44 protein-coding genes and 2 pseudogenes are annotated in these 56,100 nt (G+C 44.0%); 25 read left to right on the top strand and 21 right to left on the bottom strand.

Annotated elements, in window-relative coordinates:
- Positions 1 to 563, top strand: a 563-nt coding sequence (locus HADU_RS04165; RefSeq protein ID WP_008303872.1) for an IS30 family transposase, incomplete at its 5' end; no start/stop codon positions are given.
- Here HADU_RS04165 and HADU_RS15125 read toward each other — a convergent pair.
- The 6 genes from HADU_RS15125 to HADU_RS04200 all read right to left on the bottom strand — a co-directional run bounded on the left by HADU_RS15125 (position 498) and on the right by HADU_RS04200 (position 7,008).
- A complete protein-coding gene (locus HADU_RS15125; RefSeq protein ID WP_008303874.1) occupies positions 498 to 1,667 on the bottom strand; it encodes a hypothetical protein in 1,170 nt (389 codons plus the stop codon). The genes HADU_RS04165 and HADU_RS15125 overlap by 66 nt on opposite strands.
- Before the next feature lie 220 nt (positions 1,668 to 1,887).
- Positions 1,888 to 3,507 carry an ABC1 kinase family protein gene (locus HADU_RS04175; protein WP_008303875.1) on the bottom strand — a complete coding sequence of 540 codons (1,620 nt, stop codon included), beginning with the start codon at positions 3,505 to 3,507 and terminating at the stop codon, positions 1,888 to 1,890.
- 12 nt (positions 3,508 to 3,519) lie between these two features.
- Positions 3,520 to 4,197: an SCP2 domain-containing protein gene (locus tag HADU_RS04180; RefSeq protein ID WP_008303878.1), complete on the bottom strand. Its 678-nt coding sequence runs from the start codon at positions 4,195 to 4,197 to the stop codon at positions 3,520 to 3,522.
- 11 nt (positions 4,198 to 4,208) lie between these two features.
- Positions 4,209 to 5,153: a bifunctional demethylmenaquinone methyltransferase/2-methoxy-6-polyprenyl-1,4-benzoquinol methylase UbiE gene (gene ubiE, locus HADU_RS04185; RefSeq protein WP_008303880.1), complete on the bottom strand. Its 945-nt coding sequence runs from the start codon at positions 5,151 to 5,153 to the stop codon at positions 4,209 to 4,211.
- A 483-nt stretch (positions 5,154 to 5,636) separates the two neighbouring features.
- Entirely contained in the window at positions 5,637 to 5,960 is a 324-nt protein-coding gene (locus HADU_RS04195; RefSeq protein ID WP_004813497.1) for a hypothetical protein, read from the bottom strand.
- Between the two features lie 343 nt (positions 5,961 to 6,303).
- The gene (locus HADU_RS04200) at positions 6,304 to 7,008 is read right to left on the bottom strand and encodes an FFLEELY motif protein (protein ID WP_008303882.1); all 705 of its coding nucleotides are present in this window, start codon (positions 7,006 to 7,008) and stop codon (positions 6,304 to 6,306) included.
- Between the two features lie 207 nt (positions 7,009 to 7,215).
- Here HADU_RS04200 and HADU_RS04205 point away from each other — a divergent pair, with 207 nt between their 5' ends.
- Complete coding sequence (locus HADU_RS04205; RefSeq protein WP_008303884.1) at positions 7,216 to 8,634, top strand: polyphosphate--AMP phosphotransferase; 1,419 nt, start codon at positions 7,216 to 7,218, stop codon at positions 8,632 to 8,634.
- A gap of 42 nt (positions 8,635 to 8,676) precedes the next feature.
- On the opposite strand, the gene HADU_RS04210 is transcribed toward HADU_RS04205, so the two are convergent.
- Positions 8,677 to 9,180, bottom strand: a complete 504-nt coding sequence (locus tag HADU_RS04210; RefSeq protein WP_004890494.1) for a hypothetical protein — start codon at positions 9,178 to 9,180, stop codon at positions 8,677 to 8,679.
- Positions 9,181 to 9,357: 177 nt separating this feature from the next.
- On the opposite strand from HADU_RS04210, the gene HADU_RS04215 reads away from it, so the two are divergent.
- The 5 genes from HADU_RS04215 to pnp all read left to right on the top strand — a co-directional run bounded on the left by HADU_RS04215 (position 9,358) and on the right by pnp (position 22,561).
- Positions 9,358 to 13,065, top strand: coding sequence for an exodeoxyribonuclease V subunit gamma (locus tag HADU_RS04215; protein WP_008303888.1), 3,708 nt, complete (start codon positions 9,358 to 9,360; stop codon positions 13,063 to 13,065).
- A complete protein-coding gene (locus HADU_RS04220) occupies positions 13,066 to 17,184 on the top strand; it encodes a UvrD-helicase domain-containing protein (protein ID WP_004813488.1) in 4,119 nt (1,372 codons plus the stop codon).
- Between the two features lie 71 nt (positions 17,185 to 17,255).
- Positions 17,256 to 19,028 carry an exodeoxyribonuclease V subunit alpha gene (recD, locus tag HADU_RS04225; RefSeq protein ID WP_004813486.1) on the top strand — a complete coding sequence of 591 codons (1,773 nt, stop codon included), beginning with the start codon at positions 17,256 to 17,258 and terminating at the stop codon, positions 19,026 to 19,028.
- A 914-nt stretch (positions 19,029 to 19,942) separates the two neighbouring features.
- A complete protein-coding gene (rpsO, locus tag HADU_RS04235; protein WP_004637724.1) occupies positions 19,943 to 20,212 on the top strand; it encodes a 30S ribosomal protein S15 in 270 nt (89 codons plus the stop codon).
- A gap of 261 nt (positions 20,213 to 20,473) precedes the next feature.
- Positions 20,474 to 22,561: a polyribonucleotide nucleotidyltransferase gene (gene pnp / locus HADU_RS04240; RefSeq protein WP_171056640.1), complete on the top strand. Its 2,088-nt coding sequence runs from the start codon at positions 20,474 to 20,476 to the stop codon at positions 22,559 to 22,561.
- 446 nt (positions 22,562 to 23,007) lie between these two features.
- Here the strand turns inward: pnp and HADU_RS04245 are convergent, their stop codons facing one another.
- The 7 genes and pseudogenes from HADU_RS04245 to HADU_RS04275 all read right to left on the bottom strand — a co-directional run bounded on the left by HADU_RS04245 (position 23,008) and on the right by HADU_RS04275 (position 30,824).
- Positions 23,008 to 23,271 carry a YdcH family protein gene (locus tag HADU_RS04245; protein WP_008303905.1) on the bottom strand — a complete coding sequence of 88 codons (264 nt, stop codon included), beginning with the start codon at positions 23,269 to 23,271 and terminating at the stop codon, positions 23,008 to 23,010.
- An 82-nt stretch (positions 23,272 to 23,353) separates the two neighbouring features.
- Positions 23,354 to 23,683 carry a chaperone modulator CbpM gene (locus HADU_RS04250; RefSeq protein WP_008303908.1) on the bottom strand — a complete coding sequence of 110 codons (330 nt, stop codon included), beginning with the start codon at positions 23,681 to 23,683 and terminating at the stop codon, positions 23,354 to 23,356.
- Between the two features lie 506 nt (positions 23,684 to 24,189).
- Positions 24,190 to 24,651, bottom strand: a complete 462-nt coding sequence (locus HADU_RS04255) for a DUF2147 domain-containing protein (protein ID WP_008303910.1) — start codon at positions 24,649 to 24,651, stop codon at positions 24,190 to 24,192.
- Between the two features lie 196 nt (positions 24,652 to 24,847).
- Positions 24,848 to 25,312 carry a DUF2147 domain-containing protein gene (locus HADU_RS04260; RefSeq protein WP_008303913.1) on the bottom strand — a complete coding sequence of 155 codons (465 nt, stop codon included), beginning with the start codon at positions 25,310 to 25,312 and terminating at the stop codon, positions 24,848 to 24,850.
- A gap of 461 nt (positions 25,313 to 25,773) precedes the next feature.
- Positions 25,774 to 26,649, bottom strand: a complete 876-nt coding sequence (gene hslO / locus HADU_RS04265; RefSeq protein WP_004813475.1) for an Hsp33 family molecular chaperone HslO — start codon at positions 26,647 to 26,649, stop codon at positions 25,774 to 25,776.
- Positions 26,650 to 26,699: 50 nt separating this feature from the next.
- A pseudogene (locus HADU_RS16060) lies at positions 26,700 to 28,554 on the bottom strand (cation:proton antiporter).
- Between the two features lie 41 nt (positions 28,555 to 28,595).
- Entirely contained in the window at positions 28,596 to 30,824 is a 2,229-nt protein-coding gene (locus HADU_RS04275; protein WP_008303915.1) for a primosomal protein N', read from the bottom strand.
- Between the two features lie 144 nt (positions 30,825 to 30,968).
- Here HADU_RS04275 and gspF point away from each other — a divergent pair, with 144 nt between their 5' ends.
- The 3 genes from gspF (at position 30,969) to HADU_RS04290 (ending at position 33,350) form a co-directional block, all read left to right on the top strand.
- Positions 30,969 to 32,174 carry a type II secretion system inner membrane protein GspF gene (gene gspF, locus HADU_RS04280; RefSeq protein ID WP_004813469.1) on the top strand — a complete coding sequence of 402 codons (1,206 nt, stop codon included), beginning with the start codon at positions 30,969 to 30,971 and terminating at the stop codon, positions 32,172 to 32,174.
- Between the two features lie 88 nt (positions 32,175 to 32,262).
- Entirely contained in the window at positions 32,263 to 32,730 is a 468-nt protein-coding gene (gspG, locus tag HADU_RS04285; RefSeq protein ID WP_227499334.1) for a type II secretion system major pseudopilin GspG, read from the top strand.
- 284 nt (positions 32,731 to 33,014) lie between these two features.
- The gene (locus HADU_RS04290) at positions 33,015 to 33,350 is read left to right on the top strand and encodes a hypothetical protein (RefSeq protein WP_004890469.1); all 336 of its coding nucleotides are present in this window, start codon (positions 33,015 to 33,017) and stop codon (positions 33,348 to 33,350) included.
- 201 nt (positions 33,351 to 33,551) lie between these two features.
- Here HADU_RS04290 and lnt read toward each other — a convergent pair whose 3' ends face one another.
- Both lnt and HADU_RS04300 read right to left on the bottom strand, forming a co-directional pair.
- Positions 33,552 to 35,114, bottom strand: a complete 1,563-nt coding sequence (gene lnt, locus HADU_RS04295) for an apolipoprotein N-acyltransferase (protein WP_004890467.1) — start codon at positions 35,112 to 35,114, stop codon at positions 33,552 to 33,554.
- Positions 35,111 to 35,950, bottom strand: a complete 840-nt coding sequence (locus tag HADU_RS04300; protein WP_004813460.1) for an HlyC/CorC family transporter — start codon at positions 35,948 to 35,950, stop codon at positions 35,111 to 35,113. The genes lnt and HADU_RS04300 overlap by 4 nt, the downstream gene beginning before the upstream one ends.
- Positions 35,951 to 36,151: 201 nt before the next feature.
- Between HADU_RS04300 and tusA the strand changes: the two genes are divergently transcribed.
- The 4 genes from tusA (at position 36,152) to HADU_RS04320 (ending at position 41,992) form a co-directional block, all read left to right on the top strand.
- The gene (gene tusA, locus HADU_RS04305) at positions 36,152 to 36,409 is read left to right on the top strand and encodes a sulfurtransferase TusA (RefSeq protein WP_004813458.1); all 258 of its coding nucleotides are present in this window, start codon (positions 36,152 to 36,154) and stop codon (positions 36,407 to 36,409) included.
- Positions 36,410 to 36,658: 249 nt separating this feature from the next.
- Complete coding sequence (locus HADU_RS04310; RefSeq protein WP_008303920.1) at positions 36,659 to 39,475, top strand: type VI secretion system Vgr family protein; 2,817 nt, start codon at positions 36,659 to 36,661, stop codon at positions 39,473 to 39,475.
- A gap of 9 nt (positions 39,476 to 39,484) precedes the next feature.
- Positions 39,485 to 41,017 (top strand): hypothetical protein, encoded by a 1,533-nt coding sequence (locus HADU_RS04315; RefSeq protein WP_034592288.1) that lies wholly within the window; start codon positions 39,485 to 39,487, stop codon positions 41,015 to 41,017.
- A gap of 96 nt (positions 41,018 to 41,113) precedes the next feature.
- Positions 41,114 to 41,992, top strand: a complete 879-nt coding sequence (locus tag HADU_RS04320) for a hypothetical protein (RefSeq protein WP_008303925.1) — start codon at positions 41,114 to 41,116, stop codon at positions 41,990 to 41,992.
- Between the two features lie 160 nt (positions 41,993 to 42,152).
- Here the strand turns inward: HADU_RS04320 and HADU_RS04325 are convergent, their stop codons facing one another.
- Complete coding sequence (locus HADU_RS04325) at positions 42,153 to 43,865, bottom strand: electron transfer flavoprotein-ubiquinone oxidoreductase (protein ID WP_004890452.1); 1,713 nt, start codon at positions 43,863 to 43,865, stop codon at positions 42,153 to 42,155.
- Positions 43,866 to 44,050: 185 nt separating this feature from the next.
- Here HADU_RS04325 and HADU_RS04330 point away from each other — a divergent pair.
- The 5 genes and pseudogenes from HADU_RS04330 (at position 44,051) to HADU_RS04350 (ending at position 48,473) form a co-directional block, all read left to right on the top strand.
- Positions 44,051 to 44,663 (top strand): annotated as a pseudogene (locus tag HADU_RS04330) (DUF1285 domain-containing protein).
- 48 nt (positions 44,664 to 44,711) lie between these two features.
- Entirely contained in the window at positions 44,712 to 45,575 is an 864-nt protein-coding gene (gene murI / locus HADU_RS04335; RefSeq protein ID WP_008303930.1) for a glutamate racemase, read from the top strand.
- Between the two features lie 128 nt (positions 45,576 to 45,703).
- A complete protein-coding gene (locus HADU_RS04340; RefSeq protein WP_004813438.1) occupies positions 45,704 to 46,732 on the top strand; it encodes a DUF4062 domain-containing protein in 1,029 nt (342 codons plus the stop codon).
- 67 nt (positions 46,733 to 46,799) lie between these two features.
- Positions 46,800 to 47,807: a ferrochelatase gene (hemH, locus tag HADU_RS04345; RefSeq protein ID WP_008303933.1), complete on the top strand. Its 1,008-nt coding sequence runs from the start codon at positions 46,800 to 46,802 to the stop codon at positions 47,805 to 47,807.
- Positions 47,808 to 47,828: 21 nt separating this feature from the next.
- The gene (locus tag HADU_RS04350) at positions 47,829 to 48,473 is read left to right on the top strand and encodes an MBL fold metallo-hydrolase (RefSeq protein ID WP_005220779.1); all 645 of its coding nucleotides are present in this window, start codon (positions 47,829 to 47,831) and stop codon (positions 48,471 to 48,473) included.
- Between the two features lie 515 nt (positions 48,474 to 48,988).
- On the opposite strand, the gene HADU_RS04360 is transcribed toward HADU_RS04350, so the two are convergent.
- Both HADU_RS04360 and HADU_RS04365 read right to left on the bottom strand, forming a co-directional pair.
- Positions 48,989 to 49,168 carry a hypothetical protein gene (locus HADU_RS04360; protein WP_005220781.1) on the bottom strand — a complete coding sequence of 60 codons (180 nt, stop codon included), beginning with the start codon at positions 49,166 to 49,168 and terminating at the stop codon, positions 48,989 to 48,991.
- Positions 49,169 to 49,312: 144 nt separating this feature from the next.
- On the bottom strand, positions 49,313 to 49,498 hold the full coding sequence (locus tag HADU_RS04365; RefSeq protein ID WP_004813427.1) for a DNA gyrase inhibitor YacG: 186 nt from the start codon (positions 49,496 to 49,498) through the stop codon (positions 49,313 to 49,315).
- An 83-nt stretch (positions 49,499 to 49,581) separates the two neighbouring features.
- On the opposite strand from HADU_RS04365, the gene HADU_RS04370 reads away from it, so the two are divergent.
- From HADU_RS04370 to HADU_RS04380, 3 genes are all read left to right on the top strand, one after another.
- Entirely contained in the window at positions 49,582 to 50,226 is a 645-nt protein-coding gene (locus tag HADU_RS04370) for an SAM-dependent methyltransferase (RefSeq protein ID WP_171056641.1), read from the top strand.
- A 3-nt stretch (positions 50,227 to 50,229) separates the two neighbouring features.
- Positions 50,230 to 51,432, top strand: coding sequence for a TIGR03862 family flavoprotein (locus tag HADU_RS04375; RefSeq protein WP_005220785.1), 1,203 nt, complete (start codon positions 50,230 to 50,232; stop codon positions 51,430 to 51,432).
- 82 nt (positions 51,433 to 51,514) lie between these two features.
- Positions 51,515 to 51,925: a GFA family protein gene (locus HADU_RS04380; protein WP_004890423.1), complete on the top strand. Its 411-nt coding sequence runs from the start codon at positions 51,515 to 51,517 to the stop codon at positions 51,923 to 51,925.
- 17 nt (positions 51,926 to 51,942) lie between these two features.
- Here HADU_RS04380 and HADU_RS04385 read toward each other — a convergent pair whose 3' ends face one another.
- Positions 51,943 to 52,506, bottom strand: a complete 564-nt coding sequence (locus HADU_RS04385) for a hypothetical protein (RefSeq protein ID WP_005220787.1) — start codon at positions 52,504 to 52,506, stop codon at positions 51,943 to 51,945.
- Positions 52,507 to 52,529: 23 nt separating this feature from the next.
- On the bottom strand, positions 52,530 to 53,312 hold the full coding sequence (locus HADU_RS04390; protein WP_005220789.1) for a class I SAM-dependent methyltransferase: 783 nt from the start codon (positions 53,310 to 53,312) through the stop codon (positions 52,530 to 52,532).
- A gap of 113 nt (positions 53,313 to 53,425) precedes the next feature.
- Between HADU_RS04390 and HADU_RS04395 the strand changes: the two genes are divergently transcribed.
- From HADU_RS04395 to HADU_RS04405, 3 genes are all read left to right on the top strand, one after another.
- The gene (locus HADU_RS04395) at positions 53,426 to 54,697 is read left to right on the top strand and encodes a hypothetical protein (RefSeq protein WP_004813415.1); all 1,272 of its coding nucleotides are present in this window, start codon (positions 53,426 to 53,428) and stop codon (positions 54,695 to 54,697) included.
- Between the two features lie 121 nt (positions 54,698 to 54,818).
- Complete coding sequence (locus HADU_RS04400; RefSeq protein WP_004813413.1) at positions 54,819 to 55,016, top strand: hypothetical protein; 198 nt, start codon at positions 54,819 to 54,821, stop codon at positions 55,014 to 55,016.
- Between the two features lie 95 nt (positions 55,017 to 55,111).
- Positions 55,112 to 56,065, top strand: coding sequence for a 2-hydroxyacid dehydrogenase (locus HADU_RS04405; RefSeq protein WP_008303945.1), 954 nt, complete (start codon positions 55,112 to 55,114; stop codon positions 56,063 to 56,065).
- The last annotated feature ends 35 nt before the right edge of the window (positions 56,066 to 56,100 follow it).

The raw sequence follows: 56,100 nt of genomic DNA on the forward strand, positions 1-56,100 counted from the left end.
AAAAAGATTCTATATTACAGGATATTAAAACTATTCATGAGCGCCCAGCCGAAGTTCAAGAAAGAAAAATACCGGGTCATTGGGAAGCTGATTTAATTAAAGGTAAAGACAATAAAAGTTCGATAGCAACACTTATTGAACGAAATACACGGCTCTGTATCTTGGCAACATTACCTGATGCAAAGGCAGAATCAGTGCGCAAGGCTTTAACTGAAGCTCTGAAATATTTACCTGCAGAACTGCGTAAAACGTTGACCTATGACCGTGGACGCGAGATGGCAGAACATAAAATACTTGAAGAAGATTTAGGCATAGATGTATATTTCTGTGACCCACATTCACCCTGGCAAAAAGGCACATGCGAAAATATGAATGGTTTAATTAGGCAATATTTACCTAAAGGGATTGATTTAAATCAGGCAGATCAGCATTATTTAAATCAAGTTGCCATGTCACTGAATACTCGTCCTAGAAAAGCGTTAGATTGGCTTACACCATTAGAGAAATTTGCTCAGCTTGTTGATTATCATAAGACTTTTCAAACTGTCGCACCTCATGTTTGAATTCGCCGTACTATCATTAAAAGAAACTTTTACATCGCTAATGTAAGCCGTTAAAGTTTCAAGCTGACCATTTTGACCAATTGCAGCATTTGCCTTGAAACCTAATTTCATCGAGTCTGTAGCTATTACTGAATCATTTAAAGTAAATTTCACTTTAGCTAGAGAGTCGATAGAATTCTTATCAATTGAAAGAGGGAAACCAGACTGAGAATTAGTAATTTCTTGAATACTATAACCAGCAAAGCTCAAATCATTATAACTAGCTGATACAAGGCTATCTTGGATTTCAGCAATAATGGTAGAGTTGTCAGTTAAATAATCTTCCAAATTACTAGAGCTGCTGGTTGAAGTGAGGGCAGTATTGATAATTGTAGTAACAGCTACTACGTTGGTTTGACTTGCAGCTAAAGCTTGTTGAACATTGGTGTCGGTTGTAGATGCTATAGCAGCGTTGAACACAGCTGTGACCATATTAGAATCCACACCTGAGTTAGTAAGAAGCTGCGTATCCTCTGCAGCTGCTTGCACTACTTGAACTGCCTCACTAATGGTTAAACCAGAATTTTCAAGCTGATTTAAAATTTGTTGTAACACAAATACTGCTGCTAATTGTTCATTAGAACCATCAGTAACCGGATCAAATGTGGTTACGTCTTCATTCAGGCTAAAGCCTAAGTTGGTGAGAACTTGTTCAAAATTTGCTGGAAGTTCTGCTTGCAAAGTAGTCAGAGGACTTGCAACAATTTCAGTAGTTGATGCTGCTTGATAATTAATTTCTTTAACTTTTAACTGACCAGTAAATGGAAGTTTGGTAACAGTATCAATCCCACCTTTAATAGTGAAACCGGTTTCCTGGCAATTTGGTGTAGTTTTAAAAGTAAATTTACCGTTCTCATCTGTTTTTAAATCTGGGTAAGCCGCTTCACAGTTAGAATTAGTAAAATCTACATCTGCTCCCGCCAAATAAAAGTCTACAGCGACACCAGAAATTTCTTTGGAGTTAAAACCGGGCTTCGATGAGCCACCACCACCCCCGCCACCACAAGCTGCCAATAATGAAGTCGCTATTGCTAATGTTGTTAATTTAAATATACGATTATTCATAATTATTCCCTAATTCCCAAACCTTTGTTTATGAGTTGTATGTTATCTTATATCAAATAATAGCTTAAAAAATAAGTAAAATAATTAATTAAATCTACAGCTATTAAATATCTTTTACAAAATACCTATTAAATAATTTGTATATTAATTAAGCAAAAAGTGAGCCAATATAGCAAAAAAATAAGCCCATTTTAAAATGGACTTATTCAAACACATTTAATTATTTGATTATCCGCCATACAGCTAAAATACTTGCCAATATAATCAAAAGGATAGACACAAACCAAGGTGAAATAATCGCAATCGCAAGCAGAATCGCCATTAAACTGCCAAATATCCAGCTACGTTTTTGTTGATGTTCCATTTGCAAACGCATGCTTTGTAATTCATTGAGCTGTTTGGCATGCCAGGCCGACTGGTTTTTTAGACCGTTCAGGCTGTCGATCATCAAGGTTGGTAAATCCTGCGCCCCTAAAAGCAGATCCGGGATTTTCTGTCCCAGTTCTTTCAGATTTTTCTGCGGATTCATCTGTGCCTTGATCCAGTCGGTCAGGATCGGTTTGGCCAGACTCCAGATATCCAGCTCAGGATACAAGTCTGTTCCCAGACCTTCCACATGCACGAGTGTTTTCAATAGCAACATCAGTTGTGGCGGGATTTCCAGATGGAAACGACGGGCGATGTCCATGACCTGAATCAGAATCCCGGCAAAATCCAGCTCATGCATCGGTTTAGAGACCATTGGACCCACAGTACGGCGCATTTCGCGTGCCAGCGCATCCTGATCGGTACCTGGTGGAATCCAGCCGGCCTGATGCACAATCTGGATCAGCTGCATGAAGTCGCTGTTCATGACCGCCAGCAGCATGCGGGCCACAGTCATCTGATCATGTCTGGATAGCTCGCCCATAATCGCACAGTCCAGTGCGATAAAGCGCGGATTGGACGGATTAATGGTTTCTACAAAGACATTGCCTGGATGCATGTCGGCATGGAAGAAGTTATCCCGGAATACCTGGGTAAAGAAGATGGTGAGACCTTTACGTGCCAGGTCAGCACGATCCATACCCAGTTCATCAAAGGTGGCAATATCCGAAATCGGTACACCGGTAATCCGTTCTGCGACCAGTACATCTTTGCTGTCCATGTAGACTTCAGGCACATACATCATGCTGGAGCCGGTGAAATAATGACGCATCCGGCGGGTATTATCCGCTTCCAGCGTCAAGTCCAGCTCATTCAGAATGATCTGACGATAATCCTGAATAATTTCCGATAAATGTAGGGCACGCGCTGCTTCCAGACGCTTTTCCAGAAAATCACCCAGCCAGCTCAGGATCTCGAAATCCTGCAAAATCTGATTACGGATATTCGGGCGGGTCACTTTCACTACGACTTCACGGCCATCATGCAGAGCAGCGGTATGCACCTGTGCAATTGATGCAGCAGCAAGTGGCTGAGCATCAAAACGGGCGAACAGGGTGTTTACATCGGCTTTCAGCGATTCCTGAATACGCATTTTAGCCACGTCATTGTCGAATGGCTTGACGCGATCCTGTAGTAAGACCAGTTGTTGCAGTACTTCAGGTGGAATCAGGTCACGACGCGTAGATAGCAATTGGCCCAGTTTGATTGCCAGTGGCCCCATTTCCTCTAAAGCTTCTTTCAGCTTGAGAGAATTTTTACGCTCTCGGCTGGACCATGCAGCCGGATGCATACGAATCAGAGACAGGATATGACGGCTTTTTTCTGGGAGTTCTTCCGCAGGAAACAACGTATCGAGTCGATAATGCGCGGCAATGCGCCAGAGTTCGAGTAAACGTGAAACATGCGGAATCATAAAGTGGTGTACCTAGTTTTGAGTTGAATCTTGTTGGTTTTCAATCTGTGTCTGAAGCTGACCAATCTTAGCTTCTACACGATCAATATTTTGATTGAATATACGCGTATCTTGCTGTAAATCATCCATTTGCCAACGCGCAGCAAATAGACCGCTGTCTTCTTTAAGCGTATCTTCCATAAAGAACAGACCGCTTTGCAGACTGCGTTTGAGATATTTGGGTGCCAGTTGCAATTTGCCAATTTCATGCGCAAGGGTTGGTCCGATCCATGGGCTTAAATGAGCCGCCACATCAGGTTCAGCCTGTTGCATAATGCGCTGGATTTCCTGCAATAACTTATAGTCACCTTGCAGCGGAATATTGCCTATTTCATCTGAAAGCAGCAGTTTCAGCAGGTCAATGACATTATCGACTTGTAAAGTCGCAGTGGCTTCAGAACTCTGTGAGCTGTTGGCTTCATAAGGCCGCTGTTCAAAGATCGAAGCAGCTTCAGTATGCCCAGTGGCTGTTGGCTCCAGGCGAACCTTGCCATCATCAAAGAATACATCTACAGAAAGCTGTGGTGAGGCAATTACTACACGTAGCATTTTGCCAGCCAATGCATTTAACTGGATGCGGGTAATCGCATCCAGATCAATGAAATGGTGAATCACACGTTCAACGGCACCAAGTGCCAGAATTGACCACATGAATGGGAACCTTAAAGTTTAAAACCACGGTGAACGGCAACGATACCACCCGTCAGGTTATGGTAGTCACAGTTCTGGAAGCCGGCATTTTCCATCATGCCTTTTAGGGTGCGCTGATCTGGGTGCATACGAATCGATTCTGCCAGATATTTATAGCTTTCAGAATCATTGGCAATGATTTTACCCATGATTGGCAATGCTGTGAATGAATACAGATCATACAGTTTCGAGAATGGCTCAAAGACCGGTTTAGAAAATTCTAAAACAAGCAGACGGCCACCTGGCTTAAGTACACGGTACATCGAAGCAAGTGCAGCATCTTTATCAGTGACGTTACGTAGACCAAATGAAATGGTTAACAGGTCAAAACTGTTATCTCCAAATGGCTCTAAAGTTTCGGCATTAGCCAGTACGAAATCAACATTGGTACAGCCCGCATCAATCAAGCGATCACGACCCACATTTAGCATGGATTCGTTGATGTCAGATAATACTACATGACCGGTTGGACCAACTTCACGGCTGAATACTTTGGCCAAGTCACCCGTACCACCGGCGATATCCAGCACATGCTGACCACGGCGCACGCCTGACATGTTAATGGCAAAACGTTTCCATAGACGGTGAATACCAAAAGACATCAGATCATTCATGATGTCGTATTTGCTGGCGACAGAATGGAATACTTCCGCGACTTTTTGTGCTTTTTCTTCACTGCTGACAGTTTGATAGCCGAAGTGAGTGGTTGGACCGACATTACCGGTATTCGCCCCACGTGGCAGATTATATTTCGGTATGCTACCTGTGACAGGTGTATCAGTCAGACGTTGTTCTAGAGACTGTTGCTGACCTTGTGGCGCACCTTGTGGTAACGGTGCAGTTAAGAATGGGCTCACTTTGTCTGTTTGTTGTGCCGACTCAGCTGTAGGGGTAGGCGTAGTATTTTCATTGGACATTGGAGTCACTCCTAACAGATCAATGGGGTTAATCTTGCATGCGTGCATGGACTGCATAATGACAGATTCTAAGATGTTATACAGCAATCATCATGCAATTGTTATGAATAATATACAGAAAAATGCGTCTTTAGCTGAAATCTCAGCCGAAAAATCGATCTTAATTGATGATAAAAAGTCATGATATACGTTCTGAATTTTTATATCTTCCTGCTGATGCGGTGCACCATAGTTTAATTAAATGGCGAGTCAAAACCTACTCAATTCTTTGTAGGTTTTTGCTTACATTGATTCAGGGTTTTAGCGACTATTTTATAGTGGTAGAAATTTCATATGATAAGTTCATCAGGAACAGGATGTTCCCTCTAAGAATAAAAATAGATAAATACAAGGAAAGTAAGGTACGACAGGAGTTATACCAAGCGAACCAATACGAAAAACCCCGGCAGGATGCCGGGGTTTTTCATTTTGTATCCAGAATTTTTAAGATTCGTCCAGTTTATGGATGAACTGGTTTTTACCATAGCGAATGGACAGTTGATCCAGCTCATAATAAAGACCATCTCCTAGTGCATAATCCCCACGTTCAACAGAGATAATCCGTTGTTTATCTGTAGTAATCACAATATGGAAATAGCCTATCTTTAACTTGCATTTCAGATCATGAACAAGCATCGCCTGACCGTAAATATCCAAAGACTTATGGCTTTCAATCTGTATATCTTGAGCATCAATTTTATAACTGTTTATTGAAGGTCTCAGGTTTATTTGTACAGTGCCGCGAATAGATAACTGTTTGTACCCCATTACATTTTTCCTAAAATTCATTGACATGGGTACATCTATAAAGAATCAAGATATACGGAGGCTTAGATAACACGTAAGCCGATCAAGTACGTTGACCATAAACAGATTAATTTCTGTAAATTTTGCATAATTTTTATAACTTTATTAGAGACTATAACGGATTGATTGATACGATTAGGGCTTTGGAACCATTATTTTGTCTATTTATTGAGACCTGATTTTTTTGTATCGATGAAATTACTACGATTTAAAAATAGCTGGTTAATTGGGTTAAGAGAATAAGGCAAGCAGATGCCAGCCTTATCCTAAGGTGATATTTTCAGATTTTTTAAGCTGTCGGGAATTAACGGAAAGGCTGAGGATCACCAGCATGCACGCGATCAATGATATTACGCTCAGTTGCCGTAAATTCACGTACAAACTTTTCTGCGGACTTAAGTGGTTTCATCGCCAGAAATCCATCCTGCATAAACTCATACATGACTTCAAAACGGTATTTTTCTGCGGCACCTTTACACATTTTAAATGCTGCCTGCACAATGAAAGACCGCATATATTTATCCAGATGAGTACCAAGCTGATCCAGCATAGCTAACTGTTTAAGGCGATCCTGGCCCTGATCCAGCTTTAAATAGGTCAGACGCATAATTTCATCAGTCAGTGATTCGGCTGGATGATAATCTTCCAATAACTGTTGTGCCACCTGCTCATCAAGCTGTACCGCAAGAATGGCCAGCTCTACTCCGTGAGTGCCGGTCTTGATCGCATTATCCGGGATCAGCTTTTCCGCCTTATGCGCATAGCGCGTCAAGCGGGCAATCTGTTCTGCCAGCGCATCGAAGTCCGGTCCACCATAAAGACGGTTCAGGAAATATTCTGACATCAGCACATTTTGCTTTTCTGCAAACTGCTTGGCATGAGTGCGTTGCATACGTTCTTTTTGCCAGAGCTGGACATCTTGCAGACGTTGTTGCAGTTCCGGTTGCTTATGATAGTTCAGTTGATAATAACGTTCCAGAAGATCGTCTAAAACCGCAAGTTTGGACATGGGAAGTTCAAATATGGTTATGGATGCGGGAATCTTAGAACGAGTTAGGATGGCGCGCTATGACAAATTGACCGGTTGCACAGGATTTGAAGTCAATTTGTTGAAAAGTTCGACAAAAAAGATCGTTTAAAAATCGTAGCGATCGCTATTCACCAAGCAAAAAGCCTGTCTATACTGTATTCACGAACAAGAAAAACAGAACAGGTTATGTCTACAGAACAGCAACAATTTCAATTGATTGAAGAAAATGAATTATCGTTACAGCTTATCGATGCGCAATATGCCCTGAAAGATACACGCGGACATAAGAATGCTAAAAGTTTAGTCATACTGGTCAATGGAATTGAGCTGGCCGGCAAAGGTGAAGCGGTTAAGCAATTACGGGAATGGGTTGACCCGCGTTATTTGCGGGTAAAAGCAGACCAGCCACGGCCCCTAAATGAAAGACAGACTTTCTGGCAGCCTTATGCACGCTTTATCCCGGCTGAAGGACAGATCATGGTGTTGTTTGGTAACTGGTATACAGATTTGCTGAGTACCGCCATGCATGTAGCGAATCCTATAGATGAAAGCATGTTTGATCATTATGTCGAACAGATGCGTGCCTTTGAGCAGGATCTGAAAAATAACCATGTTGATGTGATCAAGATCTGGTTTGATCTGCCCTGGAAGTCTTTACAAAAACGTTTAGATGATATTGATCCAAGTGAGATGCATTGGCATCGTTTACACGGTCTGGATTGGCGCAGTCGTAAGCAATATGACGCGATCCAGCGTTTGCGTCAACGTTTTACTGAGGACTGGATCATCATTGATGGTGAAGATGCAACCCGGCGTGACCAGCAGTTTGCCCAGACTATTCTTGCGGCCTTGAAACACTGTCCGGATCATCCTGCTAAAGGAAGTAAGACATGGTCCCCGGCATCTATTCCTAAAGCATTGCTGCAGCCTTCGCGGGAGCCGGTGGATCAGAATACCTATAAGGACGAACTCAAGAAACTGACCCGCAAGGTGGCTAGCGCAATGCGTATGGATCAACGTAATGTGGTGATCGTATTCGAGGGGATGGATGCAGCCGGTAAGGGGGGAGCAATCAAGCGGCTGGTGAAAAAGCTTGATCCACGCGAATATGAAATTCATACCATTGGTGCACCGGAAAAATATGAATTGCGCCGTCCTTATTTGTGGCGTTTCTGGACTAGGTTACAGCCGGAAGACAAGATTACGATTTTTGACCGGTCCTGGTATGGACGGGTACTGGTAGAACGGATTGAAGAACTGATTAGTCCTGCGCAATGGCAGGCATCTTATGCAGAAATTAACCGGTTTGAAAATGACCTGATTGAGGCACAGACTGTAATTATCAAGTTCTGGCTAGCGATTTCCAAGGACGAACAGGCTGAACGTTTTAAGGCGCGTGAACAGACGCCGCATAAACGTTTCAAGATCACTGATGAAGACTGGCGTAACCGTGAACGCTGGGAGGATTATTTGCAGGCAGCGGCGGATATGTTTGAGCATACCAGCACCGATCAGGCGCCATGGCATGTGATTGCTACCGATGACAAGGATAGCGCGCGTTTACAAATCTTGAAGACTATACTGAAACAGCTTGGCGTAAGTTAATACGACCAAGCTGCGTTTAAATAAGATGATTCTAAATCAAAATTATACTGTTTTAGCTTGCTGTTTTTGCTGGATATTTTTGGCTAGTTTATAAGAGTCTTCCACATGTGCCTCGGCAACTTTTTTCATTACGAAGTAGCCTAAACTTGCAGCAATTAACTGACCACCGAGCGGGATAAATTTGGTCACTTGCTTGGTGATATATTTTGCGGCAACATTATTGATGGATTTTTTTACCGCCGTACGTGCCACTACAAAACCAGAAAATTGTACGCCGCGTTTACGTAATTCATCCCATTGAACCTGTTTGGTTTTTGGATCAAATACGCTGACCTGCTCTGGTGCCAAGCCGAATCGGGCATTGATTTCAGGAATCAGCTGTGACAGGATGCCGACGTCAATCAAGACATCAAGAAACGGTACCGGAATCACGGCTGCACCTGCAGACATATAGGCACGCTTCTTAATCAGCTCCAGGCATTCTTCACGGATCTGTTCTAGATTTAAACTTGGATCAATTTGATCGGGAAATTTGTCTAATTTCATGGGCGATTACCTAAAGCTTCCTGTTGTTGTTTTTCTAAAAAAGTATCCATAAGATGCTTTTTTAAAAGAAATTTTTCTACTTAAGTGTAGATTAAAAAGTGACATAGACAGAACAGGGTGTATAGTAAATAATCTTTATTGTTTTGTAGTGCTGCTTTCTTTTAATTTGGGGAATTCATGGCTATTCATGTTATTCAAAGTCAGAAAATTGATGTGCTTTTGGATAGCATGCTGCTGGTTACGAGTCAGCAGAAAAGAACTGCTTTTCAGGTGCTTGAGCCGCAGCATTTCATTGTGCCTTCGCCCGCAGTTGAAGCTTGGCTCACCCAGAAAATTGCCGAGAAAAAGGGCATCAGTGCCAATACACAATTTCACCACCGAATTCGTGCTTTTCAATGGACTTCTTATCAATGGGTGCTAAACAGCCAGAAAGAGCTGGAGCAAGTCCGTGAAGCCAATATTCCACGTATCATCATTAAATGGCGAGCCTTTCAGGCGCTGCGCAAGACCATTTTGGCAGATGAAATTCCACTCAAATCCCAGCATCCGCTGTATTCGATTGTAAAGCGGATTTATGACAGCGCTGACCGTCTGGAACAGCCGAATGAGCGCCTGCTCAAAAAACAAAGCATGCTGTACTGGGTCTGTGAACAGGTATCGCGCCTGTTTAGCCACTATATGGATTATCGCGGCTATTGCGCACGCAATTGTCCGCCGCAACAATGTAGTTGCCCGACCAACTGGCTGAACAACTGGGGACAGAATCTGCCTTTAGAAATAGAGCAGATGCTATATATCCCCAAAGATGAAAATGGTCAGGAAATTCCGGTAGCAGATTTCGTCAAAATTCAGGCACGGGAACTGGAAGCCTGGCAGCGCTGGCTGTGGCAGAACGTATTTCAGGATGACTATGCCAAAATCCTGGAAATTGAAAAGCTGTACTGGGAACGCATTGAAAATCCGGAAACCCGAGCGCAGGCTTTAAAGCAGCTGCCATCTCAGGTGGTGGTATTTAGCATGCTGGAATTGCCACCAGCTCAGCTGGATTTCTTGCGCCGTCTGGGTCAGTACATCGAGATTTATATTTTCCATTTTAACCCGTCACAGGAATACTGGGCGGATAGTGTCGATCCGAGCTGGAAGGCGCGCTATGACCTGGGTGTACAGGAACGCTTTATCCGCAAATACGAACAGTCGCGTGGAGCCAAGCCGAGTGATGAGGAAATTGCTGCATTCTGGAAAAAGTTCCAGCTGAACTTTAATGCTGAAGACCGTGAATCACGTCATCCTTTACTGACCCGTTTTGGTAAGCAGGCACGGGACCACTTCTCGTTATTATCCAAACTGTCTTCGGGTGAGGAAGGACATTGGGCGGATGCCTTTGTCGATGACTATCAGGACCATCTGCTGGCAAAAATCCAGTCGGATATTCTGTATCTGGTAGAACCGGAGCGGCATACTTATCCCTTGAAGCCGGACGATAGCTCGGTACAGATCCATGTCTGTCATTCTTCATTACGCCAACTGGAAGTACTGCGCGAACAAATCATTCACTGGCTGGCTCAGGGCACAAAAGAAGTACCGCGTCAGCCAAGTGATATCCTGGTATTGAGTCCAAACCTGAAAGAACTGGAACCGGCGATTCGTAGTGTCTTTGCCCCACCACCACGTGAACGAGAAGGCGGCCAGACCCGACTGCGCAAAAACAATATTTATCTGCCGATCCAGATATCCGGGGTATCTCGTCTGGATGTCAGCAATGCCTGGCGTGCCGTGCTGGGCCGCATACAGTTGATGCATCGCCGTTTTAGCATTGAAGATTTTGCCGACTGGCTGAGTTTAAGTGCGACCCAGCAGTACTATGCATTGGACTATGCACAAGTGGAACGCATCATCCAGCTGCTCAGTGATGCCGGCTTTAAGCGCGGCTTAGATCAGCAGCATTTACAGCAACAGTTATATGAAGGTGATGAAGATTACCGCTTTAGCTTCCGCTTTGCTCTGGATCGCTTGGTACTGGGCATGGCGGTGCCAGAACATCAGCTGTTTGAAGATACCCTCAGTTATGCCAAAGTACTCAGCAGTGATTTTCCGCTGATTGTTATCCTGATCCAGATCTATGAGGATTTCAATGAACGTCGCGGCTGGCTGAATGCGCATGAGCAGGGACAGCGTACACCGGTAAAAACCTGGCTGGAATATCTAAATCGGGACGTGAATGAATTCCGCAGCAATGGGGTTGAGTCATTAAAAACCGTAGCAGAAATCATTGAAAAGCAGATGCGTATGCTGACGCTAGCCGATTATCATGATCAGGATGATCCAAATGCGATTCAGGAACTGGTGGCATTGAGCTTACCATTGCCATATGTCTTGGAAGAAATCCAGAATAGTCTGGACATGCAACTGGATCAGGCCGAACCGACCGGACAAATTACCTTTAGCCAGATTGGCCAGATTCGCCCGCTGCCTTATAAGCTGGTGGTGATGCTGAATCTGGATACTGGCAAATTCCCGAGCCGAAATCAGCAGCTACCGTTTGACTTGATGAGCATTCTTAAGCCACAGCTCGGTGACCGCTCCCGTCTGGATGATGATCAGGGTGCATTTCTGGATGCCTTGCTGTTAGCACAGGAAAATCTGTGGCTGTTCTACAACGGCTTTGATGTGAATGATGGCGAAGTGCGTGATCCATCCACGTCACTGCAGGAATTGATCCAGCATATTGCCCTGATCTGCCAGTCCGAGCATCCAGATGCAGATGTCGATGTGATGACCGAGATGAATGGCTTGCCAGTCGCGGCGCATATCCAGCAGCTCTATCATGTGCATCCTTTACAGCCTTTTGATCCAGTTGGTTTTAGTACATTGCGTACTCCACGTTTTCAGGATCAGTGGCATGATGTGGCTTCTTTTCTTTGTAAGGCTGAAGGGCAGCGTCGCAGCTGGATTAATACCCATTGTCCGCCAGTACAGCAAGAACAGATTCGGATTCTGCATGGCGATGAATGGATTCGGGACATGATCTTCCCGGCACGTCTGTTCCTGAAAAGTGTTGGCATTTCTAGCGTGAAATATAAAGACTTGCCCGCGGTACAGGAACCATTATTGCTGGATAAATTGCAGCAATATCAGGTACGGGATTTTCTGCAGCAGCAGGAACAGGAAATAGATACCCGGTTGATGCTGGATCGTCTGCCAGTCGGAAAAACCCAGGAAGCAACCTGGCTGAGTACCCAGCAGGAACAGGAATTGCTGCAGCAGCGCTTACAGCAACTGGATAAACAGATTACTCGTACCACGCAGCAAAACTATCGTTATTCATCTGATCTGATGTTGCAGATTACTGTGCCGCAGCAGCCAAATGCATCGTACTGGCTGAGCATGCAGTCCGCTTCAGCCTCGGAGCGCCGTCGCGCGCATGTCTGGCTGGAATATCTGCTTTGGCTGGCCTATTTAAATGATGACAGTTATACCGCAGAGCTGGAACGAATTGTGCTGTTCAGTAATAAGACCGTAAAATTCTGCAAGGTGACATCTTCTCAGGCTAAAGAATATTTGACTCACTGGTTTAAGGCTTGGGAAGCAGGTCAGCAGCAACCGGTAGTGTTACCGGCTGAGCTCATTCTGAAAAAAGACTGGCAATGGGAAACCAATGAGCAGGGTCAAATGATTATTGGTGATCTGGATAAGCTTTTGGCGGCCTGGAACAACACTTATGAAAGTACCCGCCCACTGAGTTCGGATGAGTCCTGTGTATTGCATCAGGACTGGCAGTTCATTTTGCAGGATCAGGATCCAGAGCAGGCGTTGCAGCATAGTCTGCTAAAATTTGCCTATGACTTGTATGCTCCGATTCAACAACATTTAGAGTGGGTAAAATAAATGACCATGGCCCCTCAACAGCAGCATAAAATTTCAACCAATCCAATTCAGGACATGGCCTTTACTGGTCTGCACTGGATCGAGGCTTCTGCAGGAACCGGCAAAACCTATACCCTGTCCAGCCTGATGGTACGGATTTTTCTGGATAAATACTATCCACATCAGGTCATTGCGACCACATTTACCCGTAAGGCAACAGCTGAACTGAAAAGCCGGGTACGCGCACGTGTGGAAGAAACTTTGCGTTATATCCAGCGCTATCAGCATCTTAATTCGGTAGAAATGGCCCAGCAGATCGAGCAGGAATCCGATCCGTTGTTGCAGAAAGTGCTGCAAGATTATGGCAGTCGTATGGACTACGCTCGCCGTCGTCTGGGATTGGTACTAAACCAACTGGATGAACTGTTTGTCGGCACGCTGGACAGTTTTAGCCAGAAGCTGCTGCGTGAATTTGCCTTTGAAAGTGGTCGGATTGAACGTGCTGAACTGACTGAAGATCAGGACCTGTATATTCAGCAGCTGATTCATGATGTACTACGGGAATGGATCCAGCAGCAGCCGCAGTATGTCATTAACCAGATGTATTTACAGAACCAGCTCAAATCCCCTGAGCACTATGTGGGACTGGTACGTGATGCACTCAATTTTAGCGCCAATCACTTCCAGTCAGTCCGCCAGGTAGAATGGGATTTGGGTGAACTGGATGCCTGTATTGAGCAGCTGGTCAATATCAGTCCGGCAGAGCTGCTCAAGATGCAGACTTACTGCACCGAAACCCCAAAACATTTTCATAAAAACTTTCATGCAAAACTGTCGGAAATCTGCAGCAATTTTTCTGATTGGACGGTACAGCTGAGTGAACAGAAGGGTATGTGCTTCTTTGATCCTGAGCTGTGCAAGCTGGTGCTGAAGTTATGTTATCTGCTGCGTAATAAAACTGATTTTCAGCCAGGCAAGCAGCGTTTTACCAAAAGCTGTAGCGAAGAAGAGCAGCAGTATTTCCTCAGCCATCCGCTGATCTGTACCATCGAAGCACTGTGCAATGTGAAACAGGCACTGGATGAGAAATTCAAACAGCTCACGGCTTATCTGGAATATCACCTGATTCGCAGCGTGCAGCATCGTCTGCCGCAGACTTTACAGAAGCAGGGAGAGACTACCTTCTCGCAACAGATCCGTACCCTGACTGAAGCCTTGCAAGGTGAGCAGGGGCGCCGTTTTGCCCAGTTTGTGCAGTCTCGTTATCCCTTAATTCTGGTAGATGAATTTCAGGACACTAACCAGGATCAGGACGATCTGCTGGCACGAATCTGGCGGGATGCTGCGCGGGTACAGCTCGGCTGTATGATCATGGTCGGTGATCCAAAACAGGCAATTTATGGTTTCCGTGGCGGCGACATGCTGACCTATAACAAGGCACATGCTGATGTCCGTTTAAAGCAGGGCTATGAATATACTCTGACCCAGAACCACCGCTCGGTCAAAGCTTTGGTGGAAGTGGTTGATGCCCTGTTTCAGCGGCAGATGGATTTTGGTGAAAGCGTTAATTATAGTTTGATTCAAGCCGGTAGTCGTCCCCATCCGGACCTGATTGATTCCGCACAAGCTAATCCTTATCCATTACGCTGGATGCAGCTGGGTGAGCAGGAGCATGAAGCCGATCAGGTGGCCTGGAAAATCCGCGAATTACTGAACCAAGCTGCACAGCAACAACTATATTTCCAGCAGCAGGACAGTTCTGTTCCTCTAACTGAGGATGATATTGCTGTACTGTCCTTTGGACATTATGCGCTGGAACAGGTCAAGCAGCGTCTGCAACGCATGGGGATTGCCTGTTATAAGGAATCAAAACAGAGTGTCTTTGCCAGCAACGTGGCACAGGATGTCGCCGCGGTGCTGACCGCGATCATGGACCCGTTTAATGAGGCCAAGGTTCGTCGTGCTTTAATGACCCGTCTGCTCGGCTTTGACCTGAAAAAGCTGCTGGAGCTGCAACAGCAGCCAGTTGGCCTAAGTACTTTTATTGCCGATTTTGAGGTGATCCGGGAAATGTGGTTCGACAAGGGCTTCCTGAGTGCTTGGAACTATACCCTGAACCTGTTTGACGTCTGGACTAATCTGGTATCGAGCAAGAGCATTGATAATGAGCGGGTTGTGGTTAATCTGCGTCATCTGACCGAAATCCTGTCGCAGCAAAGCGAATATTATCAGGGTGCACAGAAGCTATATCACTGGTATCTGCGCCAGTTACAGTCTCCTTCTGGCAAAGACAGTGAAAAAGAGCGCAAGCTCTCCGGTGACCGTGGCGTACAGTTGCTGACAATTCATGCCTCCAAAGGTCTTGAATTCAAAATCGTATTCCTGATGGGCGCTGATGCGCCGTTTGACGTCAACAAAGGTAACCTTAACTTCTCGCTGGCCGGTCATGAGCAGGACGATATTCTGAATCAGTCACGAGTGATTGCGGTAAATCGTGAGGATCTGCATGAGCAGGCACAGCTGCAGAATGCCGCACGGAATGCCGCAGAGAATCACCGTCTCTGGTATGTGGCGCTAACGCGTGCCAGCCATCGGGTTTACGCCATGCTACAGGATCAGAGTGGTCAATCAGATTCGTGTCTGGCCTACTGGCGTGGGCAGGGCGAGCAGGTCTTCCAGCACCCGCTCAGCTGTATGGAAAATACCTTAACAGCAGCACCACCGCGTATTGCGGTAGAACAGATGCAAACAGCACTGGAATTAGTTGCTCATCCTTTACCGGAACAGCAGTTCTATCCACGGACCAAAACCAGCTTCACCGCTTTATCGAGACATCAGCTGCATGTAACCGTACTGCAAGATGATCTGGTCAGTCTATATGAACACCCAGAAAGTGCTGCCGATGAAATCCATCTGCAGACAGAAGCAGAAGTGCTGCAACAGCCATTGGACTGGATCAAGCTGAATTTTCCTAAAGGTACTGTGGCCGGAACTTTCTTGCACAGTATTTTCGAGCATCTGGATTTTCAGGATAGCAGTTACTGGAATCTGGAAATCCGCCGTCGTTTCAAGAATACCGCGCCACATATCTGGATGGAATTGAAAGACCGGTTCCAGCAGGATTTTCAGATTCTAGAGCTACTGCAGCAGGCCTTCCAGCAGTATTATCTGCAGGCCACGATTAACCTGAATACTCTGTTTAAACGGGTAGCCAGTAATGCCAGCTTAAAAGCAGGAGCGCTAGCTGAGGCTATTTTGCATGTTATGGCCAGCGTCAACTACAAACTGTTGACCGGTATCCGCTTGCATGACCAAAGTGTTGCCTATCGCCATACATGGCACAGCTTTTTCCAGCAGCCATCTTTAGATGTCACTCATTTTCTACAGTTTATGACGCAGTTTGAGCGTTATTTTCTGGAACTGGATGATGATGCCTTTATTCAGCAGTTTGAGCAGGAAATGGGGCAGCTGCCTAAAGCAAGCACGCATGAAAATTTTGATGTGACTGGACTAATGCAGCAGTCAGCGGATCTATTCTTTGAAGAATTATCCGAAGATATTCTGCTGAATCTAATGCATGATTGGGTCGGGGAAATCCTGAACACACCGATTCAGAGCGAGTTTCGTTTAAGCCAGCTGGATCAGCACAGCTTTTTGTCGGAATTCCCGTTTTATCTGGCTTTGAATGATGCCCCGTTACAGATTCGCCAGATTCAGCAGCTGTTTGCGGATTATGGCCTGATCATGCCGGACTTTAATGAGGCCAAATCGGCACGTTACCTGACCGGGGCAATTGACCTGGTATATTTTGATGGTCAGCGCTATCACATCGCTGATTATAAGAGTAACTATCTCAGTGCCAATCAGCAGGATTATCTGCCGGAAGCAATTCATGACAGCATGACGCATTCCAGTTACTGGTTGCAGGCTGCCCTGTATCTGGTCGCCATGCACCGCTATTTAAGCGCTAATTTGCAGGGTTATGACATCCGGCAGCATCTGGGTGGAGCGACCTATTTGTATCTGCGTGGCATGAATGGGCAGGCCGGACAGGGGCTATATCACTGGCAGCCTGAAGTTGAATTTATCCAAAAATTGGATCATATTCTGGGCTATTATGCGGTGAATAAGTCAGCATAAAATGGCGAAACTAAGAAATATATACAATAGAAACAGAAAATTATCCTGTGGATAAGTTTGAGGATAACTGTGTGGAAAATGAGCAAAATCACATATCACAGCTGGCTTCGCCATTGATGTCCTGGATCGAGCATATATGTCAGCCGCCATTCAGTTCAGCTAACTTTGGCGATGAGGCCAAGCTGCTCATGCATGCCGTACTGGAAGCCATGCAAAATGGTAACAGCTGTATTGACGCTGCAGAGGATCAAGTCGCCTTGCTGCACAATCTAGTGCGCCGTGGTGAGTCTGATCAGCATGCGATTGCACCCTTTATTTTTCAAGACCAGCAGTTGTACCTGTACCGTTACTGGAAAATGGAACAAGCAATCGCTGCGCATGTGGTTCGCATCAAATCCCAGCAGTTAAAAGCTGTTCAGTTGAATGGCTATCATCGCAGCCTGCTTGCTGATCCGCAACAGCAGAAAGCGCTGGAAATGGTGGCCAGTCAAGGTTTAAGTATCATTACGGGTGGCCCGGGAACCGGGAAAACCTATACGCTGGCACATATTATTGCGGTGCTGAATGAAAGTTTGCCGGATATCCGGATTGCCATGGCAGCACCAACCGGCAAAGCGGCACAGCGTATGAAGGAAGCGTTGCAGAATGCCTTGAGCAGTCCGGCACTGGCCCAGTTTGACTTGGAAACCTTAAAACAGTTACAACCTGTGACCTTACACCGACTCTTGGGTCTGGGAATAACTGCACAGCCAAGATTCCACGCCCGACAGCCACTACCTTATGAGGTGATTGTGGTCGATGAAGCCTCTATGCTTGATTTGAGCCTGGCACAGATGCTGCTGGCAGCGGTGCCAGATGGGGCGCGTTTGATTCTACTGGGCGATGCGAATCAGCTGGCTTCTGTCGATGTTGGCACCGTATTGGCTGATTTGCAGCAGGTTCCGGCCCTGGCCAATAACCGGATCAATCTGATGAAAACTCGACGGTTTAGTGAAGGTGCACGGATTGGTGCATTGGCACATTTTATTCAGAAAGCACATCCTGATCAGGATCTGTTAACCGAATTTGAACAGCAAGTGGTAACTGCATCCGAGCTGCAGACCATTGATCTGGAGCAGATTGAAATTGACCATCTACAGCTGCAATACCTGCCGGAAAATGTATTGCTCAATGATGCTCAACCTTATTATGACCAGCTGATGTATGGTTATCAGGGCTATGTACAGGCTCTCAAAACAGGGGGAGGCAGTCAAGATTTTAATAGGTTTGTAGAGCAGATTATCCGTCATTTTGATGATTACCGTATCCTGACGGCAATCCGCCATGGGGTTTTGGGTCTGACCCGACTTAATCAGCAGATTGAACAGCGCCTGCTCACTGCAACCGGGCAGATCAAGCAGGGCGACTGGTATATCGGTCGTCCGGTGATGATGACCTATAACGATTACCAGCTGGGACTATCGAATGGGGATATTGGGATCTGTTTCCTGCGGGAGCATCTTGGACAGCGCCAGTTTGAAGTCTATTTTCCGAGTCTGGAAAAATGGGTTTTAGCAACGCGCTTGCCCAAAAGTATTGAAACTGCCTTTGCTCTAACCATTCACAAATCCCAAGGTTCAGAGTTTAGGCACACTGCAGTCGTACTGGACCATAAAGCCAGTAACCTGTTAAGTAAGGAATTGATTTACACAGCGATTACACGTGCAAAAAAAGCCGTCACATTATTGGTAGACCGCGAAGCATTTATACAATCGTTAAGCCTGAAAACTACCCGTCGTAGTGGCTTAAGCAGAAAAATCATTGAACAGTGTCATAACTTTTCAGGTGATAGTGAAACTGATTAATGTAAGCATATGCTTACAGCGATTCGGGAGATTTGCGGATAGAGCTTCACTGCCCTTTTTGAGAAGATGGGCCCTACAAAGAACTCAACAAGGAAAGTTGAGTATAATCGCATAATTATTATAAGAAAGTCGTGAGACAGCGAACTTACATTGATGTAGGTGAAAAAAGAGGAAACTTACAGCCGCTAAGCCTTGTAGTTTTGGGAGAGACTACAAGGCTTTTTTATATCTTGAGTTTATGGAAAGGTAGCATAATTTTATAAATTATTTAATTTATCTAAATCATCCATGTAAGATAAACAAGATGGGTTAAAAATGAGATTTGTGTAATATTAATCACAATTTAGGTTAATTAATGTAAGAAAATACTTACATATAGATACGAAAAACGCGTCTATGAGTAGCCCGGCTTTGTGGCAGAATCTACTACACAGGGATGTTGCAGTAAGAGCATGGAAAGTTTTTATTAACAATAATAACTATAAAGCGCGATGCAGCGTAATAAAAACAATAAATAATAAAAAAATAATGAAAAAGAAGAAACTACAGCGCACAAGAAGCCCGAGTCCTCTCGGGCTTTTTTTTATAGCTAAATAAAATTACCCATGTATCTAGCTAATGAGGCGAAAGATCAGCTGTTCTATATTTGTCTGAAATAATTAAGGCGTTTTTCATAATTTTTCGTTCAATCTCTAACCCAGTTCAACAAGCTTTATTTTGCAGATAAATGATATGCTTCCAGTGAATTGAGTGGATTTCTTTAAATCTATCTATCGTCGCATGATCTATTTTTGCAATCTAACGTAATTTCCCTTAAAATATGCAACTTGCTGTAGTGATGCACGGCAGTCAATGTTCTGAATTCTCATTACTTTGATTTTTATCAAAATATATAAGCATCTCGGAGAAATCGAATGGCTTTAACAAACGCAGATCGCGCAGAGATCATCGCTAAATTCGCTCGCGCTGAAAACGACACTGGTTCACCAGAAGTTCAAGTAGCTCTTTTAACTGCTCAAATCAATGACTTACAAGGTCACTTCAAAGAGCATAAACACGACCACCATAGCCGTCGCGGTCTAATCCGTATGGTTAACCAACGTCGTAAGCTTCTTGACTACCTAAATGGTAAAGACCACGGTCGTTATGTTGCTTTGATCGGTGCTTTAGGTTTACGTCGTTAATTCGATTTAAGCTTTATTTTCGGGTTTATTGCATGCATTGTGCTTTACAGCTGAAAACTAAAGTCAGCTTGGCTTTTTAGTCAGGCCTAGGAAGGGGCGAATGTTTCGCTCCTTCTTTGTGTTTAAAATTAGTGTTTCTTTCTGGTGAGGTCGGCTTCTAAGCTTTGTCATTTACTCGTTCAAAAGGACGTGAATGCCAAACCTTAGGGGTCTCCACTAGAATAATTGTTCACAAGAACTAGGAAAAAATAAAACATGTCGATGTTTAATATTGTTCGTAAAGAATTCCAGTTTGGTCAGCACCAGGTAGTTCTTGAAACTGGTCGTGTTGCACGCCAGGCCAATACTGTTGTGATTACTATGGGCGGCGTAACCGTACTGGTCGCTGTTGTTGCTCAACCGACTGCTAAAGCGGGTCAAGACTTCTTCCCGTTAACCGTAAACTATCAAGAAAAGCAATATGCTGCAGGCCGTATCCCGGGTGGTTATGGTAAACGTGAAGGCCGTGCGTCTGAAGCTGAAACTTTAATTTCACGTCTGATTGACCGTCCAATCCGTCCATTATTCCCAGAAGGTTATTACAATGAGATCCAGGTGACTGCGACTGTAATTTCTTCTGACAAGACTATGGAAGCTGACATCGCTGCGATGTTAGGTACTTCTGCTGCACTTGCGATTGCGGGTACACCATTCCGTGGTCCAATCGGTGGCGCACGTGTTGGTTTGATCAACGGTGAATATGTTCTTAACCCGAACTATGAGCAAATGGCTCAGTCTGACCTTGACCTAGTGGTTGCAGGTACAGAATCTGCGGTATTGATGGTTGAATCTGAAGCGAAAGAACTTTCAGAAGACCAGATGCTGGGCGCTGTATTGTTCGGTCATGACGAAATGCAAATCGCGATTCAAGCAATTAAAGAATTTGCTGCTGCAGCTGGCGCGAAAGAATCAACTTGGGTTGCTCCAACTAAAAACGAAGATCTTCAGGCAAAACTGAAAGAAGCGTTTGAAGCGAAAATCTCTGAAGCGTACACCATTGCAATTAAGCAAGACCGTTATGCGGCACTTGATGCAATTCAAGCTGAAGCAGTTGCTCAATTCGTTCCTGAAAATGACGAAACTGGTATTGCAGATGACTTGAACGAATTGTTTGAAGATCTGAAATACCGCACAGTACGTGACAATATCTTGTCTGGTAAGCCACGTATCGACGGTCGTGACACGAAAACAGTTCGTGCACTTGACGTACAAGTTGGCGTGTTAGACCGTGCACATGGTTCAGCATTGTTTACACGTGGTGAAACTCAGGCGTTGGTAACAACAACTTTAGGTAACACACGTGATGCCTTGATGGTTGATACATTGTCAGGTACTAAAACTGACAACTTCATGCTTCACTACAACTTCCCTGCATACTCTGTAGGTGAAACTGGTCGTGAATCTGGTCCTAAACGTCGTGAAATCGGTCATGGTCGTTTGGCACGTCGTGGTGTACAAGCTGTTCTTCCAGCAGCTGACCGCTTCCCGTATGTAATCCGCATTGTATCTGATATCACTGAATCGAACGGTTCATCTTCAATGGCTTCTGTATGTGGTGCTTCTTTGTCACTTATGGATGCAGGTGTACCAATTAAAGCACCAGTGGCTGGTATCGCGATGGGTCTTGTGAAAGAAGGCGAACGTTTCGCAGTTCTTTCTGACATCTTGGGTGACGAAGATCACCTTGGTGATATGGACTTTAAAGTAGCCGGTTCTGCAAATGGTATTACTGCACTTCAGATGGATATCAAAATCGAAGGTATCACTGAAGAAATCATGGAAGTTGCTTTGAACCAGGCGTATGCAGGTCGTATGCACATCCTGAATGCAATGAACCAGGTGATTTCACGTGCTCGTCCAGAAATTTCTATGCACGCACCGACTTTCCAGGTAATTACCATTAATCCTGACAAAATCCGTGACGTCATTGGTAAAGGTGGTGCGACTATTCGTCAAATCACTGAAGAAACTAAAGCTGCGATTGATATTGAAGACAATGGTACAGTACGCGTATTTGGTGAAACTAAAGCTGCTGCACAAGCTGCGATTGCAAAAATCCAGGCGCTGACTGCTGAAGTTGAACCAGGTACGATCTATACAGGTAAAGTGATTCGTATCGTTGAATTCGGTGCGTTCGTTAATATCCTGCCAGGTACTGACGGTCTGCTACATATTTCTCAAATTTCTAACGAACGTATTGCCAATGTTGCAGACGTATTGAAAGAAGGTCAGGAAGTGAAAGTACAAGTTGCTGATGTTGACAACCGTGGCCGTATCAAATTGACAATGAAAGACATTGAACAAGCTTAATTGTGAGATGACTTTTAAAGTCTGAAAAAAGCCTGCTTTATGCAGGCTTTTTTACATCTGAAGTTTATAAAATCAAAAAATAACGGCTGATTTAAGTGAGATAAATCCGTTAGATCCAGTCAATATTTGAATTACATTGCTTGCGATGATGTTGCTGGAGGATTATGTCTTGATCATATTTTTAGATTTTATTTTGATCAGAGCACTGGCAGCAAATTAAAGTTAATTGAATTTGCTGCCAGTGCAGATGTGATCTAAACAATACCGAATTGATTATTTCGCTTATGAACAAAACATCATCCACTAAATTATTTAGACCACCTTAGGTTTCTGGCATTTTTATAGAGGCAGGAAGTAGGATGCCAATCATTCTCCTGCTTATGCTTAAAATCACTTTTGGATTCTTATAACATGAGTTGCCTGCTTTTAGTCTTAACTATCCTGAATCAGGTCAAAGGATCTGCCTCTGAATTCTTGAGTAGTCTGTAAATCTCATCTTTTAGCTTTAATTTTTTTCGCTTGATTGCTTCGATGTCTGTATTAACAAGATTTACCGGGTCTAATGCCAGCTGTGCAATCTGTCGATCCAATTCATCATGTTCCTCAAAAATACGGGCGAAATACGGATTTTCATCCCGGAGCTGGGTAATAAGGTCGCGATATTCGGGGAACATGTACTTTAATTTTTTATTGCAATCTCTGGTTTTCATAATCAGTTATAAACTCAAAAAAATAATGTAAGAATCCCCGAACTATCTCAGTTTCAGCCGAGACAGACCAGGGAGGGGGAGGTTATTTGAAGTGCAGATGCTTCACTTCACGACGTAGCTGTTGAACTTCATCAATCAGATCCAGCATCATGGCGACAGCACTAAAAGATGCATCAAAATCACGTTGTAAGCGGTATGCCCGTTGTGCTCGGGTAACATCTTCACCAATGAAATGATAGGAAGTGTTACGACTACGGTTAGGTAAAATGCCATGTTCCATCAGCTGCATTACCCATTCCGGGCTTTGCCCGCATGCTTCTGCAAAATGGCTGAGATCAAATTGATGGTCATCCATGATTTCTGAGGGGATAAAACCCTGAGAAAAATTTTCTTTATATTGAATGGTGGTCATGGCCTGCTCCTTAAATATCCAGACTAAAGTCATTGCTGTGAATCAGATCGGGGGCATATGGTAATAGATAGGATTGGAGATAATGCCTGAGATCAGATTTCCCATGATTCAATATATGCGTGGCAGTCGTGCAAAAACTGCTGGAGGTACAAAACCTGCTTAAATTTAAGTTAGGCAAGTGATGAGCTAAAAGTGGCTGATATCTGCCACGCAATAGCAACTGTTTTGCCGAACATTGGTCAAAAATAGTTTCAGATGCATCACCATATTGCTTATTTTTATTTTTGAACATCCCTGTGCCGTGACCCGCTTTTAATAGAGAGTCAGGTAATCGTTGGAGCATAGAGGTATATGATCTGAACATAGTAAATGGATAAAAAATAACCGTGTTCGATCCATTATTCTGAGTTTTAGTGCACTACAACAGTGAAGATTTGTACCTTATTGTTTCAAATCATGACAATAAAAAAGCCTCCGAGTAGAGGCTTTTTAAAATACTAACTAAATTAGTGTTTTATCCAAGTTACGCTGCGTCCAATTACGGAAACGCCTACATAACCACGTAGAGTTAAGCGTTTACCATTAGCGTTCAAACGTGCTTTACCTTTATAGATCTTGCCCCCAATTGGATCCAAGACTTGACCATTGATGTATTCATTTGGCTTATTTGGATTTTGTTTAAAATTCCAAATAAAAGGTAAGCCAATGAACGGTTTACCTTTGAGCTTGCCAGGGCAGTTATGGCAAATAACTTGTTTTTCGGCACCTGGTAGACTCCGGGTTTCGACAATAATCCCTTCATAGGTGCCATCAGGTTTTTTGCGGATTTCGACATCTGCACGTGAATAGCCACTTTGGTCATCTACAGTCTTCCATATTCCAATCAATGGATCTACATTGGCTAAACTGCATACTGATACGGTTGCTAAAGAAATCCCCATACATAAAGCGCTTACTAATTGTTTCATATCCATCCTAGGAAATTATCGTTAGTTTTAAAAATAGATTTATTGCTCTAATTTATAAATAATAACTTTATAAATCAATTTATTATTTTGTGATGAAAGTTGTTTTAATACGGTTTAAATGAACAAAGAATCATGTTTTATCGAAAATGTTTGAAGCTTGTCCAAGTCATATCGCATAACTTGGACAACGCAATTTTCAATTTTTGATCCAGGTCATATTACGCCCGACTGGAAATCCTTCAGTTCGGCTATGAATTGCCAAATGTCGGCCATTATTTTTCAGACATGCACGTGCCTGATATAGTTTTCCCGAGATGGGGTCGAGCAGGGTGCCATTAATAAATTCATTAGTCTTTTCTGGATGACTGCTCAGACCCTTAAGCATGGTCAGTCCAACCAGAGGCTGATCTTTGAGAGAGCCAGTGCATTGGGTACAGTTTTGTTGTGGAACCGCCCTCGGAACCTCACGTACATTTACAATTTTGGCCATATAGCGATCTTTAGCATCCTTGCTGATGATGACATCTACCAGAGAATAACCGGTACGGTCATCAATGGTTTTCCATTGTCCAAGCAGTGGATCATTGTTGGCAGATACTGACAGGCTAATCATGCTTGCTGCTGCAACAATCATGGAACAGAACAGTTTAAATTTCATCATCACACATTCCCCAAGTATTAAAAATGCTTCTAAAATCTTAAAGGCATAAAAATATTATGGAATTAATATAGCGTGAAAAATCTACTAATTACCAGTGAATAATCAAATATCTCCAAGAAAAATTAAAACCTAAATTGATGAAAAATCACATTAATCGAGAAATGTGGGACGTGATGAGTATTTGATGGATTAGCACATTAAAAAGGGAAAGAGGCTGAAAGCTGGTTAAATAATTAGCTCAGACAGCTTTGGAAGTCAGGGTTAATTAATAGGGGATTGAGTTTATATTCATTAAGAATAGAGTGGGGCCAAGTATTGGTATTTCCATATAGCCGTGTAGAGCTGAAGGATATGGTAAGTTTGAAATTAAAAATATTTATTCTTCATGGAAAAGAAAACTCTGGATTTATAAAAATAAAAGCACTCCTATTGAGTGCTTTTATTAACAAAGATACCTGTAATTAACTAAGGTGCTCACCGAATAGACCTAAAGCTTCTTCAGCAGTAAAGGTGTATTGGCTGTTACAGAACTGACAATCCATTTCAATTGGATTCTGGAATTCTAAAGTTTCACGAACGGATTCAACCCCGATCTGTTGCAAGGCAATGGCACAGCGTTCTTTAGAACAGGTACAACCGAATTTCAGCTGTTCTGCTTCAGGCAAACGAACTTGTTCTTCGTTATATAAACGATAGAGGATTTCATTGGTATCCAGGCTAACCAGTTCTTCTGCTTTCAAGGTTTCAGTCAACATGGTCACTCGTGGCCACAAATCTTCATCCACATAGCGTTGTTCTTCTTCACTATTACGTGGTAGAAGCTGGATCAGCAGACCACCTGAACGCTTCTGGTCACTTGCCAGCACAATACGGGTTGGAATCTGTGCAGACAGATCATAGTACTGCATCAGACAGCCCGCCAGATTATGTTTATCCAATGGTACGATACCTTGGTAACGCTCACCGACTTCAGGCTCAATATTGATAAACAGTACAGGACTGATCAGGGCTTTTAGAACGGTACTGCTGTCTTCTGCCACCTGAAAACGGGGATCTTCCTCATAATCAGCCAACGCACGCACTTCACCACGATGGTTACATTCCGCCATCGCCCATTTAAACGTGCCAGTAGCCTGAATCTGCAGACTGATGCGTCCCTTGATTTTTAACGTACTTGCCAATAGGGCAGTCGCACTGAGCATCTCGCCCAAAAGGATTTGTACGGCAGGAGCATAGTCGCGCTGCGCTAAAATTGTTTGTAAAGCTTCTTGAAGATGCACTACTTCACCACGAACAGGGCTATCCTCAATAAAAAAGCGTTGGCGTAAATCAGACATAAAATTCTCCATAACCCTGCTTTAATGGTGACACTATTGTAAAACACAAGTTATGACAGATCATCTGTTATGGTATCAATTCCTGTGCCGTTGACATTCTGTTGCTTCTGTATTGGATTTATTACACTTTTACGATGTTGATCCTGTTCGAACAGGTAGCTTAACTCCGCCATGCTGCTGTGCTGTTGAGCATATAATGACTCAGAACCAGATTCCGCCTGCTGTTCTGCTTTTAATACAGTTTCATCATACTGACGGAACTGTAGAATTGTCTGCTCAGCGAGTTCTACAGATTGATGGGTTGCTGCCAGTAATGACTGTGTCAGTGCTAAAGCAGAAAGATAAGTTTCACGGAAAACATTTTCTACACCCAGTTCATGCAGCAAATGTGCATGATGGCGATCACGCGCGCGTACCCACAATTTCAGATCCGGGTAATTCCAGCACAAATGACGTACGACCAGCAAAGAATCCTCAATATCATCAATCGCGACAATCACCTGATCTTTGGAAGCAATATCTGCCCGTTGTAGCGCCGTGGTTTCAGTTGCATCTGCCTGAAAGAAAGGAATAGCTTGATCTTTGAGTAGGTCACTTGCTTCAACCGTATTGTCCATCACACTAAAGCTCAGACCTTGCTGATGAAGTACACGCGCTACGATTTGCCCAAAGCGACCAAAACCAATCAGTAAAATCGGTGTAGTGGCTAAAGGCTCTACCTGGGTATCAAAGTCTGCGACCAGATGATGTGAGCGATTTAATCGCGGTAAGATTTGTTGATCGAGCAACCAATAGAGCACTGGTGTTATTAACATGGATAGCGCCAACATACATAGCAGTGGCGATAACAAGCTGATATCTAAGATGGTATGGGTAACTGCAATAGTGAGTAATACAAAGGAAAACTCACCGCCCTGGGCTAGGCTAACTGCGGTTAAGGTGCTGGTACGCCAGCTATTTTGATAATAACGGGCAATTGTCAGACTGAGCACAAATTTACTCAATATGATCAGCACGGCGCCACCAATGATCAGTCCAGGCATCTGCAAGACATCACTTAGCTGAATCGCCAGGCCAATACTGATAAAACACAAACCGATCAATATGCCATGAAAAGGCTGAATGGCATTTTTCGACGTGTGGTCTGAAATCGGAATCTGCCAGCAGAATTCCGGCAAATAAGGCTCCTAAATATAGTGTTAGTCCCAGTGTCTGCATCAGTACCAACAAGCCGAGGATTACAAAAAATGCCACCAGGGCATGCAGGTCATGGCTGCTGCTTCTGGCAATCCAGCGATACAGGGGTTGCATCAAATAGCGGTTACACAGGAACAGTCCGGTAAAGGTTGCCATAATGGCAGCAAAATAAGCCACGCCATGTTCAGTCGAACTTACTCCGGAAAATAGTGGAATAATGGCAATTAGTGGAATCAGCAACAGGGCTTGAATTAATAAACTGATATAACTGAGCTGACCATGGGAAGTCGCGAGCTGCTCCTGTCGCATCAGATGTTGAATACTCAGTGTCATCGCAGACAGGCTGCCAGCCAGCCCAATGACGACACTGGTGATGAGACTTTGCTGTAAAAAAATGGCAGAACATAAACTCAGAATGGCGCCTGACCCCAAGACCAGTGCAGCAGTTGAGATCCAGGCAGAATGAGGCATCTGGATGAAGCGTTGTGGCCGTAGTTGTAAACCCGCCCAGAACAGCAGAGATAGGATACTGATTTGCATTAGCATCGAACGAAGTTGGGGATCAGTAACGAGATTCAGTGTTTCAGAACCGAGCACAAGGCCTGTCAATAAATAACCCAGCACTGCTGGCAGTTTCAAATAGCGGGTGATTGGCACAATCAGCAATGCTGCCACCAGAATTAATGTAATTTGCAACAGTATCGACATGTTCAACCTTAAATCTTATTTCCGTATTGCAGCTTGCAGGACTAGCTCAGTTCTTGTGGATCGACATCCAGGCTTAACTTCATTGAGGAAGGTTTGTCTTGCAGCATGGCTTGCCACCATGCCCTGACATAATAGTGCAAACGTGGACGGTCTGCAGACAGTAGTACCATATGTGATTGGTAACGGCCCGCCTTGCGTTCCATTGGTGCTGGAATAGGTCCCCAGATCTCCAGTTGCAGGTCCTGATACTGCCTTAAGAAGGCAGCATGTTTCTGTAAGAACTCTGTATTTAATGCCTGATCACGTGATTCGCAACGGATCATCACTGCATAGCGATAGGGTGGCATGCGGGCAATCTGACGCTGCTCTAAGGTCTGTTTGGCAAAAGCCCGGTAGTTATCTGTCACCAAGGTATTTAGCAAAGCATGATCAGGACGTAAGGTCTGTAGATAGACATCACCTTTATGCTCGCCACGACCGGCACGACCAGCCACCTGTACAATCAGTTGGGCAGTACGTTCGGTGGCACGGAAGTCCACACTGAGCAGACCAGAATCAATATCTAAAATAGCGACCAGTGTGACATAGGGGAAATGGTGACCTTTGGCCAGCATTTGCGTACCGAGCAAAATCGCCGGTTCGCTTTTCTGAATCTTGTCATAGATTTTCTGCCAGCTACCGACCCGACTGGTAGAATCACGATCTACCCGAATGACTTCATGATCGGGAAAGAGTTCATTCAATTGCTCTTCGACCTTGCCGGTTCCCATGCCGAGTGTTTTGAGTTCAGTATGATTGCAGCTTGGACAATGATCCGGCATACGGTGCAGGGTGCCACAATGGTGACAATGCAAATGTTGATATGGCTGATGGTGTACAGTGAAATTGGCATCACAGTTTGGACACTGTGCCTGCCAGCCACAGCTGTCACAAATCAAAACGGGTGCATAACCACGGCGGTTCAGGAACACCAGTACCTGTTCTTTTTTTTCCAGACGTTTGCGTATCTCCTGAATCAGATGCAGGCTGATGCCATGTTGTTTCTGTGCCACCTTTAAATCTAAAATATGAATCTTTGGCATTAAGGCTGTACCAGCACGCTGGTTGAGTTCCAGTACCTGCATTTTGCCATTGGCAACCAGTGCATAGGTATCGATGCTGGGTGTGGCAGAGCCCAGAAGCACCGGACATTGCTGCAAATGCCCGCGATAAAGCGCAACATCTCGGGCATGATAACGGAAGCCTTCCTGCTGTTTAAAAGACAGATCATGTTCCTCATCCAGGATGATCAATCCTAGATTGGGCATCGGGGTATAAATGGCAGAACGGGTACCCAACACAATCGAGGCTTTACCGGTTTCTGCAGCTTGCCAGGCTTGCAGACGTTTCGAGTCATTTAAACCAGAATGTAACAAGGCAATATGACAATGGAAACGTGACTGGAACCGGCTAATGGTTTGTGGCGTTAGGCCAATTTCCGGTACCAGCACTAAAACCTGTTTTCCCTGTTTCAGCACCTTTTCCATGATCTGCAAATAAACTTCAGTCTTGCCGCTGCCGGTCAGACCATCCAGTAAAAAGGCCTGATATTTATTTTTAAATTTCAGTACCTGTTGAATGGCATGCTGCTGTTCCGGATTGGCTGTAAGCGGCATTTGTGCCAGTTGAACAGGCTGCGGGCTGAAATCCTGGGGTTCCAGCACACATTCACAAATTCCTTTTTTCTCTAAAGCTTTTAGGGTAGCTGTCTCGATCCCTGCCAGGTTCAGTACAGTTTCAGTGGTACCGACTGGATGCAATTTTAAAATTTTATAGGCTTCCTGCTGACGCTCGGAACGGCCCACCTTGGCTTCTGCCTGGTCATCTAACAGTTTCCAGTTCCGGGCCAGCAGGTTATAGGGCTTACCCTGACGTAATAAGGTTGGTAAGGCACTTTGCACCACTTCACCAATCGGGAACTGGTAATACTGCGCTGACCAGTTCAGCAGATTCAGTACCTTGTCATCAATGAGCGCCCGGTCATCCAGTAATTCAGTAATCTCTTTAAGTTTAAAACTGGAATCTAGCGGAGTGTCTGGCGGTAGCTTTTCCATAATGACCCCAACCAGATTCTGCCGGCCGAAAGACACTGCCACGCGCGCACCAACTTCAGCCTGCTGATATTGTGCCGCACTTAAACTGTAATCAAAACAGTCAAACAGATGAACAGGAACAGCAACACGAACACGATAAACTGAAGGAGTTGAGGCTGGGTGATCTGAGATGGGCAAGTGAGACATCCTGATGAATTTTCGTCGTGCTAAAAAGGCAGTTGTGTTAGAGTGAGCAGATATTTTATATCTAAGAATATGAATGATTTTGATGGTCTGACGCAACTGCGTTGGGGCAAATTTTTGGAAAATTAGAGCATTACAATGCCAGCATATCAATTTATCGCGCTTGATGCTTCGGGTAAGCAGCAAAAAGGCGTACTGGAAGGGGACTCTGCACGTCAGATCCGTCAGCAACTTCGGGACAAAGCCTTGATTCCGGTGTCTGTTGATCCAGTCGAGCAAAAGGACAAGCATTACCGGCCGCGCTGGTTTGAAAAAAGCCTTACAGCTTATGACCTGGCACTGATGACCCGGCAACTCTCTGTTCTGGTTGCCGCCGGTATTCCGCTGGAAGAAGCCATTCGCGCCGTCGGTAAACAAAGCGAAAAGGTGCATGTACAGAACCTGCTGATGTCGGTGCGTTCCAAGGTGCTGGAAGGGCATAGTCTGGCACAGGGCTTGCAGCAATCCGGCCGCTTTCCGGAACTGTATATTGCAACCATTGCTGCCGGTGAACGTTCCGGACATCTGGACCTGATTATGGACCAGCTGGCGGACTATACCGAAAACCGCTTTGCCATGCAGAAAAAAATTCAGGGTGCAATGATTTACCCGATCATTCTGCTGCTGATGTCCTTTGCCATTGTGATGGGACTGATGACCTATGTCGTTCCAGACATTGTCAAAACCTTTGACCAGAGCAAAGATGCTTTGCCATGGATCACGGTCGCGTTGATGAAAGCCAGTGACTTTATCCGGATGGCTTGGCCTTTCATGTTGGCTGGTAGTGCCGTTGCTATTTTCCTGCTGGTGCGTTTTCTACGCACCACCGCAGGACATTATGCTTTTGACCGCCTGACCTTGAAATTACCGCTATTTGGCAAACTATCACGTGGGATTAATGCGGCACGCTTTGCCAGTACCCTGTCCATTTTGACCCGTTCTGGGGTACCGCTGGTCGATGCCTTAAAGATTGGTGCGGCGGTCAGCAATAACTGGGTCATTCGTGATGCCGTTAATCTGGCAGCAGAAAAGGTGACTGAAGGCGGTAACTTGGCGACCCAGCTGGAGCGTAGTGGTTATTTCCCACCGATGATGGTACAAATGATTCGAAGTGGTGAAGCTTCCGGTGAACTGGACCGGATGCTGGACCGGGCATCGACCATGCAGGACCGTGAAGTGACTACACTGATTTCGACGTTACTGGCTTTGCTGGAACCTCTTATGCTGGTGCTGATGGCAAGTATTGTATTAGTAATCGTAATTGCGGTGATGCTGCCAATTGTGAATATGAATAATATGATTTAAATAAAGTGTGGGTAGAATTCCAATTATAAGCCCAAACAGATTTTCAAAATTAAGCAATGAGAGACATGGAGTGAAAAGGACTGAGATGATGAATGAACAGCCAGATTCTTTAAAAACAGGCTCAGGTATGACGCGTATCAAACATGCTTCGGGTTTTACCCTGATCGAAGTAATGGTCGTGATTGTGATCCTGGGCGTATTGGCTGCACTGATCGTACCTAACGTGATGGGCCGTGGTGAGAAGGCAAAAGTTGATACTACAGTGATCAAACTGCAAAGCGTGGCCGGGTCTCTGGACCAGTACAAGCTGGATAATGGTAAGTATCCAAGTATGCAGGAAGGTGGTTTAGATGCTTTAGTCAACAAACCTGCATCTGCAAAAAACTGGTTACCGGGTGGCTATGTCAAAGGCGGTTATCCGAAAGACAGTTGGGATAATGAATTGCAATATGTCATTCCTGGTACGGATGGACGTTCATTTGACCTTTATTCATTTGGTGCTGATGGCCAGTCTGGCGGTGAAGGCACAGATGCGGATATTTATTATCAGCCTTAATTGAGAATCATTATAAATTTCTTCTTTATGGAATATATCACTTCATTTAATTGGGTATCTCAATACTAAGTGAAGTGATAATAACTCTTAATACATAAATATAATCTAAATACATGAATTTAAAATTAATTTTATAATCCATTCTATTTGATAGTCATAATAAGAAGTATTCCCATGTTTATCGATTACAATTATCGTAAAATATGAATAAATATAGACTTTTCATTTCCATAAAAAAGCTCATAATGATTTCTATGGCACAAATTCGGCCAAAGGAGATGGGTATGAAAGCATTAATTATAAGAGATGAAATAAATCAGTTTCATTGGACAATGCTGAAATCTGTCTTTTTGGTTCTAAGCATTCTTCCGGTGAGCCAAGCAGTTTTGCATTTGTGGCAAAGCACGGAAGGTAGCAGCCAGATCATGGTAGGTTTCTTTGCACTGAGTCTGATGAGCAGCTTGTTAGCTTTGTGCTTCTGGTCGGCATTAAAAGCCAGCGTCATGGAGGTGAAACAGGAAGAAATTTCATCCTTTGAGCGTGGCGTGGTTCAGCTCTACCGTTTTCTGCCGATGCTATCATTGGCCAGTATGATGTCCTATCTTGCTGTACAGATTTAATTATCTTTCCAATAAAAAAAACCGGGGCATAAGCCTCGGTTTTATTTTTAAAATATTGCATAAAACTTCCTCTCCCTCTGGGAGATGAAAAGCACTGCTTTGCAAGAGAAGAGGGTAAAAATTTACCTCTCCCTAACCCTCACTTGCGCTAATTTAAAAAGCAGTGCTTTAAAATTAGCTCAGGAGAGGGAACTTAAGAAATTATCTTCTCGACTTAAAGCTGACATCCACTTTACGTGGGCGGAAACGCCATCCAAGTAATAACAGCAGGGTTGAGAGAATCAGTACAGGCCAGTCACTCAGTTTCGTATACAGCGTTTCACCCTGCATTGCTGGCAACTCACCGCGTAATACCGCTTCTTGATCCATAGGCGCACGTTTCACGATATGACCATTATGATCAATAAAGGCGGTTACACCGGTATTGGTCGCACGGATAAACCAGCGACCATTTTCCTTGGCCCGCATTTGCACCATTTGCAGGTGTTGCTGCGGTCCAGCAGTTCCAGTAAACCAGGCATCATTAGATACCGTTACCAGAAAGTCGCTTTGACTGGCATTGCGACGGGTCAGATTCGGATAAGCGACTTCATAGCAAATCGCAGAGCCCAGATGCTGATTTTTGATATTTAGCGGTTGCTGATCATTTGCCCCACGAGAAAAACCGCTCATAGATGGATCATTTTGCAAAGCGGGAAGTACCCAGCTGAGCGCGCCGGAAAGTGGGATGTATTCACCAAATGGCACCAAGCGCTGTTTTTTATATAGCCCACTGGCTTCATCACCGATGGCCATGATGCTGTTGTAATACTTAGGTGTGCCTTCGGCTTGGGATTCTTTCAGATCCCAATAAGGAATACCAGTAACCCAGGAGCTTCCGGATTTCTCTGCCTGTGCTTTCATCGCATCTAGGAAATCAGGAATATCGGCCTGAAACATCGGAATCGAAGATTCTGGCCACACGATCAAATCACGACCCCATTCGGTCTTGGTCAGATTGGCATAGATCAGCAGGGTTTTAACCTGATATTCAGTCAACCATTTCAAATCTTGTGGAATATTACCCTGAATCAGAGACACGCTGAGTGGCTTAGTGCCTTCTTTCTGTTCCACAAAAGTCAGTTGCGAAGCTCCCCAGGCACCCAGCAAAAGCAGCAGGGATGGGATTGCCCAGAACACACGACGATTAAGAATCTCAACCAAAGCACAAGCCAGTATGATCACCACGAAGGATACGCCAAACACACCGAAGAGTGGCGCATAGCCATCCAGCAAACGTTCGGTAAAGGCATAGCCGGCAAATAGCCATGGGAAACCTGTAAAGACCCAAGTCTTCGCCCATTCAAACAGTACCCACAATGGCGCAAAGGTCAGAGGGGTTTCCGGAAAGAAGCGACGGTAGATAAAGGTCTGTACTGCGGTAAATAGACCCATGACCAAGGCCATGATCAGAATCATCACGACACTAAGGAATGAGCTGGTATCACCATATTCATGGATCGAGGTATACAACCAGAATGCACCAACAAACCATAAACCAATGCCATAAGCCCAGCCAATACCAAAAGCCTGTTTGGCACTGCGTTTACGCAGACAAGCATAAAGCAGCGCCGGAGAAAGGATGGCTAACCACCAATAGTGGTACGGCGCCAGCGCAAAACTGAAGATGGCACCGGAAAATAAAGACAGCAGCAGTGGATAAATCAGTGGAAGTTGCTCAGAACCTTCAGACTGTTTCAACAACTTGTCGAAATGTGCCCTCATTGGCGCACAGCCCGAATCGAGTGAATAGAACGGGCATCCGCTTCCAGAATGGTAAAGATCCAATTTCCAAGCTCAATCACCTGACCTTCTAAATCGCTCACCAATCCGATTTCCTGCAATAACAGGCCACCCATGGTTTCTACTTCATCATCAGAAAAGTCGGCATCGAGCATATTGTTAAAATGCTCAATTGGAGTCAGTGCTTGCACAATCCAGGTATTGGCTGTGGTCGGATCATTGTCGGGAACAATATACAATGCTTCTTCATCAGCAATATCATGTTCATCTTCAATTTCACCAACAATCTCTTCCAGAATGTCTTCTAATGTCACCAGACCAGAAGTGGAGCCATATTCATCAATTACGACTGCAATATGGGTCTGGGTATTTTTCAACATACGCAAAACCTGATCTGAACGTGCACTTTCAGGTACGAACAGTGGCTGGCGCATTAAGGCACGAATATCCACCTTAGAAGTCGGTTCGGTCAGGAAAGGCAGCAAGTCTTTGGCAAGCAAAATGCCCACCACATTATCAGGCTGATCTGATGAAAATACGGGAAAACGCGAATGCGCTGATTCTACCAAAACATGCAGAATATCAAGAAGCTGGTCATCTTCCTGTAAGCTGATCATAGAAGTGCGTGGTGTCATCACTTCACGAATTTTGGTCGCTGGAAGGTCGAGTACGCCTTCTAGCATCGCTACAGTATCGGGTTCTAGAAATCGACGTGAATCTTGTACTAGTTTTAGCAGTTCGTCGCGAGTTTCGGGAGCGGTTCCCAGCCATTTGCGTAAGCCGCGCATACCCCACGACGGGCCTGATTCCTCGTGCATGATCTTTCCTAAAAACTCTTAATATCTAAAAAAATGTAATTTTATCATACCGCAGAAAATGCAGTTGTCTATTGTAATTATTTAAGGCGACCGTGACTGTCGCAGTCAACTACTTAAAACGAAAATGGCAATAAAGCCAGTCATGGGTACAGACACATGTTTATGTTAAAATAACCTGGTCTTTCCCTCCTGAGCCTGCCGATGTCTGAAGCTGAAATTACTCCTAGCCTGCAACTAAATACCCGCGGTTTACGCTGTCCAGAACCTGTGATGATGCTGCATCAGGCGATTCGTAAGTCCAAGTCAGGTGATGTGGTTGAGGTGTTTGCAACGGATAATTCGACTTCATGGGATATTCCAAAATTCTGTATGCACTTGGGGCATGAATTACTGTTACAAGAAGAACGCCTGGATGAAAATGGCAATAAAGAGTTTCATTATCTGGTAAAGAAAGGGTAATAACGTGTTGGGCAGATGAAGTGAATCATTTGCCCTGCTTCGATTAATCAACACTTTCTGGGCGTGAAGCCTATTTCACAATAAAAACTTGAGTTTAAAGCGATAAAGTTTAAAGAAGCCCATCTCTTTAGCAAGCAAACGTCTTTTCTCTGGTCAGAGAACAATTGAAGCGAATCCATCAGACCAAACTCGCTAGGCTTAATCAATTAAATTTATTATAATGCCGAAAAAATAAGCATAAAAATAAAAATGATCAGAAATTCTATTGCTCAAATACTCGAACAATTGGGATTAAGCGCACAGAAACGCGCTTTACATATTCAGTTTTCTAATCAACAGCTTAATTCGGAAATCTTTCTGCAGCGTATTGATGGACAGCATGTGCTCAATCAAGGGCTGAAGATTGGACTTATTTGTTTATCTAGCAATGCTCTGATTCCTCTCAAAAGTTTCATAGGTACACAGGTCGCGGTAGATCAGGTAACAGACCAGGGGCAGCTTTTTCGCAGTTCAGGCATTATTACCCAGGCAACTCAGGGGCAAAGTGATGGTGCATTAACGCTTTATAAGCTTACTTTGGAAGATGCCACTTCACTTTGGCATAAACGCCGGAATAGCCGTGTGTTTATGGACAAAAGTGTCCGTGATATTACCAGAATATTATTTGAGGAATGGCAGAGTAAAAGCCCATTATTTGCGGCTGCACTCAAGCTGGATTTATCCGGTTTGCAGCAGACCTATGATGTGCGTCCTTTTAGTATGCAGTCAAATGAAACTGACTATGAATTTTTAACCCGTTTATGGCGCAGTGAAGGTATTAACTGGCTGATTGATGAATCTGAGCTATTGCTCCTACATTCCTCTGCACCGATTGCAGCACAGAAACTCAGATTGATTGATGATAATAGTCAATATCAGGCTCTAAGCCGCCGGGTAATCCGTTTCCACCGTTCCAGTGCTACCGAACAGACTGATAGTATGACCAGCTTTATTGCAGAGCGAAAATTACAGCCAACTGCTGTGCATATCCAGCGCTGGCATGCTGATCGTTTGAGTCAGGAGGAAGGTACAGGTTCAGTACAAAGCAGGCATCAGCATAGCCAAACTCAGGATAATACAAGTTTAGGGTTGGAACAGGCGTGGCATATTAGTCCGGCATGGGTCACTGACCTCAAGCATGAAGATCAGGCTACGTCAGCATCAAATGCACAAATTGAGAAAGTTAACCAGAACCTGCAACATTTTTATGATGTGCAGGCCAAGCAGTTTTTAGCAACATCTACTGTACGTGATGCGCAAGTCGGTTACTGGTTCCGACTAGATCAGCATCCAGAAATTGACCAGCATCATGCAGCCGATAAAGAATTTCTGATTCTTTCCAAGCAATTCTATAACCAGAATAATTTACCCAAAGACCTGAATGCACAGGTGAATGTTTTAATTCAGCAAAGCCAGTGGCAGCTGACAGAAGTTAAAGATGCTGATGAGCGCCAGACCAATCATTTAGTCTTACAACGTCGCAATATTCCTTTGGTTCCTGAATATCAGCCTTTATTGCATCGACCACCAGCCTGTCCGCAACGGGCAAAAGTAGTCGGGCCAGAAAGTGAAGACATTTATGTGGATGAATGGGGACGCATCAAAATCCGGTTTTTATTCACCCGTCCGGACGATCATACCTATGATAATGGAGCCGGAACGAATGACAGTGCTACTGACTCGGCCTGGGTAGATGTTCTCACGCCTTGGGCAGGGGAAGGTTATGGTGTGCGCTTCTTGCCACGTATTGGTGAAATTGTTGTGGTCGACTTTTTTGATGGCAATATTGACCGGCCTTTTGTGGTGGGCCGGATTCATGAAGGTCAGCGTTCACCAACAAAATTTGACAAGAAAGGACGCTTACTAGAGACCCAAAAACTTAGTGGTATTCGCTCTCAAGAAGTGCAAGGAGAAGGTTTTAACCAGTTACGTTTTGATGATACCACTGGACAGATCAGTGCACAGTTGCATAGCAGCCATGCTGCGAGTCAACTTAACCTGGGTGATTTGAGCCATCCGAAAGAACAGGCTGAAAGTGAGAGGCGTGGAGAGGGATTTGAGCTGAGAACAGACCAGTGGGGGGCAATACGGGCAGGTGAAGGTCTACTGATTTCGACCCACAAACAGCAGGTTGCAAGGGGTTCACATATGGAAGCTGAACCAGCGAAAAGCCAGCTTCAATCAGCTCTACAGATGAGTCAGGTGCTCAGTGATGTGGCTAAAAATCAGCAAACTGATCCAGTGGAAATTTTTGAGAAGTTAAAAAGCCTGATTGAGCAGATTGAACAACAGGATCAGAAAAAAGCTGCTGCCTTTAAACAGGCAATCATGATCCTAACGGCACCACAATCGATTGCGCTGAGTACCCAGCAGGACATTCATCTATCTGCTGATGGGCAGATTAGTCAAAGTGCAGGAGAGAGTATTAACCTGAGTACACAACAATCTTTGATTGCCCATGCCAGCCAGAAACTAAGCCTGTTCGCAGCGCAAGACGGAGCACGCTTATATGCAGGTAAAGGCAAAGTCGAGATTCAGGCACAAGGAGATGAAATAGATGCTATTGCGCGTAAAGGTATCAAAATTATCTCTACTGAAGATCAGATCGAAATTACTGCGGCCAAAAAGATTGTACTAACCGCGGGCGGGTCACAGATTGAAATCAGTAGTGCGGGAATTTTGTCAACCACTGGTGGCAAGTTTGAGGTAAAGGCGGGGCAGCATTTATTCGTTAAAGGAAGTCAGGTAAATACTTCCTTGCCAGCTTTACCTAGTTTTAAAAATCAGAACTGGATTGCTTTAGAGCATTTGGATGCTGATAATCAGCCATTTTCTAGCGTAGGTTATAAAATATTTTTTGAAGGTAACCAAATCATTGAAGGTCAACTCGATGATCAGGGTAAAGCTCATCATAATAATGTACCTGAAAAGGCGATTAGAGTGGAATATGAGCAGGCTGAGATAATAGATAAACCTTGGGATACTTATGATCTGGTATTAGATCAACTTGATAAAATAGAAGAATAAGTGATAAAAATGGCAGATTTTTTACCTTCGAGACAAGAATTATTAAATGCAATGGCAGCTATAGCTGCTCCTGTGAATAAAGCAATAAAAAAGGGACAAGAAACTTTAACTGATATTGCAGACTGGCTTTGGGTCGTGATTCAAGGGGATTTTGCTGAAGAGCAGAGTACTGCTCAGATTGTTACCGGTACTGTGATCTCTATGATTCCATTTGTAGATCAGATCTGTGATATACGTGACTTATGTGCAAATGCTAAAAAAATTAAAGAAGATTTACATAACCCATGGGCATGGATCGGGCTGATATTAACCCTTATTGGATTATTTCCTGTACTAGGTTCCTTATTTAAGGGCATATTTAAAGTACTTTTGGCTCCTATACGTAGATTTATGATGAGACCAGGAGCAAAATTAGTAAAGTTAACCGGCACTAATATTTATAAGTTAGCTGAACCATCTATTGAAAGTGGGATTACTGAATTAAATAAATTTTTAGCACGTCCCGCAGTAAAAAAAGCTTTAAAAGATACCAAGATTACCAATATTTATAAAGCAACAGCTGAAAAACTTAGAGAAATTAAAACTAAATTAACCAAACAAGCATTGCTTGAAGTATTTGATAAATTAATTGGATATTTAAGGCAAACAGTTAACTTTATTGATAAATACGGTAGCCAAATTATTGGACAGAAAGCTCGAAAAATGTTGCAGGATGTATTGGATGTGCGTCAAGCTGCTAACCAAAAATTGGGTGAGTTTTTAAAACCTGTTCAAGATTTTTTAGAAAAGTTGGCTGCTCGAATAGATAAAGAAACAGACCATGCGTATAAAGCAAAAACTAATATTAAAAATTTAACCCAATTTAGAAGAGTATCAGACGATGAAGAGTTAGATGCTTTTAGACAAAGGAAACCTAATTGGGTGCATAAAAAAATTAAAGGTGAAGAATTACCTTTTGAGCCTGCAAGCCAAGACCCTAAAACAGCAAATACTCCTTTGCATCCCAGCTTAGGAGATACCCAGTTAGCCTTAAAAAGCGGCTATTCTCATCCTCTCCAGGGAAAATATAATACTTTTGCTGAAGATATGATTGAAGCTGAAGTTTTTAAAGAAGGCGATGTACTAGTACGTGTAGTCGCACCTGGGAGTTTGGATAATAGTATCTGTTGGATGAGAAAATCTGAGTTTGATAAATTGAAAAGCCGTGAGGAATGGAGAGATAAGTTTGCAGTTTGGGCAAGCTGGAATAGTAATGGGGAATATCTTGAGTATACTGTTCCAAAAGGTCAGAAACTGTATGGTTGGGAAGGTCCAGCAGCCTCTCAACAGCGAGGTGAGTTTTATTTAAAAGGTGGGGGAATACAAATAGTCTTGGATCCTAAAGATTTGATCCCTTCCGGCTTAAGTAAACGTAAATTAACTGGATGGGGGTATGGTACAGATACAATAATTGGTGATTTTTCAATTGTAGGTGTGCCAGCTTTAGAAACACGATTAGGAGATTATACTTTGGCTCCTCGTTCGGAAAATAAATCAAAATAATATATACATTCTAGGTTTTTAATATGAATAATAGCGTCCATCCTAAAGAAGTCTATTTATTGGAAAAATTTAGTTCTTTAGATTTTTTTTGAAATAATGAGAAATAATTATCATAATTTTTTAACAGGATTAGAGGGATTATTTGAGCTTTATATTCATAATTTGCCTTATGACTTGAGAACCTTACCTTTTTCAGAGCAGGCAGATATTAATTGGGGAGAAACAGTATTGCCAAATCTAAGAAATACGATGGATCGTATTGATATTGCTTATATAAAAATTAAATCAGGCGATTTTACATATCTTGATTGTGCGGCAGAAATTCGATCAAATGATAAAGGTCTTAGTGAATTTTCTTTCTATTGGATGGATAATTTACCTCATAACAAAGTTAAACAATGTTGGGATTATTACTTAATTTCGAAAAAATACGCTTTAATTATTGAAAAAACATATCCAACATATTGGGATAAAGGGTTCCTTAATAATGAGTTTCCAAAGGCAGAAATATTTAATGGAATAAATATAAAGTTGCCAGGTTCTTATCCTATTTATCGTTTAGATTCAAGAAATATAGTTAGATCTAAAGAAAAAATAAATAAAACAGGGGTTTATGTATGCAATGAATATGATAATAAATTGATATTCCTGGCAAGTAGTAAAGAAGATGATAATGGTTTTGCACCTAGATATGCATGTAGAAATAAGGAAACTAGAGAAAAATTATATTTTGAAACATCTTGGACTTTAATAGAAAGAATTTCAGATCAAGGCGGTACAGTAGAATCTATTGTTATAGAAAATTTAAAAGCTTTAGCAGGCCAAAAATGTCCGAAAACAGGCTATTGGTGGAGTCCCGCAAATCAGTCTAATTCACGGTATTTTACAGAGGGAGATATTTTCCCTAAATTAGAAAGTGATTGGGGCGAAACAATTTGGTATTTAGAAGCAACAAATAAAGATTTAATTGGCTAAAATAAAACAATCGTAACTTGTTTAAATCTAAAAATATTTAGGTATTTAAAAGTATCCTATAAAAATAAACCCGCTTTTGAGCGGGTTTATTTTAATTCATATCAAATTACATATTTGGATATGAGAAGCACTGCTTCGCAAGAATTACCCTAACCTAACATTACATGTTAGGGTAATTAGGACCACCCGCACCTTCCGGTGTTACCCAGGTAATGTTCTGAGAAGGATCTTTGATGTCACAGGTCTTGCAGTGCACACAGTTGGCTGCATTGATCTGGAAACGCTTCGAACCATCATCATTTTCCATGATTTCATATACACCCGCCGGGCAGTAGCGCTGAGCTGGCTCATCCCATTTTGGCAGGTTCACGTTCACTGGAATTGAAGCATCGGTCAGTTTCAAATGCGCAGGCTGGTTTTCTTCATGTACAGTGTTCGATACAAACACTGAAGACAGGCGGTCAAAAGTCAGCTTGCCATCCGGTTTTGGATAGTTCGGCTTGAAGTTCACCGCATCAACAGTTTTCAATGTCTTAAAGTCTGGCACCAGGTCATGCAGGGTAAATGGTACTTTAAACACGTTCTGGTCGATAAAGTTGAATGCACCACCCATCCATTGCCCAAACTTATGCATTGCAGGGCCAAAGTTACGCGCGCTATACAGCTCTTCTTTCAACCAGCTGTTGTTGAACTTGTCTGTATAAGCAGTCAACTCTTTCACGAAGAAATCTTCGCCTTCAGTTACACGTGCAACTGCCAGGTCACCGCCTTTCTCTACACCGGCCTTGATTGCTTCAAATACCGCTTCACCGCAGAGCATGCCTGACTTCATCGCAGTATGTGAGCCTTTGATCTTGGCAAAGTTCAGGAAGCCGGCATCATCACCGATTAAAGAACCACCTGGGAAAGTGAATTTTGGTAGTGAGTTAAAGCCACCTTTGGTCACAGCACGCGCACCATAAGAAATACGTTTACCGCCTTCCAGATACTGTTTGATCAGAGGATGGGTTTTCCAGCGCTGCATTTCCATAAATGGATACATGTGTGGGTTTTCATAAGAAAGGTCCACGATCATGCCCAGAGTCACCTGGTTATTTTCCGCATGGTATAACCACCAGCCACCTGAAGAACCGGTTTCATTGAGTGGCCAGCCTGCACCATGCATAACCAGACCTGGCTTGTGCTTGGCAGGATCGATTTCCCATAGTTCTTTAATGCCGATACCGTAATGCTGTGGATCTGCATCTTTATCCAGGTTGAATTTCTGGATCAGGCGTTTACCTAAGTGGCCACGGCAGCCTTCAGCAAAAATCGTGTATTTCGCGTGCAGCTCGTAACCTGGAGTGAAGTTATGCGTTGGTTCGCCATCTTTACCAATGCCCATGTCACCCGTCTGGATACCTTTGACTGAACCATCTTCATGGTAAAGGATTTCAGAGGCAGCAAAGCCCGGGAAGATCGAGACTTCCAGTTCTTCTGCTTTTTGGCCTAACCAGCGCACCACATTGCCCAGTGAGATGACATAGTTGCCATCGTTATGCATGGTTTTAGGCACCATCCAGTGCGGAGCTTCTTGTGATTTTTCATCAGAGAGCAGGAAGAAGGTTTTGTCTTCAGTCACTGGTACATTTAAAGGTGCGCCTTCTTCTTTCCAGTTCGGGAACAGCTCGTTCATGGCACGTGGTTCAAGTACAGCACCAGAAAGAATATGAGCACCGACTTCGGAGCCTTTTTCCACGACACAAACGGACAGATCATTCAGGTTGTTTTCAATTGCAAGCTGACGGATTTTGATCGCAGCAGAAAGACCCGCAGGGCCTGCGCCTACGATGACTACGTCAAACTCCATCGATTCACGTTCGATGTGCTCCATGTGGGACTCCTCATATTACATTCGGTGGCAACCATAATCGGATGATCGGGTGCTGCCATGAGTATTTATAATTCCTGGACACAAAAAGATTAGTGTCTTTCATCTTGTGGGCTAGTATAGTTTTAAACCCAGTTTAAGCCAATTGGCTGAAACATATTATTTTTCCGTCATTAAGGTCTTCTACTATGGATAAGTCAGCAGAAACGAATCATCCGACGAAAAAAACAGCCATGAGTGATGATAAAAATTTAACAAATATTGCACAATACATAAAAGATGCACAGGACAGTCACAAAAGGTCAATACCCCCTTTAGATCAGTGGCAGCCAAAGCATTGTGGCACAATGGATTTGAAGGTTTTAGCCAATGGAGAATGGTGGCACGAAGGTCAATTGATTAAACGCCAAGCCATGATTGACCTGTTCTCAACAGTGCTATGGAAGGAAGATGGCAAATTCTATCTCAAAACCCCGGTTGAGCAGATCGAAATTGAAGTCGAAGATGAGCCCTTATTTGTAGGGCAGGCTGATCAGGTAGAAATTGATGGAAAAAGCTATATTCAGCTGACGACAACGACGCAGGATGTAATCATCGTAGATAAAGAACATCCAATTTTCATGCGTACTTTTGGTGATGAACAGCGCCCTTATGTGCATGTGCGTTTTGGTATTAATGCATTGATTCAGCGAGCTGTCCTTTTTACATCTGGTAGAAATGGGTGAGCTTATCGAAAATTCTGAAGGCGACACGGTATTAAACTTGAAAAGTGGTGATTTAGACTTGCATTTAGGCACCTGAGGTTTAAGCTTTGTGCCATGTCTGTCCATTTGAGCAAACAGCCCCTGTATGAGCGCCATTTATCCGATTTCGTCCACACTCGATCCCATTATTGATGTTACTGCAGATGCACCCATTGGGATTTTTGATTCAGGAATCGGAGGCCTCTCTGTTGCACTAGAAATTGCACGCCATTTACCGAATGAACGTTTCGTCTATTATGCCGATACTGCCAATGTGCCTTATGGTCCGCGTGAGGATCAGGACATTCGTGAGCTCACCGCGCAGGCAATTGAATGGTTATATCGCAAGGGCTGCAAGACTGCTGTCGTGGCATGTAATACTGCTTCAGCTTTTAGTCTGGATTATTTGCGTACGCATTATGGCGAGCGTTTTCCAATTATCGGTCTGGTACCGGCTTTAAAGCCGGCAGTTTTGGCGACCCATTCCAAAACTGTGGCCGTGCTTGCCACACCAGCAACTTTTCGCGGTCAGCTGATCAAAGATGTCATGACCCGTTTTGCCGAGCCCGCAGGGGTAAATGTGATTCCAGTCACCTGTCTGGATCTGGTGCCTTTTGTCGAGGCTGGCGAGCAGATGAGTCCCGCGTGTCTAGCGACATTAACCAAGATTTTACAACCAGTTGTAGATCAGGGTGCAGACTATTTAGTACTTGGATGTACACATTACCCCTTCCTAAAATCGTCAATTCAGTATATTTTTGGTCATAAAATGACATTGATTGACTCTGGATTGGCAGTTGCAAGACAAACCGCCCGTATTTTGATCAAAAATGAGTTATTATTTGAAGGCGAGCGTAAAGAAAGTGTAAGAATCGAAATTTTTGTCAGTGGTCAAAATGCTGAGCAAGTTCAACCGATTATACAGCACCTGATTCTGGACGATATTCAATGGTCTGTAAGTAATATATAAGCTGAGTTTTAAGTCAGTGAATTACATTATTTTAAAATTTGATATTTTTAAGTGGGGCACGCATATGCAACAGCTCATGGAAATCGAGGTGAACTGTGCATATTCGCGGTAGTTGGAGAGGGTTTGGAATGCTGGATAAACGTTATCAGGTTTTTATATCCACATCTGGTTCGGAAATGCAGCCAGAGCGTATCATCTTGTCGCAAACGCTGGTGGGTATGGGCTTCTTCTCCTGGGGGCTGGAACAGCGTAATCCACTCAGTACTGCCTTTGCTCGCCGTCAAATTGATGACTGTGACTATGTGGTAATCCTGCTGGGAAGCCAGTATGGTGAACAGTCCGTTTCTGGCGTTGGCTATATGCACCTTGAATATATCTATGCAGTAACCAAGCAGAAACCAATTATTGTATTTATGCATGATGACCCTGCCTCTCGTGAGCCGTCCCTGCATGATGCCAAAGCGGAATTGCGTGAAAAATTCAATGACTTCCGAAAACTGCTACAAAATGAAGTCGATCAGGTCTTTACCTATCGTAGCCTGCGTGATCTGGAAATGGCAGTTCGCCTGAACATGCCCCAGATGCTAGAACGCTATCCGGTGACTGGCTGGGTACGTCCCCAAAATGCCCAAGCCCTGCATGATGAAATTGATCAGCTCAAGGCGCGTATTGCCCAAATGGAAGCCGAAGCAGGCAAGCGTGAGCCTGATCCATTTCTGAGCTTGCCTAAAGTGTCCATGCATGAAATTTTTTCTTTTGAATATCGCATGCATGCCTATCAGGATGGTAACTTTAAAGAGCTCAAAATTCAGAAAAAACTGACCTGGGCTGAACTTCTGGCAATTCTTGGATCTACTTTTGTCAATCCAACACCAGAAGAATTCTTCTCTAAGCGTCTGAATGAATATTTAAATGAAACCGGTTTGGAAGATGCACGTATAGAAATGCCACGTGCTCATGCCGTGGCACGTGCACAGATGAACATTCGTGCCTTGCATAGCCTGAAAATGCAGATGCGACAAAATGACTGGATTGTACCGACTGGCCGTGATGACCGTCAGCGTTTACTATGGCAGATCACGGCTAAAGCCCAGAAATTGATAGAAAGTAATTTACTGGATAAAGATCGGGTTTTTCAATATAAGTCAGTATATTAATCCATATTATAAATTTATTGAAAACTGTTAAAGTACAGGGGTTGACCCCTCAAGACGGATGATCTGAATGTTTGCTAAACCGAAAGTCACCATTATCCTGGCAAATCTCGGTACCCCTGATGCTCCTACCGTTCCCGCAGTACGAACTTTTCTGCAGCAGTTCCTGTCCGATCAGCGTGTCATTGAAATCCCCAAACCGCTCTGGCAGATCATTTTGCGTCTGTTTATTTTACCTTTCCGTCCTAAACGGGTTGCGCAGGCTTATGCACAAGTATGGGCTAAAGATTCACCCATGCGTGAAATCCTGCTGCAACAGGTTGAAGCAGTCAGAGCAGAATTGACTCAGCGTTATCCGCAATTCGAGCTGAATGTGGTGCCCGCCATGACCTATGGCAATCCGAACATTCAGACTGTTCTTAGCCAGATCAGCGCACAACCTCAGGATCACGTGATCCTGTTGCCCTTATTCCCGCAGTATTCAGCCACTTCCACTGCGCCGCTGTACGATGCAGTCGCGAGATGGGTACTGACTCAGCGTAATCTTCCGGGTTTATCACTGATTCGTGATTATTATCAGCATCCGCTGTTTATTCAGGCATTGGCACAGAGTGTGCGTGACTATCAGGCGATTCATGGCAAGCCAGAAAAGCTGTTAATGTCGTTTCATGGTATTCCACAGCCTTATGCCGATAAAGGCGATCCCTATGCTGACCGTTGCCGTATCACCGGGAAACTGGTGGCTAAAGCTTTAGGGTTATCTGAAGATCAGTATGCGATTAGCTTCCAGTCACGTTTTGGCAAGCAGGAATGGGTTAAGCCTTATACCGATGCCTTGATTGAAGAGTGGGGTAAGCAGGGTGTGAAATCGATTCAGGTCATGAGTCCGGCTTTCTCGGCAGATTGCCTGGAAACCCTAGAAGAACTGGCAATGGAAAATGCGGATACCTTCAAAGCTAATGGTGGTGAACGCTATAGCTATATTCCGGCATTGAATAGCCGCGAAGATCATTTGCAATTGCTCAATTCATTGCTACAGGCTAATCTTGATGCATTGACTCATACTCTCGCTCACTAATTTTTTGAGGTTTTAAAGCCTATGCTCCAAGTCAAAATTGTTCCTGTAACTGCCTTTCAGCAAAACTGTTCCATTTTATGGGATACAGACAGCAAAGAAGCAGTTTTGATTGATGCCGGAGGTGAGCCAGAAAAACTGAGAGCAGAAGTCGAAGCGCTTGGTCTGACGGTCAAAGCATTATGGCTGACCCATGGTCATTTAGACCATGCTGGAGCGGTGGGTGCTTTGAAAAAAGCCTGGAATGTGCCGGTGATTGGTCCACATAAGGATGATGCGTTCTGGCTGGAGATGATTCAGGAAGTCTCTGCTCGTTATGGCTTCCCGATTCCGGAAAAGGTAGAAGTGACTGAATGGCTGAAAGGCGGTGAAGTACTGAAACTGGGGAACGAAGAATTCGAAGTCCGCTTTGCACCCGGTCATACTCCAGGTCATGTCATGTTTTATAACCGCAATCATGGTTTGCTGTGGACGGGGGATGTGCTGTTTAAGGGTTCGATTGGTCGTACTGACTTCCCACGTGGCAATCATCAGCAATTACTCGATTCAATTCAACGTGAATGCTTTAGCCTGCCTGAGGAAACTCAGTTTATCTCAGGGCATGGTCCAATGAGCACGATTGGTTTTGAAAAGCAGCATAATCCTTTTGTCGCAGGTAAAGCAGGTTAAGCGCTTAATGTAAACGTAGTAGTTATCTAAAAAATGAAAAAGGAATCGATTCTAGATTCCTTTTTTATTTGAGTGGGTTAATGGGTTATACAGATTACATATTAAGCGAAAGGGTCATTTTGTAGTTTATGTACCTGAAGTTTAATAATCCAAAAAGCCAGTGCAATGAGTATACCAATGCTAATAAAAAAATAATCATGGCGCATGATACCCGTGCCAATACTGAGACAGCATAGTAGAACAAACAAGAACATGACAGTCTTGAGTATAATTACTAACATTTATAAATCCCTAAAAAGATAAGTCATTGACATTCTTTATAATTTTTTATGTTTTCCTACTTATTTAAATTGAAAAATTATTTTATTATCAACTATATAGAATGTTTTCGCAGTTTAACATTTGACCAAAAATAAATTCAAGATAAATACTGACCTTAGTTTAATAAAACTTATAAGTAATTCTTCTTTGAGCTAGAATTTTTAACAGACTGTGCAAATATTTTGGTTTTTACTTCAAGCGAAAGGATCATGTTGCAGTTGCCGGATTTGCAGTCTTAATATCACGATGGCCAGAACCAGCAGGATACCAATCAAGATAAAGATATAGTCCTGTTTCCAGAGCCCAAGGCCAATACTGGTGCAGCATAGCAGGATCAAAAACAGCATAAAAATTTTAAGCAGGAGGATAAACATCGGCATGTCCTCTTTTTTTGTTATTTTATTAGAATAGTTATTTAAATTTTATTTTATTAATCAATAATATATTGTTTCTAGGCTAGTCTAGCACCAAATGAAAAAGGAATTCAATCCGAATTCCTTTCCTCTGGTCAGTCTCATTTAAAACTGGTCTTCTTCACGGCCTCCATCAGCTTGCGGAGCATCTTGAGTCGGCAGCTTATAGTCTTCATTGGCCCAGGCACCCAAATCAATCATCTTGCAGCGTTCGGAACAAAAGGGACGAAACGCATTGTCTTCCCACGTAGTCAGTGCACCACAACGTGGGCATTTCAGGGTCGTTGGCATGGACAATACTCCACAAAAAATTGGATTCAATTAGGCAAACATAGCCGCACTTGTTAGACTTATGCGGTTTTCATTAGTTTGATCTGATTATGCCAATTCGTCAATTTCAAGCGCAGCGTATGCATGCCCCTCGTGATTTTCAAAGCATCAGCCCTGAACCGATTTGTGTCGAAATTGGTGCAGGCAAGGGCAAGCATGCCTTGTTATTTACCCGGACACATCCAGAGCACAAACTGATTGCAATTGAACGGACCCGTGAAAAATTTCTGGCCATGCAAAAGCAGCATGAATTGGAAGGCCAGCCAAATTTAAAAACCGTACATGCTGATGCCCTGCCATGGGTGGTACATGCACTGTATCCTGGCCAGGTAGAGCAGTTCTTTGTCCTGTATCCAAACCCGGAACCACATAATCCGGCACAGCGTTGGGCCAATATGCCGTTCTTTGAATTTTTGCTATCACGGCTGAAAACAGGTGGTTCGATTACGTTGGCAAGTAATATTCCGGAATATATCGATGAAGCTGAACAGCAGATGAAAGAGCTATGGAAGCTGCCTTATGACAAGCAGATCATTGCATCCGATTCGGCCCGTACCCATTTTGAGATCAAATATCTGGAACGTGGTGAACTGTGTCAGCAGCTAATTATTACGAAACCTGAGGGTTATACCACCCGCTTTGATGATTTCCAGCCTCTACAGGGGCAAAATGTTGCGCCTGTGGAATAAGCCATGAGTAAACGCATTGCGATTGTTGGTGCCGGCCCGGCAGGGCTGATGGCAGCAGAAGTGCTGAGCCAGCAGCATTATGACGTACATGTCTATGAGCAGAAGCCTTCAGCTGCGCGCAAATTTCTGATGGCAGGCAAGACCGGTCTGAATATCTCGCATGCTGAACCGGTAGAACAGTTTATCCAGCGTTATGATCAGGCTGAATGGCTAGCGCCGTGGGTAAAACGTTGGGATGCTGCCTGGATCCAAGAGTGGATGCAAGGTTTGGGCATTGAACCCTATATTGGTTCTTCTGGACGGGTGTTTCCAACCGAAATGAAGGCCGCTCCGCTGTTACGTGCCTGGTTAAAACGTCTGGCCGAGCAGGGGGTACAGTTTCATTACCGCCATCAGGTGACCCAGTTAAAACAGAATCAATTGGAACTATTGGATCTGAAAACTGATGAGCTACGAACAGAACTCTTTGATGCGATTATCCTCGCCTGTGGCGCGGTATCCTGGTCAAAGCTTGGCAGTGATGGTCAATGGCAAGCATGGCTAAAGACAGAAGAAATTGAGCCTTTTCAGGCCAGTAATGTCGGAGTGGAGTATCCATGGTCTAGGTTTATACAGCCCATCTTTGGTCAGCCACTGAAACGGGTTGCAGCTTGGGTGGAAGGCAGTGACAAGACTATGGGTGATATCGTCATCAGTCATTATGGTCTTGAAAGTGGCTTGATCTATAAACAGGGACGTGGTTTGCGTGAACAGGTCAAACGTGGGCAGCCCATGCAACTGTATCTGGACCTGTTTCCCGATCAAAACGCAGCACAACTGGCGCATAAACTGCAATCCAGCAAGAAGCAGTCTTTAAGCAATGTCTGGCGCAAGGCAGGACTGGAAGGCGCTAAAGCTGCACTGGTGCGAGAGCTGGTGCCTAAAAATATCTGGCAGGATGCTGAACATCTGGCACAGCAAATTAAACAGTTGATGGTTTCTCTTCAGGGATTCCGTCCAATTGAAGAGGCGATTAGCTGCGCAGGTGGTGTAAAACGTGATGTGCTGACGGAACATTTGCAACTTAAATCCAATCCTTATGTATTCCTATGTGGAGAAATGCTGGACTGGGATGCGCCCACCGGTGGTTATCTGTTGACTGCCTGTATGGCAACCGGTCGTGCAGCGGGTGAAGGTGTCGCGGCTTATCTGTCTGATTCTGCTTGAAGCGAAGATATTTTAGACATTCACAGTCAGTAATTTTTTAGGCTATATTGGGCGAAAATTATTCACAAGGAGGTTTGCTGATATGTCGACTCAAGATCATTATGCCGGTAGCTGTCTCTGCGGTGGAATCCAGTATGAAGTTCGTGGATCGCTGGGTGATATTATTCAATGTCACTGCCGCCGTTGCCGTAAAGCTACCGGTACTGCCTTTGCTACCAATAGTCCGATTGCTAAAGCAGATTTTCATCTGCTGCAAGGACAGAAATTACTCAAGTCATTCACTACCACGACTGGCGTGAGCCGAAATTTCTGTAGCGAATGTGGTTCTCCGATTTATAGCGTGAAAGCAGATCTGCCGGATGTTTATCGTCTGCGTATTGGCAGTCTGGATACACCGATTGAGCAGAAACCGACTTGCCATTTCTATGTCGGTTCTAAAGCTGAGTGGGAGGACATTCACGATACCTTAGCGCAATATCATGAACGTCCTTAACAGAAAGCAGATCAGTCTTATTGGACTTTAGCCTGAGTTTTTGCATACTGGTTACGCCAGTGTTCCAGCTGTTCCTGAGCATGCAGATACTGTCCCAAACCTTTTACACTTTCCTTGGCATCATGCTGGATCGCTTTATCTGAAGAGGTTGTGCCCAGCAGTTTTTGCTGTTGTTCCCAGTATTGATAAATCAGTCCCTGAATATAACGACCCTGTTCAGTTTTCAGTTCCAGACTTTTTAATAAAGTCAGTGCAGACTGGATATGGTCACGCTGACGTTGCTGCATAAATTCTTCAGTCAGATTGCCTTCTTTACGCATGCGTTCAGTTTCAGCTTCGATATCCTCATTTAAGGATTGCAGGCGCTGCTCAAAGTCATCCAGTACGGCAATATCATGTTGATCATCCGCTGTTTGCGGAAAATCTTTCACCGGTTGTGTTTTCAGTTCCTTCATCACTTCTTCAGCTGCTTCATTTTGCTGAGCCGCTTCCTGTTTCGGCGCATCTTTCTGATTACACGCCACCAGCAACAGGGTGGATGTAAGCAAGGTGATTCGGCTGAGATTCTGAATATTTGGCATTATTTTGTCCTGTTAAAGTTTTATCAAGGCGTTAGAATTTTTTGAAAGATATAGACATGGGTAATATAGGGGAAGTCAATCTGTTCATCAGGCTGCTTGCCAGTATGTTCTCGTAGGATTTGTTCAAACTGAGATTTGAGTTGCTGCTGTGCATCATCAGACTGAGCGGCGATAAAGCTGGTCGAGAGCAGACGTTTGGACACCACCTGTTCGACGGTTCCAGAATGGAACTGCTGCAAAGTCGTTTCTGCTACCGGTCGAAACAGCTGCTGATCTTGGAACACATTGCGCCATTGACCACTATGGTAGCGTGGCGTATCGCCTTCCATGGGGAGAATAAATTCTGCCAGAGCTTTGACCCAGTCGACATTAATATCACGCTGGTTCCAGATCAGGACCAGATAGCCCTGATCTTTCAGAGTCCGATGAATTTCCTTAAGGCTGTCGAAATTGGCGAACCAGTGAAAAGACTGTGCGCAAAATACAGCATCCATCGAGGCATTTTCTAGCGGCAGGGCGTCACTCATCGCCTGCAAGGTCGGAATATCTGGATGAACCTGCTTGAGTTGCGTTAACATCTCTGCGACAGGATCAACCGCCAGAATATGCGAACTGAGTAATTTCAGCTGGGGCAGGAATTTACCGGTACCGCTACCCAAATCAAGTAATTGGGCATGATGGGGTAAGCCAAGCTGCTGTTGCAACCAGGGTACTAATGCTTCAGGATAACTTGGGCGCACCTGCTGATAGCGCTCAGCAGCGCTACTAAAACCTTGTTGTGCAGCAGGATGTAATGATTGTGTCATATTTTGCGCTTTTTAATCTTGGTCTTCGCTATAAAATAGCATATTCATTTTTGCATCGTTTTGCGCCATTGAATTTGTAATGGAAGCGTTCGTTTTATAGGCATGGGAAAGTTATGGAAAAACAAATCGTCTTTGAAGATGAGCACATTCGCGCAATCTTTATGCCGGGTTCATCTTCAGAACTGATCTTCTCCTTTGGGGATCTGATTACCCGTGCCAAGGGAACCACCATCAATGCAGAGAAGTCGCTGCAAAAGTTTGAATTCAATGTGCTCGGGATTATGCCCAAGGATAAATCCTGGTTTCCACAAGCGTCTATGCAAGCCATGCTGGACGCAATTGCTGAACTGATTGCACCATTTGAGCAGCGTATTGCCTATGGCGGTTCAATGGGCGGCTATGCGGCAATTAAATATTCCAATGCTCTGGATGTACAGCGCGCCGTAGCCATGGTGCCGCAATACTCGATTGATCCGGAAGATGTGAAAGACGCCCGTTATAACATGTTCTATCAGCCGGAACTGAATGGCGAGATGCGCATTACGAAGGCAGATGTCAGTGAGGATCGTGAATACATTATTATTTATGATCCGCACTATGCACAGGATCGTGCGCATTATCATAAACTCAGAGAAGTCCTGCCGCCACATCACGTATTGCATCTGGCTTTTACCAATCACGATGCCATTGCCGTGTTGGCAAGCTCCGAACTGGTGAATGATTTCCTGCTGCATGAATTTGATGCCAGCTATTTTTATCAGAAGATGCGCCGGGTCAAAAAGAACAGCAAGTTTTATTACCGTAAGGTGATCGAAAACCTGTTGCCACGGCATCGGATGGCCTTGGGCCGTATCCTGAAAAATAATGACCTGCAACTCGATTCACAGTTTTTTGATGCTAATCAGAAGCAGACCATTTTGCGTGAGTTACTCAGCAATAAACAGGTGGATCAGCATGATCTGATGAAACTCGGCATTCAGGTCAACCTGCCGCAGGAAAACCGTCAGATCCTGCTGGATATCTATGGGCATGGTCTGGTGTTCAATGTCATCAGTAACAAGATTGAAAGCTATGCCGATCAGGCGATTGCGCTGAACCATAAATTCCTGATTCCAATTTATGCGCGCGGCAACGGCTTGTTGACCATCAGCTTGAATGACGAACGTTATCTCGTCGTCATGAATGACCGTCATATGATGAAGCTGGTCAAGGAACAGGAACCGCTTTCGGTCGGAATGCACCCAATTTTGATGAAACGTTATACAGATTTCTATATGTTCAGTTATAAGGAATTAAGTCTCAAAACTGATGAATACGGTGCAGCGGCATTTGTTGATGACAGTGACAAAAATACGCACTTTGTGACACGCAGTGAAGCAAATTAACTTGAAATATCACTTAAAAACAATGGCTTGACTTATTGTTTTGCTGGCATAAGATGTAGTTATGCGGTATGGATTTTTCATTACCGCACGCGATCGTTTTCGTGAGAAGGGGGGACATCTTATGCAATCTACACAGTTCGCCACCATATTTTTAATGCTAACTTTGGGCCTGCCCAATCTGGCATTCGCCAAAGACAGCGTACACCCGACCATTATTTTCCTGAGTGCAACTATCGTATTTTTGATGATTCTGACCGTTTATATTGTTTATAAAATTCGTCATTCTGTGCGTAACCATCTGGATAAACCACTCGATTAAACAAGGCAGGATAAAGTCTAAAAAACGGTTGAAAACCCTGTATGACTTGTTTTAAATGACAGGATAAATTGTCTAACAGGATTGAGGGTCAGGCCATGAAAGCCGTATATTTGGATTATGCTTCTCTAGATCAACAGGATCTCGACTTTCAGGTACTGCATGGCGTATTTGACGAGTTAATTTTATATCCTGCTACTTCTGTGGCTGAACTTTTGCCACGCGTGCAAGATGTCGACGTCATCATCACCAATAAAGTCATGGTAAATGCCGAAACCATTCAGCAATGCCCTCAACTGAAACTGATTTTAATCTCTGCGACTGGTACCAATAATGTTGACCTGGCCGCAGCTAAAGCACGCAATATTGTCGTGTGTAACTGCCAAGCCTATGGCACTTCCGCTGTCGCCCAACATACCCTCATGTTAATGCTGAATCTGGCGACGTCTTTCCTGCCTTATCAGCAAAAATTACAACAAGGCGAATGGCAAAAGGCGACACAATTCTGTTTGCTGGATGCACCGATTGTAGAACTGTCTGGTAAGACTCTCGGCATTGTGGGTTATGGCGAACTGGGTAAGGCAGTGGCGAAACTGGCAGAAGCGTTTGGTATGAAGGTGATAATAGGTTCATTACCGAACCGTCCAACTGATGCCTCACGTGTACCATTCGCGGAGTTATTGCCACAGGCTGATTTCCTGAGTTTGCATTGCCCACTGACTGAAGATACCCGCAACCTGATCAGCCATGCCGAGCTGGAAGCTATGAAATCAAGTGCTTTCCTGATTAACTGTGCGCGTGGCGGTATTGTTGATGAAGCGGCTCTAGCACAGGCATTATGTGCAGGCAAAATCGCAGGTGCTGCCACCGATGTACTGACGGTAGAGCCGCCGAAAGAGGGCAATATTCTGCTCGATCCAGACATTCCGAATTTGATCGTTACACCGCATAATGCCTGGGGCAGTGTCGATGCCCGCCAGCGCATCGTGGATCAGATGACGGAAAATGTTAAAGCCTTTCAGGCGGGCCAGCCGATTCGCCAGGTGAATTAAAACTTGTCCATAACAAAAAAAATGCTGATCGAATT

Source organism: Acinetobacter sp. HA, from assembly GCF_000264725.1.
In the GTDB taxonomy this organism is placed as follows: domain Bacteria; phylum Pseudomonadota; class Gammaproteobacteria; order Pseudomonadales; family Moraxellaceae; genus Acinetobacter; species Acinetobacter schindleri.

Bases quoted from the DNA above. Each gene is read 5' to 3' on its own strand.
- HADU_RS15125 (WP_008303874.1), bottom strand. From the start codon at position 1,667: ATGAATAATCGTATATTTAAATTAACAACATTAGCAATAGCGACTTCA.
- HADU_RS04175 (WP_008303875.1), bottom strand. From the start codon at position 3,507: ATGATTCCGCATGTTTCACGTTTACTCGAACTCTGGCGCATTGCCGCG.
- HADU_RS04180 (WP_008303878.1), bottom strand. From the start codon at position 4,197: ATGTGGTCAATTCTGGCACTTGGTGCCGTTGAACGTGTGATTCACCAT.
- ubiE (WP_008303880.1), bottom strand. From the start codon at position 5,153: ATGTCCAATGAAAATACTACGCCTACCCCTACAGCTGAGTCGGCACAA.
- HADU_RS04195 (WP_004813497.1), bottom strand. From the start codon at position 5,960: ATGGGGTACAAACAGTTATCTATTCGCGGCACTGTACAAATAAACCTG.
- HADU_RS04200 (WP_008303882.1), bottom strand. From the start codon at position 7,008: ATGTCCAAACTTGCGGTTTTAGACGATCTTCTGGAACGTTATTATCAA.
- HADU_RS04205 (WP_008303884.1), top strand. From the start codon at position 7,216: ATGTCTACAGAACAGCAACAATTTCAATTGATTGAAGAAAATGAATTA.
- HADU_RS04210 (WP_004890494.1), bottom strand. From the start codon at position 9,180: ATGAAATTAGACAAATTTCCCGATCAAATTGATCCAAGTTTAAATCTA.
- HADU_RS04215 (WP_008303888.1), top strand. From the start codon at position 9,358: ATGGCTATTCATGTTATTCAAAGTCAGAAAATTGATGTGCTTTTGGAT.
- HADU_RS04220 (WP_004813488.1), top strand. From the start codon at position 13,066: ATGACCATGGCCCCTCAACAGCAGCATAAAATTTCAACCAATCCAATT.
- rpsO (WP_004637724.1), top strand. From the start codon at position 19,943: ATGGCTTTAACAAACGCAGATCGCGCAGAGATCATCGCTAAATTCGCT.
- pnp (WP_171056640.1), top strand. From the start codon at position 20,474: ATGTTTAATATTGTTCGTAAAGAATTCCAGTTTGGTCAGCACCAGGTA.
- HADU_RS04245 (WP_008303905.1), bottom strand. From the start codon at position 23,271: ATGAAAACCAGAGATTGCAATAAAAAATTAAAGTACATGTTCCCCGAA.
- HADU_RS04250 (WP_008303908.1), bottom strand. From the start codon at position 23,683: ATGACCACCATTCAATATAAAGAAAATTTTTCTCAGGGTTTTATCCCC.
- HADU_RS04255 (WP_008303910.1), bottom strand. From the start codon at position 24,651: ATGAAACAATTAGTAAGCGCTTTATGTATGGGGATTTCTTTAGCAACC.
- HADU_RS04260 (WP_008303913.1), bottom strand. From the start codon at position 25,312: ATGATGAAATTTAAACTGTTCTGTTCCATGATTGTTGCAGCAGCAAGC.
- hslO (WP_004813475.1), bottom strand. From the start codon at position 26,649: ATGTCTGATTTACGCCAACGCTTTTTTATTGAGGATAGCCCTGTTCGT.
- gspF (WP_004813469.1), top strand. From the start codon at position 30,969: ATGCCAGCATATCAATTTATCGCGCTTGATGCTTCGGGTAAGCAGCAA.
- gspG (WP_227499334.1), top strand. From the start codon at position 32,263: ATGAATGAACAGCCAGATTCTTTAAAAACAGGCTCAGGTATGACGCGT.
- HADU_RS04290 (WP_004890469.1), top strand. From the start codon at position 33,015: ATGAAAGCATTAATTATAAGAGATGAAATAAATCAGTTTCATTGGACA.
- lnt (WP_004890467.1), bottom strand. From the start codon at position 35,114: ATGAGGGCACATTTCGACAAGTTGTTGAAACAGTCTGAAGGTTCTGAG.
- HADU_RS04300 (WP_004813460.1), bottom strand. From the start codon at position 35,950: ATGCACGAGGAATCAGGCCCGTCGTGGGGTATGCGCGGCTTACGCAAA.
- tusA (WP_004813458.1), top strand. From the start codon at position 36,152: ATGTCTGAAGCTGAAATTACTCCTAGCCTGCAACTAAATACCCGCGGT.
- HADU_RS04310 (WP_008303920.1), top strand. From the start codon at position 36,659: ATGATCAGAAATTCTATTGCTCAAATACTCGAACAATTGGGATTAAGC.
- HADU_RS04315 (WP_034592288.1), top strand. From the start codon at position 39,485: ATGGCAGATTTTTTACCTTCGAGACAAGAATTATTAAATGCAATGGCA.
- HADU_RS04320 (WP_008303925.1), top strand. From the start codon at position 41,114: ATGAGAAATAATTATCATAATTTTTTAACAGGATTAGAGGGATTATTT.
- HADU_RS04325 (WP_004890452.1), bottom strand. From the start codon at position 43,865: ATGGAGCACATCGAACGTGAATCGATGGAGTTTGACGTAGTCATCGTA.
- murI (WP_008303930.1), top strand. From the start codon at position 44,712: ATGAGCGCCATTTATCCGATTTCGTCCACACTCGATCCCATTATTGAT.
- HADU_RS04340 (WP_004813438.1), top strand. From the start codon at position 45,704: ATGCTGGATAAACGTTATCAGGTTTTTATATCCACATCTGGTTCGGAA.
- hemH (WP_008303933.1), top strand. From the start codon at position 46,800: ATGTTTGCTAAACCGAAAGTCACCATTATCCTGGCAAATCTCGGTACC.
- HADU_RS04350 (WP_005220779.1), top strand. From the start codon at position 47,829: ATGCTCCAAGTCAAAATTGTTCCTGTAACTGCCTTTCAGCAAAACTGT.
- HADU_RS04360 (WP_005220781.1), bottom strand. From the start codon at position 49,168: ATGTTTATCCTCCTGCTTAAAATTTTTATGCTGTTTTTGATCCTGCTA.
- HADU_RS04365 (WP_004813427.1), bottom strand. From the start codon at position 49,498: ATGCCAACGACCCTGAAATGCCCACGTTGTGGTGCACTGACTACGTGG.
- HADU_RS04375 (WP_005220785.1), top strand. From the start codon at position 50,230: ATGAGTAAACGCATTGCGATTGTTGGTGCCGGCCCGGCAGGGCTGATG.
- HADU_RS04380 (WP_004890423.1), top strand. From the start codon at position 51,515: ATGTCGACTCAAGATCATTATGCCGGTAGCTGTCTCTGCGGTGGAATC.
- HADU_RS04385 (WP_005220787.1), bottom strand. From the start codon at position 52,506: ATGCCAAATATTCAGAATCTCAGCCGAATCACCTTGCTTACATCCACC.
- HADU_RS04390 (WP_005220789.1), bottom strand. From the start codon at position 53,312: ATGACACAATCATTACATCCTGCTGCACAACAAGGTTTTAGTAGCGCT.
- HADU_RS04395 (WP_004813415.1), top strand. From the start codon at position 53,426: ATGGAAAAACAAATCGTCTTTGAAGATGAGCACATTCGCGCAATCTTT.
- HADU_RS04400 (WP_004813413.1), top strand. From the start codon at position 54,819: ATGCAATCTACACAGTTCGCCACCATATTTTTAATGCTAACTTTGGGC.
- HADU_RS04405 (WP_008303945.1), top strand. From the start codon at position 55,112: ATGAAAGCCGTATATTTGGATTATGCTTCTCTAGATCAACAGGATCTC.